At 66.5% G+C, this 56,714-nt stretch carries 50 protein-coding genes, 2 tRNA genes and 2 pseudogenes (1 of these 54 running past the window's edge); 31 read left to right on the forward strand and 23 right to left on the reverse strand.

Annotated features, from left to right (window positions below; translation table 11 throughout):
- Positions 1–241 precede the first annotated feature (241 nt).
- The 5 genes from HNP46_RS29470 to HNP46_RS29490 all read right to left on the reverse strand — a co-directional run bounded on the left by HNP46_RS29470 (position 242) and on the right by HNP46_RS29490 (position 4,263).
- Complete coding sequence (locus HNP46_RS29470) at positions 242–841, reverse strand: YceI family protein (protein WP_184596217.1); 600 nt, start codon at positions 839–841, stop codon at positions 242–244.
- A 43-nt stretch (positions 842–884) separates the two neighbouring features.
- On the reverse strand, positions 885–1,232 hold the full coding sequence (locus HNP46_RS29475; RefSeq protein ID WP_184596219.1) for an amidase: 348 nt from the start codon (positions 1,230–1,232) through the stop codon (positions 885–887).
- Positions 1,229–2,356 carry a serine hydrolase domain-containing protein gene (locus tag HNP46_RS29480; RefSeq protein WP_184596221.1) on the reverse strand — a complete coding sequence of 376 codons (1,128 nt, stop codon included), beginning with the start codon at positions 2,354–2,356 and terminating at the stop codon, positions 1,229–1,231. Before HNP46_RS29480 ends, HNP46_RS29475 begins: the two co-directional genes overlap by 4 nt.
- Before the next feature lie 116 nt (positions 2,357–2,472).
- Entirely contained in the window at positions 2,473–3,258 is a 786-nt protein-coding gene (locus HNP46_RS29485; protein ID WP_184596223.1) for an MBL fold metallo-hydrolase, read from the reverse strand.
- A gap of 108 nt (positions 3,259–3,366) precedes the next feature.
- Positions 3,367–4,263 carry an acyl-CoA dehydrogenase family protein gene (locus tag HNP46_RS29490; protein WP_184596225.1) on the reverse strand — a complete coding sequence of 299 codons (897 nt, stop codon included), beginning with the start codon at positions 4,261–4,263 and terminating at the stop codon, positions 3,367–3,369.
- Between the two features lie 148 nt (positions 4,264–4,411).
- Between HNP46_RS29490 and olsB the strand changes: the two genes are divergently transcribed.
- Both olsB and HNP46_RS29500 read left to right on the forward strand, forming a co-directional pair.
- Entirely contained in the window at positions 4,412–5,167 is a 756-nt protein-coding gene (gene olsB / locus HNP46_RS29495) for an L-ornithine N(alpha)-acyltransferase (protein ID WP_184596227.1), read from the forward strand.
- On the forward strand, positions 5,167–5,937 hold the full coding sequence (locus HNP46_RS29500; RefSeq protein ID WP_184596229.1) for a lysophospholipid acyltransferase family protein: 771 nt from the start codon (positions 5,167–5,169) through the stop codon (positions 5,935–5,937). Before olsB ends, HNP46_RS29500 begins: the two co-directional genes overlap by 1 nt.
- Positions 5,938–6,095: 158 nt before the next feature.
- On the opposite strand, the gene HNP46_RS29505 is transcribed toward HNP46_RS29500, so the two are convergent.
- Both HNP46_RS29505 and HNP46_RS29510 read right to left on the reverse strand, forming a co-directional pair.
- On the reverse strand, positions 6,096–6,956 hold the full coding sequence (locus HNP46_RS29505) for a universal stress protein (protein WP_260403304.1): 861 nt from the start codon (positions 6,954–6,956) through the stop codon (positions 6,096–6,098).
- Positions 6,957–7,031: 75 nt separating this feature from the next.
- Positions 7,032–7,625, reverse strand: a complete 594-nt coding sequence (locus HNP46_RS29510) for an ACP phosphodiesterase (RefSeq protein ID WP_184596231.1) — start codon at positions 7,623–7,625, stop codon at positions 7,032–7,034.
- A gap of 439 nt (positions 7,626–8,064) precedes the next feature.
- Between HNP46_RS29510 and HNP46_RS29515 the strand changes: the two genes are divergently transcribed.
- From HNP46_RS29515 to HNP46_RS29525, 3 genes are read left to right on the forward strand one after another with little or no spacing between them, the layout of a single operon-like run.
- Positions 8,065–8,394, forward strand: coding sequence for an ArsR/SmtB family transcription factor (locus tag HNP46_RS29515; protein ID WP_184596233.1), 330 nt, complete (start codon positions 8,065–8,067; stop codon positions 8,392–8,394).
- A gap of 48 nt (positions 8,395–8,442) precedes the next feature.
- Positions 8,443–9,606, forward strand: a complete 1,164-nt coding sequence (locus tag HNP46_RS29520) for an MFS transporter (RefSeq protein ID WP_184596235.1) — start codon at positions 8,443–8,445, stop codon at positions 9,604–9,606.
- A gap of 33 nt (positions 9,607–9,639) precedes the next feature.
- The gene (locus HNP46_RS29525; RefSeq protein ID WP_184596237.1) at positions 9,640–10,689 is read left to right on the forward strand and encodes an alkene reductase; all 1,050 of its coding nucleotides are present in this window, start codon (positions 9,640–9,642) and stop codon (positions 10,687–10,689) included.
- Positions 10,690–11,031: 342 nt separating this feature from the next.
- On the opposite strand, the gene HNP46_RS29530 is transcribed toward HNP46_RS29525, so the two are convergent.
- From HNP46_RS29530 to HNP46_RS29545, 4 genes are all read right to left on the reverse strand, one after another.
- Positions 11,032–11,301 (reverse strand): FeoC-like transcriptional regulator, encoded by a 270-nt coding sequence (locus HNP46_RS29530; RefSeq protein WP_184596239.1) that lies wholly within the window; start codon positions 11,299–11,301, stop codon positions 11,032–11,034.
- Positions 11,301–13,595 (reverse strand): Fe(2+) transporter permease subunit FeoB, encoded by a 2,295-nt coding sequence (gene feoB / locus HNP46_RS29535; protein WP_184596241.1) that lies wholly within the window; start codon positions 13,593–13,595, stop codon positions 11,301–11,303. Before feoB ends, HNP46_RS29530 begins: the two co-directional genes overlap by 1 nt.
- Positions 13,596–13,601: 6 nt before the next feature.
- Complete coding sequence (gene feoA, locus HNP46_RS29540) at positions 13,602–13,844, reverse strand: ferrous iron transporter A (protein WP_184596243.1); 243 nt, start codon at positions 13,842–13,844, stop codon at positions 13,602–13,604.
- A 221-nt stretch (positions 13,845–14,065) separates the two neighbouring features.
- Positions 14,066–14,905, reverse strand: coding sequence for an ATPase (locus HNP46_RS29545; protein WP_184596245.1), 840 nt, complete (start codon positions 14,903–14,905; stop codon positions 14,066–14,068).
- A 256-nt stretch (positions 14,906–15,161) separates the two neighbouring features.
- Between HNP46_RS29545 and HNP46_RS29550 the strand changes: the two genes are divergently transcribed.
- Positions 15,162–15,452 carry a hypothetical protein gene (locus HNP46_RS29550; protein ID WP_311771852.1) on the forward strand — a complete coding sequence of 97 codons (291 nt, stop codon included), beginning with the start codon at positions 15,162–15,164 and terminating at the stop codon, positions 15,450–15,452.
- 345 nt (positions 15,453–15,797) lie between these two features.
- On the opposite strand, the gene HNP46_RS29555 is transcribed toward HNP46_RS29550, so the two are convergent.
- Entirely contained in the window at positions 15,798–16,787 is a 990-nt protein-coding gene (locus tag HNP46_RS29555) for an NAD-dependent epimerase/dehydratase family protein (protein WP_184596248.1), read from the reverse strand.
- A gap of 191 nt (positions 16,788–16,978) precedes the next feature.
- Between HNP46_RS29555 and HNP46_RS29560 the strand changes: the two genes are divergently transcribed.
- Positions 16,979–18,040, forward strand: a complete 1,062-nt coding sequence (locus tag HNP46_RS29560) for a saccharopine dehydrogenase family protein (protein ID WP_184596250.1) — start codon at positions 16,979–16,981, stop codon at positions 18,038–18,040.
- Here the strand turns inward: HNP46_RS29560 and HNP46_RS29565 are convergent.
- Positions 18,027–18,932, reverse strand: a complete 906-nt coding sequence (locus HNP46_RS29565) for a LysR family transcriptional regulator ArgP (RefSeq protein WP_184596347.1) — start codon at positions 18,930–18,932, stop codon at positions 18,027–18,029. The genes HNP46_RS29560 and HNP46_RS29565 overlap by 14 nt on opposite strands.
- A gap of 93 nt (positions 18,933–19,025) precedes the next feature.
- Here HNP46_RS29565 and HNP46_RS29570 point away from each other — a divergent pair, with 93 nt between their 5' ends.
- From HNP46_RS29570 to HNP46_RS29620, 12 genes and pseudogenes are all read left to right on the forward strand, one after another.
- Entirely contained in the window at positions 19,026–19,433 is a 408-nt protein-coding gene (locus HNP46_RS29570) for an ACT domain-containing protein (protein ID WP_184596252.1), read from the forward strand.
- A gap of 3 nt (positions 19,434–19,436) precedes the next feature.
- Entirely contained in the window at positions 19,437–20,039 is a 603-nt protein-coding gene (locus HNP46_RS29575; protein WP_184596254.1) for a LysE/ArgO family amino acid transporter, read from the forward strand.
- Between the two features lie 334 nt (positions 20,040–20,373).
- Entirely contained in the window at positions 20,374–20,955 is a 582-nt protein-coding gene (locus tag HNP46_RS29580) for a superoxide dismutase (RefSeq protein ID WP_045211147.1), read from the forward strand.
- A 193-nt stretch (positions 20,956–21,148) separates the two neighbouring features.
- Positions 21,149–23,230, forward strand: a complete 2,082-nt coding sequence (locus HNP46_RS29585; RefSeq protein WP_184596256.1) for a putative bifunctional diguanylate cyclase/phosphodiesterase — start codon at positions 21,149–21,151, stop codon at positions 23,228–23,230.
- A gap of 332 nt (positions 23,231–23,562) precedes the next feature.
- Positions 23,563–24,903, forward strand: coding sequence for an imelysin family protein (locus tag HNP46_RS29590; RefSeq protein WP_184596258.1), 1,341 nt, complete (start codon positions 23,563–23,565; stop codon positions 24,901–24,903).
- Positions 24,904–25,069: 166 nt separating this feature from the next.
- Positions 25,070–26,514, forward strand: a pseudogene (locus tag HNP46_RS29595) (di-heme oxidoredictase family protein).
- 15 nt (positions 26,515–26,529) lie between these two features.
- The gene (locus tag HNP46_RS29600) at positions 26,530–27,591 is read left to right on the forward strand and encodes an imelysin family protein (RefSeq protein WP_184596262.1); all 1,062 of its coding nucleotides are present in this window, start codon (positions 26,530–26,532) and stop codon (positions 27,589–27,591) included.
- 153 nt (positions 27,592–27,744) lie between these two features.
- Positions 27,745–28,839 carry a DUF1513 domain-containing protein gene (locus HNP46_RS29605; RefSeq protein WP_184596264.1) on the forward strand — a complete coding sequence of 365 codons (1,095 nt, stop codon included), beginning with the start codon at positions 27,745–27,747 and terminating at the stop codon, positions 28,837–28,839.
- Between the two features lie 1,142 nt (positions 28,840–29,981).
- Positions 29,982–30,191, forward strand: a pseudogene (locus HNP46_RS36265) (methyl-accepting chemotaxis protein); the annotation flags it as partial.
- Positions 30,192–30,419: 228 nt separating this feature from the next.
- A complete protein-coding gene (locus HNP46_RS36270) occupies positions 30,420–31,124 on the forward strand; it encodes a methyl-accepting chemotaxis protein (RefSeq protein WP_409372475.1) in 705 nt (234 codons plus the stop codon).
- Positions 31,125–31,413: 289 nt separating this feature from the next.
- Positions 31,414–32,553: an efflux RND transporter periplasmic adaptor subunit gene (locus HNP46_RS29615; RefSeq protein ID WP_184596268.1), complete on the forward strand. Its 1,140-nt coding sequence runs from the start codon at positions 31,414–31,416 to the stop codon at positions 32,551–32,553.
- An 83-nt stretch (positions 32,554–32,636) separates the two neighbouring features.
- Positions 32,637–35,693 carry a multidrug efflux RND transporter permease subunit gene (locus HNP46_RS29620; protein ID WP_184596270.1) on the forward strand — a complete coding sequence of 1,019 codons (3,057 nt, stop codon included), beginning with the start codon at positions 32,637–32,639 and terminating at the stop codon, positions 35,691–35,693.
- A 277-nt stretch (positions 35,694–35,970) separates the two neighbouring features.
- On the opposite strand, the gene HNP46_RS29625 is transcribed toward HNP46_RS29620, so the two are convergent.
- The 4 genes from HNP46_RS29625 to HNP46_RS29640 all read right to left on the reverse strand — a co-directional run bounded on the left by HNP46_RS29625 (position 35,971) and on the right by HNP46_RS29640 (position 40,888).
- Positions 35,971–37,080, reverse strand: coding sequence for a hypothetical protein (locus HNP46_RS29625; RefSeq protein ID WP_184596271.1), 1,110 nt, complete (start codon positions 37,078–37,080; stop codon positions 35,971–35,973).
- A 104-nt stretch (positions 37,081–37,184) separates the two neighbouring features.
- Positions 37,185–38,561, reverse strand: a complete 1,377-nt coding sequence (locus tag HNP46_RS29630) for a spinster family MFS transporter (protein WP_184596273.1) — start codon at positions 38,559–38,561, stop codon at positions 37,185–37,187.
- 299 nt (positions 38,562–38,860) lie between these two features.
- On the reverse strand, positions 38,861–39,883 hold the full coding sequence (gene hemH / locus HNP46_RS29635) for a ferrochelatase (RefSeq protein ID WP_184596275.1): 1,023 nt from the start codon (positions 39,881–39,883) through the stop codon (positions 38,861–38,863).
- A 99-nt stretch (positions 39,884–39,982) separates the two neighbouring features.
- Complete coding sequence (locus HNP46_RS29640) at positions 39,983–40,888, reverse strand: TIGR01777 family oxidoreductase (protein ID WP_184596277.1); 906 nt, start codon at positions 40,886–40,888, stop codon at positions 39,983–39,985.
- 277 nt (positions 40,889–41,165) lie between these two features.
- On the opposite strand from HNP46_RS29640, the gene HNP46_RS29645 reads away from it, so the two are divergent.
- From HNP46_RS29645 to phrB, 4 genes are all read left to right on the forward strand, one after another.
- The gene (locus HNP46_RS29645; protein WP_184596279.1) at positions 41,166–42,149 is read left to right on the forward strand and encodes an NAD(P)/FAD-dependent oxidoreductase; all 984 of its coding nucleotides are present in this window, start codon (positions 41,166–41,168) and stop codon (positions 42,147–42,149) included.
- A 153-nt stretch (positions 42,150–42,302) separates the two neighbouring features.
- Positions 42,303–43,262, forward strand: coding sequence for a YbgA family protein (locus tag HNP46_RS29650; RefSeq protein WP_184596281.1), 960 nt, complete (start codon positions 42,303–42,305; stop codon positions 43,260–43,262).
- 18 nt (positions 43,263–43,280) lie between these two features.
- The gene (locus tag HNP46_RS29655; protein WP_184596283.1) at positions 43,281–44,231 is read left to right on the forward strand and encodes a MerR family transcriptional regulator; all 951 of its coding nucleotides are present in this window, start codon (positions 43,281–43,283) and stop codon (positions 44,229–44,231) included.
- Complete coding sequence (gene phrB, locus HNP46_RS29660) at positions 44,228–45,658, forward strand: deoxyribodipyrimidine photo-lyase (RefSeq protein WP_184596284.1); 1,431 nt, start codon at positions 44,228–44,230, stop codon at positions 45,656–45,658. Before HNP46_RS29655 ends, phrB begins: the two co-directional genes overlap by 4 nt.
- 149 nt (positions 45,659–45,807) lie before the next feature.
- Here phrB and HNP46_RS29665 read toward each other — a convergent pair whose 3' ends face one another.
- The 6 genes from HNP46_RS29665 to hemA form a co-directional block, all read right to left on the reverse strand.
- Positions 45,808–46,329, reverse strand: a complete 522-nt coding sequence (locus HNP46_RS29665; protein ID WP_184596286.1) for an acyloxyacyl hydrolase — start codon at positions 46,327–46,329, stop codon at positions 45,808–45,810.
- A gap of 117 nt (positions 46,330–46,446) precedes the next feature.
- The gene (murI, locus tag HNP46_RS29670) at positions 46,447–47,241 is read right to left on the reverse strand and encodes a glutamate racemase (RefSeq protein WP_184596288.1); all 795 of its coding nucleotides are present in this window, start codon (positions 47,239–47,241) and stop codon (positions 46,447–46,449) included.
- Positions 47,234–47,989, reverse strand: coding sequence for a molybdopterin-synthase adenylyltransferase MoeB (locus tag HNP46_RS29675; RefSeq protein ID WP_184596290.1), 756 nt, complete (start codon positions 47,987–47,989; stop codon positions 47,234–47,236). The genes murI and HNP46_RS29675 overlap by 8 nt, the downstream gene beginning before the upstream one ends.
- The gene (gene prmC / locus HNP46_RS29680) at positions 47,983–48,813 is read right to left on the reverse strand and encodes a peptide chain release factor N(5)-glutamine methyltransferase (RefSeq protein ID WP_184596293.1); all 831 of its coding nucleotides are present in this window, start codon (positions 48,811–48,813) and stop codon (positions 47,983–47,985) included. The genes HNP46_RS29675 and prmC overlap by 7 nt, the downstream gene beginning before the upstream one ends.
- A gap of 28 nt (positions 48,814–48,841) precedes the next feature.
- Complete coding sequence (gene prfA, locus HNP46_RS29685; protein ID WP_184596295.1) at positions 48,842–49,924, reverse strand: peptide chain release factor 1; 1,083 nt, start codon at positions 49,922–49,924, stop codon at positions 48,842–48,844.
- Positions 49,921–51,189 (reverse strand): glutamyl-tRNA reductase, encoded by a 1,269-nt coding sequence (gene hemA / locus HNP46_RS29690; RefSeq protein ID WP_184596297.1) that lies wholly within the window; start codon positions 51,187–51,189, stop codon positions 49,921–49,923. Before hemA ends, prfA begins: the two co-directional genes overlap by 4 nt.
- A gap of 145 nt (positions 51,190–51,334) precedes the next feature.
- Between hemA and HNP46_RS29695 the strand changes: the two genes are divergently transcribed.
- From HNP46_RS29695 to pth, 8 genes are all read left to right on the forward strand, one after another.
- Positions 51,335–53,101, forward strand: coding sequence for a tetratricopeptide repeat protein (locus HNP46_RS29695; protein ID WP_184596299.1), 1,767 nt, complete (start codon positions 51,335–51,337; stop codon positions 53,099–53,101).
- 3 nt (positions 53,102–53,104) lie between these two features.
- Positions 53,105–53,746: a lipoprotein insertase outer membrane protein LolB gene (gene lolB / locus HNP46_RS29700; RefSeq protein ID WP_184596301.1), complete on the forward strand. Its 642-nt coding sequence runs from the start codon at positions 53,105–53,107 to the stop codon at positions 53,744–53,746.
- Position 53,747: 1 nt separating this feature from the next.
- Positions 53,748–54,596 carry a 4-(cytidine 5'-diphospho)-2-C-methyl-D-erythritol kinase gene (gene ispE, locus HNP46_RS29705; RefSeq protein WP_184596303.1) on the forward strand — a complete coding sequence of 283 codons (849 nt, stop codon included), beginning with the start codon at positions 53,748–53,750 and terminating at the stop codon, positions 54,594–54,596.
- A gap of 31 nt (positions 54,597–54,627) precedes the next feature.
- Positions 54,628–54,702: transfer RNA gene (locus HNP46_RS29710), tRNA-Gln, on the forward strand.
- Positions 54,703–54,764: 62 nt separating this feature from the next.
- Positions 54,765–54,839: transfer RNA gene (locus HNP46_RS29715), tRNA-Gln, on the forward strand.
- A 52-nt stretch (positions 54,840–54,891) separates the two neighbouring features.
- Positions 54,892–55,833 (forward strand): ribose-phosphate pyrophosphokinase, encoded by a 942-nt coding sequence (locus HNP46_RS29720; protein WP_015478849.1) that lies wholly within the window; start codon positions 54,892–54,894, stop codon positions 55,831–55,833.
- A gap of 112 nt (positions 55,834–55,945) precedes the next feature.
- The gene (locus HNP46_RS29725) at positions 55,946–56,557 is read left to right on the forward strand and encodes a 50S ribosomal protein L25/general stress protein Ctc (RefSeq protein ID WP_184596305.1); all 612 of its coding nucleotides are present in this window, start codon (positions 55,946–55,948) and stop codon (positions 56,555–56,557) included.
- A gap of 38 nt (positions 56,558–56,595) precedes the next feature.
- Positions 56,596–56,714, forward strand: partial view of an aminoacyl-tRNA hydrolase gene (gene pth / locus HNP46_RS29730; RefSeq protein WP_081516404.1) — the start only. It continues 466 nt past the right edge of the window; the window shows 119 of its 585 coding nt (coding positions 1–119); its start codon is at positions 56,596–56,598; its stop codon lies beyond the right edge, outside the window.

Raw genomic sequence — 56,714 nt, forward strand, 5'->3', positions numbered from 1 at the left:
ATTTTTCGCCTAAGCGAAAAACCGGATGTCCGGGGCAAGACCTTTGCCTACTTTGGGTCGTTTGCCAAAGTAGGTCGCCCGAGGGGGCGAAACAGGAAGTCCGCGCGCACGCCGACGCGACGCTGGAACCCCACGCTGAGGCAGCACATCCCAAACATTGGAGCCAGGACAGACACCAGCCCCGCCGGCGGATCGCGGGCCAAGCCCGCTCCTACAGTGAGTTGCTAGCGCGGGCGCTGAGTCACGGCGCCTGCTTGATCACCTGACTGAACCCCAACACCGCAAACACCGGCACCTCCGGGGTAATCGACGGCACATTGGCGACCTCCTTGAGCGGCTCCAGCTTCTCCTCCAGGTCGAAGTCGATCAGCTTGAGCACCAGCGGCTCCATGGTCGTCACCTCGATGCGGCTTTCGCTGGGCCGGCTGACCAGCACCTCGGACTTCAAGCGGCGCTGCTGGCCGTGCAGATCGAGATTGAAATCAATGGTTTCCTGGCGCGACTGGCCGACCTGCAGGTCGTCGTAGCGGCTCATGTCCAGCTGGCTGCTGATGGTCGCCTCGGGGAAGCGCTCGATCTCGAAGAAGGAATTGCGCATGCGCTCGTCGCGCAGCGCCAGGCCGCTGTCGATGGACTCCAGCGGCACCACCACGCGCACCGCGCCCTTGTCGTCGATCTGCCCGGAGAGGCGGTCGAAGCGCTGCACTTCCGCCATCTTGCCGCGCTTGACCGAGACGAAGCTGATCCGCGAGGTGTCGCCGTCCAGTTGCCATTCGGCCAGGGCCAGGGGGCTGGCCAATACCAGCAAGGCGCACACAGCTCCTGTTACAAAAGAATGCATTGGTCCTCCGAAGCGGGTCGCCCCGCTCCGTGGAACGCGCCCGTCAGTGGCTGCCCGATTCGGGCAAATCGTCCGCCTGGGGCATCAGTTGGCATCCCTCGCGCGCACCGAGCCAGGCGGCTGTCTGCGTACTGCCCAGGCCGCGGGCGGTCACCCGCTTGCGCGCTTCGTCGTCGAGGAAGGCGCTGGTCGGCACGTACTGCTTGGTATAGGCCTGACAATAGTCTGCCGAGTTCCCCATAACGTAACGGCAGGAGCAGTACTCCTTGGCGGTGTAGGCGCCGATGATGCCGGGGAAGGCGGCGAGGTGAATACGGTTCTGCCAGATCACCACGGCCAGCGCGACGAGCAGCAGGGCGAGAACACTGAGGATCGGATGGCGGCGGATCATGGCTGCACCTCCCCGTGGGCGAAGGCCGCCTGGGCGAGCTTGAGGAAGGCATCGTGCTGGTAAGTGCCGTCACGGTCGTCGGCGTAGCGCACGATCACCAGTTTCTGTTCAGGGATCACGTACAACGCCTGGCCCCAGTGGCCGAGGGCGGCGAAGGTGTCCTCCGGCGCATCCGGCCAGGGCTTGGCCGCACCGGCCACCGCGCGGTTGAGCCACCACTGGCCGCCGGGCACCGCCTCATTGGGCTTCTTCGGATCGGGCTGGTATTCCGGGAACGGCGCGAGGACGAACTTCAGCCAGTCCTGCGGCAGCAGCTGGCGGTCCTTCCAGCGCCCATCGCGCTCCATCAGCAGGCCGATGCGCGCCAGGTCGCGGGCGGTCATATAGGCGTAGGACGACCCGACGAAGGTGCCGCTGGCGTCGCGCTCCCAGACCGCGGACTGGATACCCAGCGGCTCGAACAGCGCGGTCCAGGGGTAGTTCGCGTAATCCTTGCCGACCATCTGCTTGAGCGTGGCGGACAGCACGTTGCTGTCGCCGCTGGAATAGCGGAAGCGCTTGCCCGGCTCGGCGTCGGCCGGGAAGCCGGCGGTGAACTTCGCCATGTCGTCGCGGCCACGGGTGTAGAGCATCGCCACCACCGAGGAGCGCACCGGCGCGTACTCGTACTCTTCCTGCCAGGCCAGGCCGGAGGCCCAGTGCAGCAGGTCGCGCATCTTGATGTCCGGGTGGTCGGCGAAGGCCGGGTAATGCTGGGCGACGGGATCATCGAGCTGGAACTTGCCAGCGCCGAAGGCCACGCCGAGCACGCTGGCCATCACGCTCTTGCTCATCGACCAGGCCAGATGCGGCGTCTCCGCACGGGTCGGGCCGGCGTAGCGTTCGTAGATCAGTTGGCCGTCACGGATGACCACCACGGCGTCGGAGCGCACGCCCTTGCGCGTGGCATCGTCGCGGCTGGGAAAGGCGTAGTTTTCGAAGGCTTCGACAGCGGCGCCGCTGGGCGCAGCGCCGTGGGGCCAGTCGGCCTCGGGCCAGGTTTCGGCGCCGTGGGCGTGGCTGCTGAGCAGGCAGGTGGCCAGGGCCAGCGCGCGCAGCGCTGGGCGGAAGGGGGCGAAGGGCATCGGCGGGCCTCTTGTTATCAGGTCGGCCCGCACCCTAGCACGGCGTAGATGACGGATTAAGCGCCGATCGTGCCGTTATCAAGGACGATTGGCGCAATCGGTCAGCATGAAAGCGGTCAGCGCGGCACCTGGTAGTCGTCCGGCCCCATCAGGTCCATGCCGCATTGCAGGTCGGCGATCCAGTCGAGGAAGGCGCCGATCATGGCCTTGCCCATGAACGGCCGGCCGTGCTGCGGGACGATCATCTCGATATCCAGCCCGCGAACCATGTTGGCCCACAGCCGGCCGACCTTGTTCGAGGCCATGTAGCGGCGGTGGAAGCCTTCCATGTGCGGCACGTGGGCGGCGAAGTCCTGCACCGGGCTGGCGTCATCCACCAGGGAGGCACCCATGTCACCGGAGAAGAGGATTTTGCTGATCGGGTCGTAGACCTGGAAGTTGCCCACCGAGTGCAGGAAGTGCGCGGGGATCATCTTCAGCTGGCAGCGGCCCAGCTGCACCGACTCGCCACGATCGGGCAGCGGAATGACACGGTCATAGGTGGAGATGCCGTGGCTGACCGCCAGGTAGCTGGCCGTCAGGTGCGGCAGAAAGCGCGCCCAGAGCTTGGAGCAGATGACCTTGGCGCGGGTGTGCAGCAGCCATTTGTCCAGGGCGGCGATGATGTCCGGGTCCTGGTGCGAGGCGAAGATGTAGTCCAGGTCCTGCAGCGGGAACAGCTTGGAGAGTTCCAGGGACAGCGGGGTGTAGGTCAGGTCGCCGCCCGGATCGAGCAGCAGGCGCTTGTCGTGGTCGACGATGAGGAACTGGTTGGACTGCACACCGTCGCCGCTGACCAGATCGTCGAAACACAGGCATTGGTGTTTACCGTCGTCGAACAGCACGATGGGTTCGCGTCGCATGAGGGGGTTTCCTAAAGCAGTGGGAGGGGAAACAGTGGGTAGCCCTGCGGAAATTTCTGAGTACAACGACAGAAACGGCTGCAAGGCTATCGTCCCCTCCCTCAGCCCTCACTGACGTGGGTCAAGGCCTATTGCCACCCTCGCTTTCTCCAGGCGCTTGGCCCGCGCGGAACCGGCCAGCGCCAGCACGCCCTTGTCCCTTTTCCACACCGCTGCCAGTTCCGCAGAACCGGCGGCGAATGCCGCCTCCAGCGCCGAGGCCAGCGTCTCGAACTGGCTGAACACGCCGGCCAGCAGCAGGTGGGTTTCCGGCTGCGAGGCGGGTTGCCGGCTGACCTCCGCGCAACCGGCGAGCACGCCGGTCAGGCGCAGCGCCAGCTCCGCCGGCCATTGGTGCTCCAAGGCCAGTCCATAGAGCCAGGCGCAGACGGCCGCCAGCACGTGGGTGTCTTCCAGGGTACGGAAGGGTTTGCTGTAGGCCTCCCAGCCATCGCCGGGCAGGCGTTCGCAATGGGCGCCGTCGAGTAGCAGGCGCGCGTGGGGGATATCGGGCATCAGCGGCAGGGCCGGCAGCGCTTCCAGCTTCGCGCCGGGAGCGCCGGCCTGCACCACGGTCATGGCGATGCGCGGGGACTCGCCCTCTTCCTCGTCGCGTGCGGCGACCAGCCACCAGGCGGCGCTGTCGGCGGCGGTGGCGAAATCCTTGCGGCCGTGCAGCACCAGGCCGTCGAGGCGGGTCTGCAGGTCGGCCGGGCGCACGCTCTTCTTCTCGGTCACGCACAGCGCCCCGAGGCTGCGCGGGGCGGCCGGCCAGAGGGCACGCAGCGCCGCCTGGTAACCGGCGAGGAAGGCCAGCCCCGGCGAAGTCGCCAGACGGCCGCCAAGCACCGCCAGTTCGAAGCTGCCGGCGCACTCTGCGCGAGCCAGCAATTCGGCGTACCAGTCGTCCAGGGCCAGGCCGGGCGGTAACCGGTCCTGCGGGCCGAGCAGGCAATTCCAGGGCATCACGGCGCTCCTTCCTTCGAGGTCGTTGTTCTTGTCATACAAGCATCACCGCACCGTCATGGGCGTGACACCGGTCATTCCTAGCCTGAGCTTGCACAACAAAGCCGACCGGCCGCAACCCGCATGGCCGGTTCACGGAGGCACTCGCATGAGTCAGACCGCCCTCTCCTGTGACACCCCGGCAGAACGCCGTCTCAAGGCCGTGCGTCTGCGCGGCGCCCGCGCCCTGCGCGAAGCCCAGGCCCTGCGTTATCGCGTGTTCAGCAGCGAGTTCGATGCCCAGCTCAACGGCGCGGACCAGGGGCTGGACATGGACGACTACGACCGCCACTGCGCCCACATCGGCGTGCGCGACCTGAACACCGGCGCGCTGGTGGCCACCACCCGCCTGCTCGATCACCGCGCCGCCCAGCGCCTGGGCCGCTACTACAGCGAAGAGGAATTCGCCCTCGACGGCCTGGACAACCTGCAGGGCCCGGTGCTGGAAATCGGCCGCACCTGCGTCGACCCGGCCTACCGCAACGGCGGCACCATCGCCGTGCTCTGGAGCGAGCTGGCCGAAGTGCTCAACGAAGGCGGCTACCGCTACCTGATGGGCTGCGCCAGCATCCCCATGCGCGACGGCGGTATCCAGGCCCAGGCGGTGATGCAGCGCCTGCGCGACCGTTACCTGTGCCAGGAAAACCTGCGCGCCGAACCCAAGACCCCGCTGCCGCCGCTGGACGTGCCGGACAACCTCACCGCCGAACTGCCGCCCCTGCTCAAGGCCTACATGCGCCTGGGCGCGAAGATCTGCGGCGAGCCCTGCTGGGACCCGGACTTCGGCGTCGCCGACGTGTTCATCCTGCTCAAGCGCGATGAGCTCTGCCCGCGCTACGCCCGTCACTTCAAGGCCGCGGTCTGATGCGCCGCCTGCGCGCCTGGCTGCGCGTCGCCCGCCTGCTGGCGCTGCTGCTGGTGGGCCTGGCGCTGGCCAGCTTCGTCAGCCTGCTCGAGCGCCTGCCCGGCGGCGACCGCATGCCGCTGCGCCAGCGCCTGACGCGCTGGTTCCTGGCGCGCCTGTCCGCCGCCCTGCCCTTCGAACTGCAGGTGCACGGCGAGCTGCCCCAGCAGCCGATGCTGTGGGTCAGCAATCATGTGTCCTGGGTCGATATTCCGCTGCTCGGCGGGCTGCTGCCGCTGACCTTCCTGTCCAAGGCGGAAGTGCGCCAATGGCCGCTGGCCGGCTGGCTGGCGGAAAAGGCCGGCACGCTGTTCATTCGCCGTGGCTCGGGCGATGCGCGGATGATCAATGCACAACTGGCCACGCACCTGTCGTGCGGCCGTTCTCTGCTGGTCTTCCCCGAAGGCACCACCACCGACGGCACGGGCCTGCGCACCTTCCACGGTCGCCTGATGGCCAGCGCCATCGAAGCCGGCGTGCCGGTGCAACCAGTAGCGCTGCGCTACCGCCGTGACGGTCAAGCATGCGAGCTGGCGCCGTTCATTGGCGACGATGATCTGGTCAGCCACTTGAAGCGTCTGTTCGAGCATGATCGGGGCGTCGTGGAAATCCACCTGCTGCCGGCGCTGTCCAGCGCCCATCAGGATCGCAACCTGCTGGCGAAGCAGGCCCATGCCGCGATCCACGCGGTGGTGTGTGACGCTCAGGAAGAAGCGGCCATCGCCGCCTGAGGCTCGCTGACGAACGCAGCGCGCCAGGAAAGGATTGGAGCCCGCCGTAACCTACGGCCGGCGGGTTCCCACTCTGACGAAACAGCTTTCAAACTGCGCCGGGCGGCACCCTCGAGCCGCCCGGTGAAGCCTGAAAACAGTCTCCAGACGCCGCAGGCTCAGGCCTCCGGCGGCACGACCAGGATGTCACAATCCAGTTCGCGCAGAGCGTAGTCGGCAACACTGCCGATCAGGGCACGCTTGATCCCGCCCATACCCCGAGTACCCATGACCAGCAGATCGGGCCGATGCTTGTCGACCATCCGCTGCAACACATTGCCCGGCAGCCCGACGGCCACCAGTTGTTCGTCGATGCTGCCTTCCAGGTGCTGGTCGTGGAGGAACTTCTTCAGGTCATCCACCGCCTGGCGCGATTCGCTGCCGACGAATTCGTCGATGCGCTCCTCGCTCACCCCGGAGTACTGCATCATGCCCTTGGCCAGCGGGCTGAAGGCATACACGCCGCGGCGCACAGCGCCTTCGAGCATGCCCAGGTCATTGGCCACTTCCACCGCGTGGGCCGAAGCCGGCGAGGTATCGAGGGCGATCAGCAGGTCGCGGTACTGGCCGGCGGCCGGCTGGTTGACCACCAGCACCGGCAGTTGCCCGGCGCGCAGCACGCGCTCGACCGTGGTGCCGACGAAGATGTCGCGCAGCACGCTCTTGCGGTGCGCGCCCATCACCAGCATCTCGCAGTGCTGGTTCCTCGCGGCGGCGAGGATCTTCTGGTTCGGATCGCCGCGCTCCACCAGCAGTGTCGGGCAGGTGCCGCCCAGTTCGGTGAGCTCCACCAGTCGCGCTTCGAGCATCATGCGCACCTGGGTGACTTCCTGCTCGACCAGTGCCGTCGGCTGGTCTTCGTCGACCACGTAGATAACGGACCAGGGACAGGCGTAGCGCTTGGCGAGTGCCGCCGCACGGTGCAAAGCCTTTTCGGATCGGCCGGACAGATCCGTTGCGACCATTAACGACTTCATCATGCTGCTCCTCTCGTCGTCCTTCAGATGTGTCTATTGCACACGCGATGGGCCGCCGGGCGGTTGACGCATATCAAGTCAGGCCGGACCGTCCATCGAATTCGGCAGATTTCTGACGAAAGCCTGCAATTGGGGATAGAACTCGCGGAAGTCTTCGCTCAACGGTTCATACAGGCGATCCAGCTCATCCCAGGCGCCGTCCAGCAGCGACGGCCGCGACAGGCGCCGGGACATGCCGACGACCACGTCCTGCAGTACCTCGAACTCTCGATAACTACCCAGCCAGTCCTGCGCCGCCATGCGCGGTGCAATGCGCGCCAGACGCTCCGGTAGGCCGGGCGTGCGGCCCAATACACCGTAGACCCGTTGGGTGAAGTGCTCCAGCGGCTCGCCGGAGAAACGCGCCCAGTCGCGGGCCAGGCAATGGTCGAAGAACACGTCCAGCAGCACGCCGGCCATGCGCCGGCGCTCGCTGGGGAAGCGCGTCTTGGCACTGTGTATCAGGGCGTGACTGTCGGTGAAGGCGTCGATGCGTCGGTGCAGGCGGATGCCCGCCTCGATCTCGGCGGGCCACTGGCCGGCAAGCGGACCTTTGACGAAATCGCCATAGAGGCTGCCGAGCAGTTGGGCGGGCCGGTCGCCGCCCAGGTGGAGGTGTGCGAGGTAGTTCATGGGGGTGAGCTTAGCGCGGAACTGGTGCTCTTCCGTAGGAGCGATGTCTGTGCGGGATGCAAAGCGTTGTGGCAACTGCCCTCTCTCGGGTGAGCCCGTGCCTGCGCTTTACCCTCACCCCAGCCCTCTCCCAAAGGGAGAGGGCGCTGACCGTGCCGGCTGACTCCATTGTTTCTCCCTGCGCCGAACGGTCCCCTCTCCCTCAGGAGCGGGGCGCGCAGCCAGGGTCAGGGTGAGGGGGATCTTGATCTCGTAGGAGCGGATTCATCCGCGATGAGGCCCTGCGCGAGGGGTGCCGATCGCGGACGGAGTCCGCTCCTACGGGTGCCGCCTGCGCGCCTAATATCACGGGTATCGATCATTACTATTGGCCCAAACGAATTCATATCGTTTTTGACCGATATATAGTTCGTCCCAACGCGATATACCGATGTGCCCCATGACTGAACAACCCCATCTCGATCCTGACATCGACCTCGAAGAGATCTTCAAGGCCCTGGCCCACCCGGTGCGGCGCGACATGCTGCACTGGCTCAAGGACCCGGAGCAGTTCTTCGTCGAGCAGGAACACCAGTCCTTCGAGATCGGCGTCTGTGCCGGCAAGTTCGACCAGCGCACCGGTCTGTCGCAATCCACCGTCTCCGCGCATCTGGCCACCCTCCAGCGCGCGGGCCTGGTGACCAGTCGAAAAGTCGGCCAGTGGAACTTCTTCAAACGCAATGAAGAGACCATCCAGGCCTTTGTTCGCCACCTGAGCGAAGCGCTGTAACCGGCTACTGCCAGCCAAGACAAATCCCACTTTTCCAGGAGCAGGCGCATGCCCACTTCGCTTCTCGTCCTCGCTTTGTCCGCGTTTGCCATCGGCACCACGGAATTCGTGATCATGGGCCTGCTGCCCGAGGTCGCGGGCGATCTCTCGGTGACCATTCCCGCCGCCGGCTGGCTGGTCAGCGGCTACGCCTTCAGCGTCGCCATCGGCGCACCGATCATGGCCCTGCTCACCGCCCGCCTGCCGCGCAAGACCGCACTGCTGATGCTCATGGGCATCTTCATCCTCGGCAACCTGCTCTGCGCGGTAGCCGCCAACTATGGCCTGCTGATGCTGGCGCGGATCATCACCGCCCTCTGCCACGGCGCCTTCTTCGGCATCGGCTCGGTGGTCGCCGCCAGCCTGGTGCCGGCCAACCGCAAGGCTTCCGCCGTGGCCCTGATGTTCACCGGCCTGACCCTGGCCAACGTACTCGGCGTACCGGCCGGCACCGCGCTGGGACAGGTCGCCGGCTGGCGTTCGCCGTTCTGGGCGGTAACGCTGATCGGTGTGTTCGCCCTCATCGGTCTGTGGCGCGTACTGCCCAAGAAGCACGATGAAGAAGCCGTGGACATGCGCAAGGAAGTCGCCGCGCTGCGCAACGGCCCGCTGTGGCTGGCGTTGGGCACCACGGTGCTGTTCTCCGCGGCCGTCTTCGCGCTGTTCACCTACGTCGCGCCGCTGCTGGGCGAAGTCACCCAGGTCTCGCCGCGTGGCATCACCTGGAGCCTGGTGCTGATCGGCCTCGGCCTGACCCTGGGCAACATCGTCGGCGGTCGCCTCGCCGACTGGCGCCTGGGCACCACCCTGGCCGGCGTGTTCGCCACCATGGCGGTGGTCTCCACCGTGCTGAGCTGGACCAGCGCCTCACTGATCCCGGCCGAAATCACCCTGTTCATCTGGGCCGCTGCCGCCTTCGCCGCGGTGCCCGCCCTGCAGGTCAACGTGGTGCGCGTCGGCGGCTCCGCGCCGAACCTCGTCGCCACCCTGAACATCGGCGCCTTCAACGTCGGCAACGCCATCGGCGCCTGGGTCGGCGGCAGCGTCATCGACCACGGCCTGGGCCTGACCCGCGTGCCCCTGGCCGGCGCCGTGCTCTCCGTTCTCGCCCTGATCGCGGTGATGATCGCCTTCAGCGGCAAGCCCAACCAGCCACAACCCGTCCTCGACTGATTCTCCACCCTCACCCCGTATTGGAGTAACGCAATGACCACGCTTTTCGATCCCATCGTCATCGGTGACCTGGAACTGCCCAACCGCATCGTCATGGCCCCGCTGACCCGCTGCCGCGCCGACGAAGGCCGCGTCCCCAACGCGCTGATGGCCGAGTACTACACCCAGCGCGCCGACGCCGGCCTGATCCTCAGCGAAGCGACCTCGGTGACCCCGATGGGCGTGGGCTACCCGGACACCCCCGGCATCTGGTCCGACGACCAGGTCCGCGGCTGGACCAACATCACCAAGGCCGTGCACGCCAACGGTGGCCGCATCATGCTGCAACTGTGGCACGTGGGCCGCGTCTCCGACCCGCTGTACCTGAACGGCGAGCTGCCGGTAGCGCCGAGCGCCATCAAGCCGGCCGGCCATGTCAGCCTGGTGCGCCCGATCAAGGACTTCGTCACCCCGCGCGCCCTGGAAACCGAAGAGATCGCCGACATCGTCGAGGCCTACCGCGTCGGTGCCGAGAACGCCAAGGCCGCCGGTTTCGACGGCGTGGAAGTGCACGGCGCCAACGGCTACCTGCTCGACCAGTTCCTGCAGAGCAGCACCAACCAGCGCACCGACCAGTACGGCGGCTCCGTCGAGAACCGTGCCCGCCTGCTGCTGGAAGTCACCGATGCCGTGATCGGCGTCTGGGGCGCTGGCCGCGTCGGCGTGCACCTGGCGCCGCGCATGGACTCCCACGACATGGGGGATGCCGATCCGCTGGCGACCTTCGGCTACGTAGCCCGCGAGCTGGGCAAGCGCGGCGTGGCGTTCATCTGCACCCGCGAGAAAGCCGGCGACGACAGCATCGGCCCGAAACTGAAGGAAATCTTCGGTGGCGTGTACATCGCCAACGAGCGCTTCACCAAGGACAGCGCCAACGAGTGGCTGGACAGCGGCAAGGCGGACGCAGTGGCCTTCGGCATCCCGTTCATCGCCAATCCGGACCTGGTGACTCGCCTGGAGAAAGGCGCCGCCTGGAACGAGCCGCACCCGGAAACCTTCTACGCCAAGGGCCCGGTCGGCTACCTGGACTACCCGCGCCTGTAAGGCACGGTTTCAGCGCCAAGGCAAAGGGCGCCTTCTTTTGAAGGCGCCCTTTTTGTTCACCTGAAAATCCGAAACCAACCTGTAGGAGCGAGGGGGACGCCATCGTTATTGCTCGCACACCTCCCGACATCGGAGCGGGGCCTGTTCGCGAGCAAGCTCGCTCCTACGAAAAGCCATCGTTCCTGATACCGAAGCAACTGTAGGGCGCATAACGCCTCGGGCGTTATCCGCCGTCCTCCAAGTTGCTGGACGCAGGATGGCGTGGAGCGCAGCGATACCCATCGATTCGCGGCACCGACAGTATGGGTATCGCTTAGGCTCCACCCATCCTACGATCCGGGGTCAAGTCGTGATCCAGCGCAAGGGCGCAGCGTCGTTGCGGCCAGCCAACCGATACCCCGTCGTCGCACAACGCGTCGCCTCCGCACAGCCCTTGCAACTCCCACAGGCAGCCGGTTCGGGTGCGATCTTTTCCACCACGCCCAGCGCCAGCAGCCGCTCCAGCAGCGCTTCGAGCAGAGCCCTGGAAGCGCCCAGGCGCTGGGCCAGGGTCGGCACGTCGGCCTCGCCGATCTCACCGAGCAGGTTGCGCACTGCGATTGCCGTGGCCATCAGTGGCAAGTCCCCGCCGGCGCTGGGCGCAACTCACGTTCGCCGTCCAGCTCCAGGCCGCGCCGGCCGACCCAGCGCAGGACCAGGAACAGCGCCAGGTTGAACGCCAGCACCAGGCCGATGGCCACCGCGCTGTACTGCGGATGTTCGGCGAAGCTGAAGACCTGGTAGCAGAGGGTCGCCAGCGAGTAAGCCACGTTCAGGCCCCAGAGCACCGAGAAGGTCATCCAGCCCCGGCCGCTCTCGCGGGTCAGCGCGCCCAGGGTCGCCACGCAGGGCACGTAGAGCAGCACGAAGATCAGGTAGCTATAGGCGGCCAGCGGGCTGCCGAACTTGGCGGCGAAGGTGCCCATGGAGCCCTCCTCCATCTCGCCATCGGCCATGCTCGCGGCCACCGGGTTGGCCAGCACGCTAAGGCTGAAGGCGTCGCGCAGGCCGTCGAGGGTATCGGCGCCAGCCTGCTTCAACTGGCCCCAGAGGTCATAGGCGTCGGCATCAAAGGCTTCGCCCTGGATGTGCTCGGCGGTGTACAGGGTGTTCAGGGTGCCGACCACCACTTCCTTGGCCAGCGCGCCGGTGACCAGGCCGACCGTGGCCTGCCAGTTGTCTTCGTGTACGCCCATGGGTTTGAGCAGCGGCGTGACCTGATGGCTGAGGCTGGAAAGCGCCGAGTCGGCGATGTCGCCCTGCACCGGGCGGCCGTCGAGGGTGACGCTGTTCAGGCCGCCGATCACCAGGCTGACCAGGATGATCACGGTCCCGGCGCGGACAATGAAGGCGCGCAGGCGCATCCAGGTCTGCAGCAGCAGGCTGCGCAGGTGCGGCACGTGGTACAGCGGCAGTTCCATGACGAAGGGCGAGGCCTCGCCGCGCATCAGCGTGTGCTTGAGCAGCAGGCCGGTGAGCACCGCTACTACGATGCCCAGCAGGTACAGCGAGAAGATCGCCAGCGCGCCGTTCTGGCCGAAGAACGCAGCAGCGAATACGGCAAAGATCGCCAGCCGCGCGCCGCAGGACATGAACGGCGCCATCATCGAAGTCATCAGGCGTTCGCGCGGGTTGTCCAGGGTGCGGGTGCCCATGATCGACGGCACGTTACAGCCGAAGCCGACGATCAGCGGCACGAAGGACTTGCCCGGCAGGCCCAGGGCCTGCATCAGGCGATCCATGACGAACGCCGCGCGGGCCATGTAGCCGGAATCTTCGAGCAACGCGAGGAACAGGTACATCAGGCCGATCTGCGGGATCAGCGGCAGCACCGCGTTGATGCCACCGCCCAGGCCCTGGGCGAGCAGCGCGGTCAGCCAGTCCGGCGCGCCACTGCGCGCGCCGAGCCACTGGATGCCGTCGATGAACAGCGCCGAGGAACCCTGATCGAAGATCGGCTGCAGAGCGCCACCCAGGGTGATGGCGAAGAAGAACATCAGGTACATGACGAAGAGGAACACCGGGATGCCCAGCCAGCGGTTCAGCGCGATGCTGTCGAGCAGCTGGGTCAGGCGGTGCGGTGCGGCCTCGCGGTGGTTGCTGGCGCGCTCGCAGAGTTCGCCGATCAGCCGGTAGCGCGCGTCCACCAGCAGCAGCTCCGGGTCTTCGCCACAGGCGCAGCGGATGGCGTCACGGGCGGCCAGCAGGCGCGCCGGGTCGAGATTCAGTTGGCGGGCGCTGTGCAGGTCGCCTTCCAGCGCCAGCAGGGCCATCCACGCCTGGGTGGGCGGCGCGTCGTCCGGCAGCAGCTGGGTGACGGCGTTGCGCAACGCAGCCGGATACGGCACTTGCAGCGGCAGCTGGGCGGTCACGCTGTCGATGGCATCCTTCAGCACATCGATGCCTTCGCCGCGGGTCGATACCAGCGGCACCACCGGGCAACCCAGTTCCCGCGCCAGCGCCTCGCGGTCGATGTTCAGGCCCTGGCTGCGGGCGATGTCGAGCATGTTCAGCGCCACCACGCAGGGCAGGCCCATCTCGCGCAGTTGCACGGTGAGGTAGAGGTTGCGTTCGAGATTGGTGGCGTCCACCACGTTGACCAGCACATCCACCTCGCCATCGACGATGCAGCGGCGGGCGATCTGCTCGTCCAGCGAGGCCTGGGTCGACAGGGTGGTCAGCGAATAGGTGCCGGGCAGGTCCACCAGGCGCACGTTGTGGCGCGCCGTACGGAAGCTGCCTTCCTTGCGCTCCACGGTAACGCCGGCCCAGTTGCCGACGCGCTGGCGCGAGCCGGTGAGCTGGTTGAACAGGGTGGTCTTGCCCGCGTTGGGGTTGCCGATCAGGCCGATGCGCAGCTCTTCCATGGCGGCTCAGTCCCGTGCTTCGAGCTGGAGGGCTTCGAGCTGGAGGAACGCCAGGTCGCGGCGACGCAGCACCAGACTGCACTGGCGGGTATCCACCTGCACCGGATCGCCCAGCGGCGCGACACGGCGCACCTGCAGTTCGGCGCCCGGCAGCAGGCCCATGGAGAACAGCCGCTGGCGGAAGGCGGCACCGATCCCGGGGCGGTAACCGGCAATGCGGTACCGGCGTTGCGCTTGAAGATCGAGCATGGGGAGCCTCCGGGCGAATGTTCGAACAGACAGAGAATCGGAATGACTCTCATTTGTTGACGATTATTCGCCTCGCGGCCGGCCCTGAAACTGATTCAAGACAAGAATTGCCCTGACTACCCCTAAAGAGAGATGGCCCCAAAGAGAGCTGGCCCCAAAAAGGATGGCCATGAAAAAGCCCCCGGAGCTTTCGCTGCGGGGGCCTTGCCCTTCCAGGCAGATCAGCGCGCGCTGAGCTGCTGCTGGAGGTTCTGCATCTGCTGCTGCAGGGTGTTGATGTTGCGCATCACCTGGATGCGGAACACGTCGAACTCCTTGGTATCGCTGCTGGCCTGACCCTGGCGGCCATCGACCTCGGCGCGCAGCAGCATCAGATCGTCCTGCATGCTCTTGATCGCCTGGCTCTGGTTGCCCTGCTTCTTCAGGGTGGCGATCTCGCTGTTCAGACTCTGGATCTGCTGGTTGGCGCTGGCCAGATCAGCCTGCACGTTCTTCAGCTTGTCCTGCTCGTCGGTGATGGCCTTGAGCTTGCCGTCGAGCTGGGTCATCAGCAGCGCGGCGCTTTCCTGCTGGGCCTTGAGGTCGGCGCTGACCTGCGCCAGGCGCTTGCCCTGGGCGCCGTCGAACTCCGACAGCGAAGTCTGCTGCGCCTTGGCCTGCTCGGCCAGGCGGCCCTGCAACTGCTTGACCTGCAGCTTGAGCGCTTCGCGATCGCTCATGCCGTTGGATTCGTTGGTGACGAACTTGCCGCGGATGTCATCCAGGCGACCGGCGGCTTCCTCGCTGATCTTGGCGAAGCTTTCCTGGGTGGCGATCAACTGCTGCTCCATCAGCAGCAGTTGCTGGTGACTCCACCAGCCGACGCCGGCCAGGGCGATGGCCATCGCCGCGACCAGCGCCCACAGCGCTCCGGTACCGCCGCCACGCTTCACCGGCTGCGGCACGGGACGGCCGTTGGGCTCGACCACGCGGCGCGGGTGATGACCGAACTCGTCGCGGTCGGCGGCGTCGGTGGAAAGGTGGGGCACATCATCGAATTCGTCGAACGTGTCGTTACGCATGGAATGAACCTGTGGGGATAAAGCGGCGTGTTGCCTGCGCAGGGCGCAGTATATCCGTTCGCGTGACACTTCAGAGCAGCGTGCCATCACAGGGCGTCACGCACCTCGTCGGCGCACAGAAGACCCCGTCATCGTCCCCGCAGTTCCGTGGCCGCCGCGGCAATAGTGGCTTTGCGACATCGTGGCACGCGGCTTGCTCCGGCTCTTCCTCACTTGGCGCCGCTGTGGCGCCCTTCGCGGGGGAGGAAGTCGGGTGATCGAACTCAACAAGGCCATCCTGGATTGCATGCGTGAACTGCGCCGCCGTCTGCGTGAAGAACAGGCGCTGGATATCCAGTACCAGCAGAGCGACGCCATCGAAAGGATGCTGCGCGCCTGCGCCGACTCCCTCTGCGCGGAGACCCGCCAGATGGGCGAACGCCTGAGCGAGGTGAGCGGCGTGCAACTGCCCCGCCTGGTGCAGGAACCGAGTTTCCTGCCGATGCAGGGCAGCGCGGACCAGCAATACTCCGGGCCGCTGCGCGGCGGTGCCCGTCCCACGCGCTAGACAGGCAACGCCCGCAGCGATTTTATGGACTGCGTAGGAGCGGACTCCGTCCGCGATTGGCCCGCATCGCGCCGGAGGACATCGCGGACAGAGTCCGCTCCTACGGTTCAACCAGGGAGCGAGGCGTCACACAATGCGCACCCTCCACCAGACGTAGGGCGCATAACCTGGAACAGGTTATCCGCCGGCACCTCGACGGCGGATAACGCTGACGCGTTATTCGCCCTACTCAATCAGGCGCCGAATGCTTTCGTAGGAGCGGACTCCGTCCGCGATTAGCCCGCATCGCGCCGGAGGACATCGCGGACAGAGTCCGCTCCTACGGTTCAAACAACGAGCGGGGCGTTACGCCCCGCGCAGGCGCCACCAATCACAGAACTCATCCAGCGCATCCCACAGGCTCGCCTGCGGGTCGTAGTCCAGGTACTGGCGGGCGCGGGAGATGTCCAGGGAGAAGTCCTTGGCCATCACCGCCATCCCCAGGCGATGCAGGGTCGGCTCCGGCCGGCCGGGCAGGACCTTGCACACACCCTCGTTGACCAGCGCCAGGCTGCGTGCCAGGCCGTAGGGCATGTGTCGCTCCACCGGCGGCATGTCCAGCCGGCGCAGCACGTAGTTGACCACGTCCCACAACGGCAGCGGCTGGCCGTTGCTGATGTTGTAGGCCTGGCCGAGCGCCTCGTCGCCGGCCATCAGGCTGGCGAAAAGCGCGTCGTTGAGGTTCTGGATGCTGGTGAAGTCCACCCGGTTCAGGCCCTGCCCGATGATGCGCAGGCGACCCTTGCGGTGCGCGGCGATCATCCGCGGGAAGATGCTGGTGTCGCCGGCGCCGGTGACGAAACGCGGGCGCAGCGCCAGCACTTCCAGGCCGAATTCCTGGGCGCCGAGGGCCACCAGCTCGGACTGGTATTTGGTCGAGCCGTAGTGGTTGGCGAAGCGCTTGGGCACCTGCTGCTCGCTGATGCCGACGTGGGCCTGGCCATCGAAGTAGATCGACGGCGACGAGAGGTGCACCAGCCGGCGCACCTTCTGCTTCAGGCACGCCTCGACGATGGCCTCGGTCATGGTCACATTGGCCTGGTGGAAATACTCGCGGCTGCCCCACACGCCCACGGCGCCGGCGCAATGCACCACGGCATCGACATCGCTGCACAGCGCTCGCACCAGCGCCGGGTCCGACAGGTCGCCGGCCATGAACTCGGCCCCGCGCGCCACCAGCGGCTGCAGCGCTTCCTCGCGGCGTCCGTTCACCCGTACCGCCAGCCCCTGTTCCAGGGCGAAACGGGCGAAACGCCCGCCAATGAACCCGCTGGCTCCGGTGACCAGAATCTTCATGCACGCCACTCCTGTTCTTATAGTGCGGCGACTCTAGCAGGCGCTGCACTGCACTACCCTGGCCTTGCACGCCAGAAACGAATCCTTGCAGACCGCAACCAGCCGGCAGGGTTGCACGACTTGCGATCGGCGACATGCCGGGGGCGGTTGCGGCTACCCTTGATCACTCTGTCCTTTTCGCGGGAGCCATCATGAGCAAGTCCCACTGGATGATCTACGGCGCCAACGGCTACACCGGCCGGCTGGTGGCCGAGCAGGCACAGCGCGAGGGCCTGAAGCCCATCCTCGGCGGCCGCAACCCGGCCACCCTGCACGCGCTGGGCAGCTCGCTGGGCCTGGAGTGCCGGGTGTTCGACCTGGGCGACAGCGCCGCCGCCCTGGCCGCGCTGGAGGACGTCGCAGTAGTCGCCAACTGCGCCGGGCCCTTCTCCGCCACTGCCGCGCCGATGATCGAGGCGTGCATCGCCAGCGGCGCGCATTACGTGGATATCACCGGGGAGATTTCCGTCTTCGAATATGCCCACGGCCTGGACGAAGTGGCGCGCACGGCGGGCGTGGTGCTCTGCCCCGGCGTCGGCTTCGACGTGATCCCCACCGACTGCGTCGCCGCCTGCCTGAAGGAAGCCATGCCCGAAGCCACGCACCTGGCCCTGGGCTTCGACAGCGGCAGCGGCCTGTCGCCGGGCACCGCCAAGACCACCGTCGAAGGCCTCAAGCTGGGCGGCAAGGTGCGCGAAGCCGGGCGCCTGCGCGACGTACCGCTGGGCTACAAGCGCCGCGACATCGACTTCGGACGCGGCCTCAAGTACGCGGTGACCATCCCCTGGGGCGACGTGGCGACGGCCTATTTCTCCACCGGTATCGGCGATATCGAGGTCTACCTGCCGGTGCCGCCGGCGGCCGCCATCGGCATGCGCGTGATGGACAGCCTGCGCCCGCTGCTGGGCCACGACCGTGTGCAGGACTGGCTCAAGGAACAGGTGGACAAACGCGTCCACGGCCCCGACGAAATGGCCCGCAGCAAGCTGCGCACCTGGGTCTGGGGCGAAGTGCGCAACGCCCGCGGCGAACGGCGCAGCGCCCGGCTGGAGACCGCCAACGGCTACGACGTGACCATTCACGGCGTGCTCTTCGCGGTACGCCACCTGCTGGCCAACCCGAACACGGTCGGCTACTTCACCCCGTCGAAACTCTTCGGCGCGCGCTGCATCGAGCAATTGCCGGGCAGCGGCAGCATCGTCATTCGCGGCTGATCGGCACCAGCAGGCCCGGCGCCTTCGCCAGCAGGTGCCGGGTCAGCGCGGCGAGCAATTCGCCGCCATTGCGCCAGTGGTGCCAATAAAGAGGCACGTCGATCACCCGCCCCGGCAGCATGTCCACCAACTCGCCGCGTTCCAGCTCGCCGAGGACCTGTTGCTCCGGCACCAGCCCCCAACCTAGACCGCCGCTGGTCATGCGCACGAAGCCTTCGGAAGACGGGCACAGGTGGTAGCTGAAATGGCTGTCGACGCCCAGGTCCTTGAGGTAGCGATGCTGCAGTTGGTCGTCCGGACCGTAGACGATGGCCGGGGCGCGCACGAGACCAGCAGGCGTCACGCCTTTGGGGAAATGCCGGGCGATGAAACCCGGGCTGGCCAGCCCGCGATAGCGCATGGCGCCCAGCGGCTCGCAGCGCCCGCCGGCCACCGGGCGCGGGCTGGCGCAGACACAGCCGGCCACCTCGCCGGCGCGCATGCGCTTGAGGCCGACCTCCTGATCCTCCACCACCAGGTCCAGCAGCACGTGGCGCTCGCCACAGAAATCTCCGACCGCGTGGGCCCACCAGGTCGCCAGGCTGTCGGCGTTCAGCGCCAGCCGCAGGCGCTCGGGGGCCGCACCGTCATCCAGCGCGGGCACCCACTGCTGCAGGTCGCCTTCGAGCAGCCGCACCTGCTGCACATGGTTGAGCAGACGCTGGCCCAGATCGGTCGGCTGCGGCCGTGCGGCACGCACCAGCACCGGCTGGCCGACCCGCGCCTCGAGCAATTTGATGCGCTGGGAAATCGCCGATTGCGACAGCCCCAGCACCTGGGCGCCGCGCTCGAAACCGCCCTGCTCCACCACGGCGGCCAGGGCGGCAAGCAGCTTGTAGTCGAACATGATCAGTTTTCCTAATGAGATATCAGCAGTATTGGTTTTTCTTATACAGGCCAAAGCCGGACAATCGCCAGCATTCCCACTCTTTATGGATTGCCCACCATGGCTGGCGAAACCTCCCTGGCCGCGCTGCTGCGCGACATGACCCCGGTGCTCAACGACGGCGAGTACGTGTTCTGCACCCTGCCCGATGGCCATCTTCCCGCCGGCCTGCAACCGCTGGGGAGCTTTCGCGAGAGCGAGGGGCTGACGCTGATCCTGGCGCGCGCCGAAGCCGAACAGGCCGGGCTGGCCTTCGACTACGTCGCCGCCTGGCTGACCCTGGAGGTGCACTCGGCGCTGCAGGCGGTCGGCCTCACCGCCGCCGTGGCCGGCGCCCTGGCCAAGGCCGGGATCAGCTGCAACGTGGTCGCCGCCTGGTACCACGATCACCTGTTCGTCGCCCATGCCGACGGCCCGCGTGCGCTGGAGGTATTGCGCGCGCTGGCTCTCGATCCAGAAGGAAACTGACCCATGTGGCAGAGCTACCTCAACGGCCTGCTGGTCGCCGCCGGCCTGATCATCGCCATCGGCGCGCAGAACGCCTTCGTCCTCGCCCAGAGCCTGCGCCGCGAGCATCACCTGTCGGTGGCCGCGCTGTGCGTGCTGTGCGACGCCATCCTGGTCAGCGCCGGGGTGTTCGGCCTGGCCAAGATCCTTGCCGAGAACCCCACGCTGCTGGCCATCGCCCGCTGGGGCGGCGTGACCTTCCTGCTCTGGTACGGCCTCAAGGCCCTGCGCCGGGCGATTGCCCCCGAAGCCATGGCCGATGCCACCCAGACCGGTCCGCGCTCACGCCGCACCGTGCTGATGGCGGCACTGGCGGTGACGCTGCTCAACCCCCACGTCTACCTCGACACCGTGCTGCTGATCGGCTCACTCGGCGCCCAGCAGGCAGCACCCGGCGCCTACGCCATGGGCGCGGCCAGCGCCTCGCTGCTGTGGTTCTTCACCCTCGCCCTCGGCGCTGCATGGCTCGCACCCTGGCTGGCGCGGCCGGCCACCTGGCGCCTGGTGGACCTGATGGTGGCGGTGATGATGCTGGGCATGGCCGTGCAACTGGTGTTCGCCGGCTGAGGCCGGCCAGCTCAGTAGGGCATGGCCCGGCAAATAGTCCGAACGACGATCCGTCACGCCGGTCTCTGTAAGGTGAGCGCAGGTCCGCGCAGCCCGCGACCTTGGGCCTTTGCCCCTACAGTTGCTGCGTGGATATGCCACAGGTCGGGTGCTATGATCCGACCTTCGCGGCGCTGGCGGACCTGGTCTGCCAGACGCAACTGGCGCGCTGCCTGTCCCTTCGGGGGCGTATCGCAGCTACGCCCGGATGCCGCGACACCTAACGATACCGGCCCCGTGTACCGGTCGCGCGTTCGCCGCGCTAGCCCAGACTGAGTGAGATAGGAGAGACACCATGGCTTTCGAATTGCCTCCGCTGCCCTACGCGAAGAATGCCCTTGAACCGCACATTTCCGCGGAAACCCTGGAATTCCACCACGACAAGCACCACAACACCTACGTCGTGAACCTGAACAACCTGGTTCCGGGTACCGAGTTCGAAGGCAAGAGCCTGGAAGACATCGTCAAGACCTCTTCCGGCGGCATCTTCAACAACGCCGCCCAGGTGTGGAACCACACCTTCTACTGGAACTGCCTGAGCCCCAACGGCGGTGGCCAGCCCACCGGCGCCCTGGCTGACGCCATCAACGCGGCCTTCGGTTCCTTCGACAAGTTCAAGGAAGAGTTCAGCAAGACCTCCATCGGCACCTTCGGCTCCGGCTGGGGCTGGCTGGTGAAGAAAGCCGACGGCTCCCTGGCCCTGGCCAGCACCATCGGCGCCGGCTGCCCGCTGACCAGCGGCGACACCCCGCTGCTGACCTGCGACGTCTGGGAACACGCCTACTACATCGACTACCGCAACCTGCGTCCGAAGTACGTCGAGGCGTTCTGGAACCTGGTCAACTGGGACTTCGTGGCAGAGCAGTTCGCTGCCTGAACGATGCCTGATTGATACGAAAAACCCGGCCCTGCGCCGGGTTTTTTCGTAATGGGCGCGTAACACCTTGGTGTCAGCTAACCTGAAAGGCCGGTACTGTCGCAAAACAGAACGATGGCCCTTTGACGTCATTGCGCCAATTGCCAATACTCAGCCCCAGTCGTTCGCCCCTGGCGAGAAACAAGGAACGCCCTTGAAACTGGATCCCCGGCACAGCCTTTCCCTCAAGCTGCTGCGAATGGTATTGCTCGCGGCCCTCGTGGTCGGGGTGGTACTCAGCTGTGCCCAGATCGTCTATGACGCCCACAAGGCGCGCCAGGCCGTACACAACGATGCCCAGCGCATCCTGGCGATGGTCCGCGACCCCTCCACCCAGGCCGTCTACAGCCTCGACCGCGACATGGCGATGCAGGTCCTCGAAGGCCTGTTCCAGCACGAGGCCGTACGCTACGCCGCCATCGGCCATCCCGACGAACCCATGCTGGCGGAGAAGTCGCGCCCGCTGCTGGACTCCAGCACCCGCTGGATGACCGACCCGATCCTCGGCGCCGAGCAGAACTACTCCATCCGCCTCGCCGGCCGCGGCGGCTCCAACGAATACTACGGCGACCTGAAGATCACCCTCGACACCGCGCCCTACGGCGACGATTTCGTCGCCACCTCGGTGATCATCTTCATCTCCGGCATTCTTCGCGCCATGGCCCTGAGCCTGGTGCTGTTCATGGTCTACCACTGGCTGCTGACCAAGCCGCTGTCGAAGATCATCGAGCACCTGGCCTCGATCAACCCGGACCGGCCCAGCCAGCACAAGCTGCCGATGCCCGACGGCCACGAGAAGGACGAACTGGGCCTGTGGGTGACCACCGCCAACCAGTTGCTGGCCTCCATCGAGCGCAACGGCCATCTGCGCCGGGAGGCCGAAGACAGCCTGCTGCGCATCTCCCAGTACGATTTCCTCACCGGCCTGCCCAACCGCAAACTGCTGCAGCAGCGCCTGGACCAGATACTCGAGGGCGCCTCGCGCCTGCAACGCCGCGTCGCCGTGCTGTGCCTGGGCCTGGACGACTTCAAGGGCATCAACGAGCAGTACAGCTACCAGTTCGGCGACCAGTTGCTGATCGCCCTCGCCGACCGCCTGCGCACCCGCAGCGCGCACCTGGGCGCCCTGGCGCGGCTGGGCGGCGACCAGTTCGCCCTGGTCCAGGCCGACATCGAGCAACCCTACGAAGCGGCGGAACTGGCCCAGCAGATTCTCGACGACCTGGAAGCGCCCTTCGAGCTGGACCAGCACCTGGTGCACCTGCGCGCCACCATCGGCATCACCCTGTTCCCCGAGGACGGCGAGACCACCGAGAAGCTGCTGCAGAAAGCCGAACAGACCATGACCCTGGCCAAGAGCCGCTCGCGCAACCGCTACCAGTTCTACATCGCCAGCGTCGACAGCGAGATGCGCCGTCGCCGCGAACTGGAGAAGGACCTGCGCGAAGCCCTGGCACGCAACGAACTGCACCTCGTCTATCAGCCGCAGGTGGATTACCGCGACCACCGCGTGGTCGGCGTCGAGGCGCTGCTGCGCTGGCAGCACCCGACCCAGGGCTGGGTCGCGCCGGACCTGTTCATCCCGCTGGCGGAGCAGAACGGCAGCATCTTCAGCATCGGCGAATGGGTGCTCGACCAGGCCTGCCGGCAACTGCGCGAATGGCATGACCAGGGCTTCGACGACCTGCGCCTCGCGGTCAACCTGTCCACCGTGCAGCTGCGCCACAACGCCCTGCCACGGGTGGTCAGCAACCTGCTGCAGATGCACCGCCTGCCGCCGCGCTCGCTGGAGCTGGAAGTCACCGAGACCGGCCTGATGGAGGACATCTCCACCGCCGCCCAGCACCTGCTCAGCCTGCGCCGTGCCGGCGCGCTGATCGCCATCGACGACTTCGGCACCGGCTACTCCTCGCTGAGCTACCTGAAGAGCCTGCCGCTGGACAAGATCAAGATCGACAAGAGCTTCGTCCAGGACCTGCTGCTGGACGACGACGATGCCACCATCGTTCGCGCCATCATCCAGCTGGGCAAGAGCCTGGGCATGCAGGTGATCGCCGAGGGCGTGGAGACGGTCGAGCAGGAGGCCTACATCATTGCCCAGGGCTGCCACGAAGGTCAGGGCTACCTCTACAGCAAGCCGCTGCCAGCGCGCGAGCTGACCCTCTACCTCAAGCAGGCACGGCGCCTGGCCGAAGCCGCCGGCGGCAATCCCAACGGCTCCGTCGAGCGCCATTGATACCGCACGACACTGTCCCTGTAGGAGCGAGCTTGCTCGCGAACCGCATGGCACCAGACCGTAGGGCGCATAAAGCGGAACGCTTTATCCGCCATCCGCGCGGACTCGGCGGATAACGCCTGAGGCGTTATTCGCCCTACACCGGTCTCAACCACCTGCGACTTTCCTCGTAGAAGTGCCGATTACGCCATGCTGCTGGCGACCTGCTGGCCTTGTGACCAACCAGCGCCACCGATGTCTCTTTTCAAAAATGAAAATCTTTCGCATTATGTTGCGGATTTTCTTGCGCAGTCCTTTTTCGTGCGCCTCTTTTCCATGCAAAGGAACCCGTCATGACTCGTATGCCCTGGGCCACTGCCAGCCTGCTCGCCATCGCCATTTCCCTCGCCGGCTGCGGCGATGACAAGAAAGCCGAAGCCCCCGCCGCTGCCGCTCCGGCCGCCAGCACCCAGAGCACTGCGCCGGCCGCGACCGCCAAGGTCGACGAGGCCGCGGTCAAGGCCGTGGTAAAGAACTACCTGGACATCGCCGAAGCCACCTACGGCGACGCCCTGACCACCGCCAAGGCCCTGCAGACCGCCGTCGACGCGCTGATCGCCAAGCCCAGCGAAGCCACCCTGAAGGCCGCCCGCGAAGCCTGGATCGCTTCCCGCCCGTCCTACTCGCAGAGCGAAGCCTTCCGCTTCGGCAACTCGATCATCGACGACTGGGAAGGCGCGGTTAACGCCTGGCCGCTGGACGAAGGCCTGATCGACTACGTCGCCAAGGACTACCAGCACGCCGAAGGCAACGCCGGCGCCACCGCCAACATCATCGCCAACACCGAGATCCAGGTCGGCGAAGACAAGATCGACGTCAAGGAAATCACCGGCGAGAAGCTCAAGGGCCTGAACGAGCTGGGCGGCTCCGAAGCCAACGTCGCCACCGGCTACCACGCCATCGAATTCCTGCTCTGGGGCCAGGACCTGAACGGCACCAAGCCGGGCGCCGGCGATCGCAAGTACACCGACTACGCCCAGGGCAAGGACTGCACCAACGGTCACTGCGACCGTCGCGCCGCCTACCTGAAGGCCGCCACCGACCTGCTGGTTTCCGACCTGGAAGAAATGGTCGGCAACTTCAAGTCCGGCGTCGCCGACAACTACCGCGCCAAGGTCGAGGCCGACACCGCCGAGAACAACCTGCGCAAGATGTTCTTCGGCATGGGCTCCCTGTCCCTCGGCGAGCTGGCCGGCGAGCGCATGAAGGTCGCGCTGGAAGCCAACTCCACCGAAGACGAGCACGACTGCTTCAGCGACAACACCCACAACACCCTGTTCTACAACGCCAAGTCGATCCGCAACATCTACCTGGGCGAGTACAAGCGCACCGACGGCAGCGTCGTGAAGGGCCCGAGCCTGTCCGACCTGGTCGCCAAGGCTGACGCCGCCGCCGACACCGACCTGAAGAACGACCTGGCCAACACCGAAGCCAAGATGCAGATCATCGTCGACCGTGCCGAGAAGGACGGCGTGCACTTCGACCAGATGATCGCTCCGGAAGACAAGGACGATCAGCAGAAGATCCGCGACGCCATCGCCTCGCTGGTCAAGCAGACCGGCGCCATCGAGAAGGCCGCCACCGCGGTCGGCGTGCAGGACCTGAAGCCGGACAACGCCGATCACCAGTTCTGATCAGCGCGCTTGAAAGGGACTGCGGCTCCACGCCGCAGTCCCCCGACAGCTCCGACAAAGCCCCGCCCTGCGGGGCTTTGTCATTTCCGGGCGGCAAACGATGTCGTTCGCAAATACAAATTTTTCATATTTGCATTTGACGCCCCTGCTACCATGGCGCGCTGCCATTAACCCGTTCCGGAACCGCCGTCGATGCTCCCCCGCCGTACCGCTCTGTGCCTTGTGCTGTCTGCCCTCGCCCTTGCCGCGTGCGAGCCGGAGACCTCCCAGCACGCCGTGGCGGAACCCGGCGAAGCGCTCTCCGGCGGCGCCGCCACGGTCAAGCAGAGCGACCGCAACGCCTACTCCATGCCCTCGGCCAACCTCACGCCGAGCCGGCGCCTGGACTTCGCCGTGGGCAACAGTTTCTTCCGCAATCCCTGGGTCATCGCACCGACCACCACCACTGCGCGTGACGGCCTCGGCCCGCTGTTCAATACCAACGCCTGCCAGAACTGCCACATCAAGGACGGCCGCGGCCATCCGCCGGAGCTGAACGACGTCAACGCCGTGTCGATGCTGGTGCGCCTGTCGATCCCTGCCGGCTCCGCCGATATCGAGACCATCAAGCGCCTGGGCGTGGTGCCCGAGCCGGTGTACGGCGGGCAGTTCCAGGACTCAGCGATCCCCGGCGTAGCGCCCGAAGGCAAGGTGCGCGTGGAATACGACGCGGTGCCGGTGACCTTCAAGGACGGCAGCGTGGTCGAGTTGCGCAAGCCGAAACTGCGCATCAGCGACCTGGGCTACGGCCCGATGCACAAGGACACGATGTTCTCCGCGCGCATTGCCCCACCGATGATCGGCCTGGGCCTGCTGGAGTCCATCAGCGAGGCGGACATCCTGGCCAACGCCGAGCTCCAGGCCAAGGGCAACGACGGCGTCCACGGCCGGCCGAACCGGGTCTGGGACGATGCCGCGCAGCAGACCGTGCTCGGCCGCTTCGGCTGGAAGGCCGGGCAGCCCAACGTCGCCCAGCAGAACGCCCACGCCTTCTCCGGCGACATGGGCCTGACCAGCGACCTGCTGCCCCATGACGACTGCACCCCGGCCCAGGTCGACTGCCTGAACGCCATCGACGGCGGCAAGCCGGAAGTCAGCCAGCACATCTTCAACCAAGTCGCCTTCTACGCCCGCAACCTCGCGGTGCCGGCACGGCGCAAGGTCGACGACCCGCAGGTACTCACCGGCAAGGGCCTGTTCCATGACAGCGGCTGCGCCAGCTGCCACACGCCCAAATTCACCACCGGGCCGAACGCCGCCGAGCCGGAACTGGCCAACCAGGTGATCCGCCCCTACAGCGACCTGCTGCTGCATGACATGGGCGAGGGACTAGCGGACAATCGCCCAGAATTTCTTGCCAGCGGCCGCGACTGGCGCACGGCGCCGCTGTGGGGCATCGGCCTGACCGAGACGGTCAACGGCCACACCCAGTTCCTGCACGACGGCCGCGCCCGCAACCTGCTCGAAGCTGTGCTCTGGCACGGCGGCGAAGCCGAAGCGGCGAAGCAACGCGTACTGAATTTCGACGCCGGGCAGCGCGATGCCCTGCTGGCGTTCCTGAACTCACTCTAAGGAGCCGAGCCCACCATGTTCCGCCCCCGACTTCTGATCACCAGCCTCGCCATCGCCCTGGGCGCCTGCTCGCCCACCGACCCGCAGGCCACCACCAGCGCCACCCTGGCCCAGCAGGTGATCCTGCCGACTTACAGCCGCTGGGTCGACGCCGACCGCGCGCTGGCCGCCAGCGCCCTGGCCTACTGCCAGGGCAAGGAAGACCTGACCAAGGCGCGCGCCGACTTCATGGCCGCGCAGAAGGCCTGGGCCGAGCTGCAGCCGCTGCTGGTCGGCCCGCTGGCCGAGGGCAACCGCTCCTGGCAGGTACAGTTCTGGCCGGACAAGAAGAACCTCGTGGCGCGCCAGGTCGAGCAACTGCTCAACAGCGGCAACGCGATCTCCCCGGCGACCCTGGATAAATCCAGCGTGGTGGTCCAGGGCCTGACCGCCTACGAATACATTCTCTACGACGCCAAGATCGACCTCGCCAACGCCGAGACCAAGGCGCGCTACTGCCCGCTGCTGGAAGCCATCGGCAGCCACCAGCAGGCCCTGGCGGAGAGCATCCTGGCGCAGTGGAAGCAGGACGGCGGCATGCTCGCCCAGCTCTCCAAGTTCCCCAACGAGCGCTACGCCGATGCCCACGAGGCGATCGCCGAGCTGCTGCGTGTGCAGGTCACCGCGCTGGACATGCTGAAGAAGAAACTCGGCACGCCACTGGGTCGCCAGAGCAAGGGCATCCCGCAGCCGTTCCAGGCCGAAGGCTGGCGCAGCGACATGTCCCTGGCGAGCCTGGATTCCAGCCTCACCGGCGCCCAGGCGCTGTGGGACGGCACCGACAAGAAGGGCCTGCGCGCCCTGCTGCCGGCCGAGCAGAAAGAGCTGGCCGGCAAGATCGACGCGGCCTACGCCGATGTCCACGGCAAGCTGAAGGCGATCAACCAGCCGCTCAGCGAGCTGCTGAAGAACGAAGCCGGCCTCAAGCAGTTGAACGACCTGTACGACAGCCTGAACGTTGTCCATCGCCTGCACGAAGGCGACCTGGCGAAGGCGCTGGGAGTGCAGCTCGGCTTCAACGCCAACGACGGCGATTGATTCGATCTGCTGCGCGTCGGCCATGCGTCGTTGGAAAGGTTCGTCGAATTGCTCATTGGCTGGAGCCAACTCCGCACCCGCCGTACCTTTCCGCCTAGCCTGGCTCCAGCTCGCAGGATCGATGGGATGCAAGAGAAGATAGAGGTGCAAGCCATGTTGCGACGTCACGTGATCGGCCTGGGCAGCCTGCTGCTCGGCGCCCTGACCTTCGGCGGCTGGACGCTGTCACGCAAGGGCAAGGAGCCCCTGGTGCTGTCCGCCCGTGACGACGCGGATGGCAAGCACTACGCCGTGGGCTATCGCCTGGACGGCAGCTGCGCCTTCGCCACCGAAGTCGGCCTGCGCTGCCACGACGTGGTGCAGCACCCGAGCCTGCCGCTGGCGTTGTTCGTCGCCCGCCGGCCGGGCCGGCACAGCTACCTGATCGACCTGAACGACGGCCGCCTGCTGCAGACCCTCGATTCGCAGACCGACCGCCACTTCTACGGCCACGGCGTGTGGCACAAGGACGGCGAGTGGCTGTACGCCACCGAGAACGACACCACCGATCCGGGCCGCGGCCTGCTCGGCTTGTACCGCTTCGACGGCGAGCGCCTGAGCCACACCGGCGAGGTTTCCACCCACGGTCTGGGCCCGCACCAGGTGTCCTGGATGCCCGATGGCGAAACCCTGGTGGTGGCCAACGGCGGCATCCGCACCGAAGCCGAAAGCCGCGTGGAGATGAACCTCGACGCCATGGAGCCGAGCCTGGTGCTGATGCAGCGCGACGGCACGCTGATCTCCAAGGAAACCCTGCCGCAGCAGATGAACAGCGTCCGTCACCTGGCCATCGCCGCGGACGGCACCATCGTCGCCGGCCAGCAGTACATGGGCGACTCCCACGACCGCGCCGACCTGCTTGCGATCAAGCGCCCCGGCGAGGCCTTCCAGCCATTCCCGCTGGCCGACGAGCAACGCCTGGCGATGACCCAGTACACCGCCAGCGTCGCCGTGCACAACGACCTGCGCCTGGTCGCCCTGACCGCCCCGCGCGGTAACCGCTTCTTCATCTGGGACCTGGATACTGGCGCCGTTCGCCTGGACGCACCGTTGCCCGATTGCGCCGGTGTCGGCGCGGTGAAGGACGGCTTCGTCGTCACCTCCGGCCAGGGTCGCTGCCGCGTCTACGACTGCCGCGGCGAGCGCATCGCCGGCACCCCGCTGGAGCTGCCCCCGGCCTTCTGGGACAACCACCTGCACCTGGCCTGATCCATTGTCGGCCTGAACCCTTGCCGGCCTGAACGGCCTGCGTAGGAGCGGACTCCGTCCGCGATGGGCAGACGCCACCTTCGCAGTGGCCGGGAAGCGATCGCGGATGAATCCGCTCCCCAGCGGCTGCCGATCGCTCCCGTAGGGCGCATAACGCCTACGGCGTTATCCGCCGTCGTGGCGGATAACCCGTTCCGGGTTATGCGCCCTACAAAACTGAACTCTTGCCGGCCTGAACGGCCTGCGTAGGAGCGGACTCCGTCCGCGATGGGCAGCCGCCACCTTCGCAGTGGCCAGGAAGCGATCGCGGATGAATCCGCTCCCCAGCGGCTGCCGATAGCTCCCGTAGGGCGCATAACGCCTACAGCGTTATCCGCCGTCGTGGCGGATAACCCGTTCCGGGTTATGCGCCCTACAAAACCTATTTAGGAGCGGACTCCGTCCGCGATGTGCCACCACCACGCTCGGAGCCGCCGGAGGGCGATCGCGGACGAAGTCCGCTCCTACGCCATCAACGATCCCACGGAATCCAGCCGGAACCCCCGTACCAGAGCGCCTGAACCCCCTACCACTCGTCTCCCTGGCCTCAGGAAGACAGCCACGCGGCCGATGCAAAGGCTGACCGATTCCCACCCTGCGTCTTAGAGGCGTAAACCACGATGTCCCCCAACACTTCCTTGCGTACCCAGATCCTTTCGCTGCTGGGCGGCAGCCTGTTGCTCGTGCTGCTGATCGCCCTCGCCTGCTTCCACTTCCTCTCCGGCAGCGTCGGCGCCTACCAGCGCCTGCTGGACGGCCCGCTGCAGTCCTCGCAACTGGTCGACCAGGCCAACCTGGCCTTCAAGATCCAGGTGCAGGAGTGGAAGAACGTCCTCCTGCGCGGCCAGCAGCCGGCCGACCTGAACAAGTACTGGGGCCAGTTCGAGGACCAGGAGCGCGCCGTCCAGGACGTGCTCGGCCGCCTGGAGCAGAATGCCGCCGACGAACCGCAGCTCAAGGCCCAGGTGACCCGCCTGCGCGACGAGCACCGCCAGCTCGGCCAGGCCTACCGCAAGGGCCGCGACGCCTACCTCGCCGCCGGCAGCGACCCGCGCGCCGGTGACGCTGCGGTGAAAGGCATCGACCGCGCCGCCAGCGACCAGATGGCCGCCCTGGTGGACAGCCTGCACCGCGACGCCCAGGAAGAAGCCAAGGCGATCTCCGCCAGCGCCCACAGCACGGTCATCAGCGGCAGCCTGATCCTGCTGATCTCCGGCCTCGCCCTGGGCCTGCTCAGCCTGTGGCTGGTCAACCGCAACCTGATCGGCCCGATCGCCCGCCTGATCGAGCACATTGCCCAGCTCAGCGAAGGCAACTTCGGCGAGCGCGTCGACGCCAGCCGCCGCGACGAACTGGGTCGCCTGGCCCGCGCCGCCAACACCCTGCGCGACTTCCTCGCCGAGACCTTCACCCGCCTGAAGCACAGCACCACCGAGCTGGACACCGCCAGCGGCGAGCTGAACGCCATCGCCACGCTGATGGCCGAAGGCACCCGCGAGCAGTTCTCGCGAACCGACCAGGTGGCCACGGCGATGCACGAGATGTCCGCCACCGCCCAGGAAGTCGCCCGCCACGCCTCCGACGCGGCACGCGCCGCCGACGATGCCGACCAGCACGCGCAGCAGGGCGGCGAGGTGATGAAGACCACCATCGTCACTATCACCGAGATGAGCAACGAGATCGCCAACACCGCCGAAGTGATCCGTCGCCTGGAAAGCGACAGCGGGCGCATCGGCAAGGTGCTAGAAGTGATCCGCGGCATCGCCGACCAGACCAACCTGCTGGCCCTCAACGCCGCCATCGAAGCCGCCCGTGCCGGGGAAGCCGGCCGCGGGTTCGCCGTGGTTGCCGATGAGGTCCGCACCCTGGCCCAGCGCACTGCCGAGTCCACCGCCGAGATCCACCAGATCATCGACACCGTGCAGACCGGCTCGGTAAACGCCCTGCGCGCCATCGAGAACGGCCAGACCCGCAGCGAACAGGGTGTGGAACGCGTCACCCAGGCCGGCGAAGTGCTGCGCAGCATCACCCAGGCCGTCGAAGCGATCCGCGACATGAACCGCCAGATCGCCACCGCCGCCGAGGAGCAGACCTCGGTCGCCGAGGACATCTCGCGCAACCTCACCGAAATCACCGCCATCGGCGCCACCAACGAAGAGAACGTGGTCCGTACCCAGGGCGCCAGCCGCCACCTGCACGGCCTCTCCGGCGACCTCGCCGACGTGACCCGCAAGCTCAGCGCCTGATCCTCCCCCGCCACACGGACGTGGCCTTCCACCTGCACATCCCGCCGCACCGATCCAGCGCACATATTCCGTAAACAACCTTACTTTTCGTGGGAAACCTCTTGTAATCCCAGCCCTTTGACTCGCCGCGGATTCAGGCATAAGGTGCGCAATCCCGCCCCGCAATGGGGCGACCCACGTATCGGCTTCAAAGCCTGATCGACATCTGCGCGAACGGAAGGCCGCCCGGCAAGTTGTGGGCGAGTGATCGCGCCCGATTGCTGCCAGGCACGTACCAAGGAACAGGAAGATGTTGCGCCGCATGCTGATCATGCTGGGCGTGGTTGCCGTGATCGTCGCGGTACTCGCCGGCTCGAAGTACCTCTCCATCAAGAAACAGATCGCCATGTTCTCGGCGCCGCGTCCGCCGGTGAGCGTGAACGCCACCCAGGCCGAGGAGCGTGACTGGCAGAGCCGCCTGCAGGCCATCGGTACCCTGCGCGCGATCCAGGGCGTGACCCTGACCGCCGAAGTCTCCGGCACGGTCAGTGCGGTGCAGTTCGTTTCCGGCGACAAGGTCAAGGTCGGCCAGCCGGTGGTGCAGCTCGAATCCGACGTCGAGCAGGCCACCCTGCGCACCGCCGAGGCGGACCTCGGGCTGGCCCAGGTCGAGTACGAGCGCGGCAGGAGCCTGGTGGGCCGTCAGGCCATTTCCAAGAGCGAGTTCGACCGCCTCGCCGCCCAGCTGAACCGCTCCACCGCCACCGTCGCGCAGCTCAAGGCGAGCCTGGACAAGAAGCGCATCCTCGCGCCCTTCTCCGGCACCATCGGCATCCGCCAGGTGGACGTCGGCGACTACGTATCCCCCGGCACCGAGATCGTCACCCTGCAGGACCTGTCGACGCTGCAGGTGGACTTCTTCCTGCCCGAACAGGACTTCCCGCTGCTCAAGCGCGGGCAGAAGGTCGTGGTGCGCGTGGCGGCCTATCCGGGCCAGAGCTTCGACGCGCAGATCGACGCCATCAGCCCGCGGGTGGACAACCAGACGCGCAACCTGCTGGTCCGCGCCAGCATGGCCAACCCCGAGGGCAAGCTGCTGCCGGGGATGTTCGCCAACCTGGAAGTGCAACTGCCCGACAGCGCGCCGCGCGTGGTGGTCCCCGAGACCGCCGTGGCCTTCACCCTGTATGGCAACTCGGTGTACGTGGTGGTACCGCACAAGCCCAAGGACGGCGAGAAAGCCGAGGGTGCCGAAAGAACCGAAGACACCAGGGCCGACGACAAGACGCCGAAGCTGGACGTCGAACGCCGCTTCGTGAAGACCGGCGAACGCCGCGAAGGCAGCGTGGTGATCCTCGAAGGCCTGAAGGCCGGCGAAGAAGTGGTGACCTCCGGCCAGCTCAAGCTGGACAACGGCACCGCCGTGGCCATCGTCAAGGACCCGCAGTAATCGCATAGCCGGCGCGTCGCCCGATGTGGCGCGCCAACAGACCCCGCCGTCATCCGGCAGGGTCCGCATTAAAGGATTGAGCTATGTTCACCGATCCCTTCATCCGCCGCCCGGTGCTGGCGACCGTGGTCAGCCTGCTGATCGTCCTGCTCGGCATGCAGGCCTTCAGCAAGCTGGTGATCCGCGAATATCCGCAGATGGAAAACGCGCTGATCACCGTCACCACCTTCTATGCCGGCGCCAACGCCGAGACCATCCAGGGCTACATCACCCAGCCGCTGCAGCAGAGCCTGGCCAGCGCCGAAGGCATCGACTACATGACCTCGGTGAGCCGGCAGAACTACTCGGTGATCTCGATCTACGCGCACATCGGCGCCAACTCCGATCGCCTGGTCACCGAGCTGCTGTCGAAGATCGGCGAGGTGAAGACCCAGCTGCCGCCCGACGCCGAAGACCCGGTGCTGGACAAGGAAGCCGCCGACGCCTCGGCGCTGATGTACATCAGCTTCTTCAGCGAGCAGATGAACAACCCGCAGATCACCGACTACCTGTCGCGGGTGATCCAGCCCAAGCTCGCCACCCTGCCGGGCATCTCCGAGGCCGAGATCCTCGGCAACCAGGTGTTCGCCATGCGCCTGTGGCTGGACCCGGTGAAGATGGCCGCCTACGGCGTCACCGCCGGTGACGTGGCCAGCGCGGTGCGCGAATACAACTTCCTCTCCGCCGCCGGCGAGGTGAAGGGCGAACTGGTGGTCACCTCGGTGAACGCCGCTACCGACCTGAAGTCCCCGGAAGCCTTCGCCGCCATCCCGCTGAAGACCGCGGGCGACCGTCGCGTACTGATGGGCGACGTGGCGCGCATCGAACTGGGCGCGGCTAGCTACGACGCGGTCAGCTCGTTCAACGGCATCCCCTCGGTGTACATCGGCATCAAGGGCACGCCCAGCTCCAACCCGCTGGACGTGATCAAGGAAGTCCGCGCCAAGATGCCGGAGCTGGAAGAACAGCTGCCGCCGGGCCTGAAAGTCTCCATCGCCTATGACGCCACGCGCTTCATCCAGGCCTCCATCGACGAGGTGGTGAAGACCCTGGGCGAGGCGATCCTGATCGTCATCGTGGTGGTCTTCCTGTTCCTCGGCGCGTTCCGCTCGGTGATCATCCCGGTGGTGACCATCCCGCTGTCGATGATCGGCGTGCTGTTCTTCATGCAGATGATGGGCTACTCGATCAACCTGCTGACGCTGCTGGCCATGGTGCTCGCCATCGGCCTGGTGGTGGACGACGCCATCGTGGTGGTGGAGAACATCCACCGCCACATCGAGGAGGGCAAGTCGCCGTTCCAGGGCGCCATCGAGGGCGCGCGGGAAATCGCCGTGCCGGTGGTGACCATGACCATCACCCTGGCCGCCGTGTATGCGCCCATCGGCTTCCTCAGCGGCCTCACCGGCGCGCTGTTCAAGGAGTTCGCCTTCACCCTGGCCGGCGCGGTGATCATCTCCGGTATCGTCGCGCTGACCCTGTCGCCGATGATGTGCTCGCGCCTGCTGCGCCACGAGGAGAACCCCAGTGGCCTGGCCCATCGCCTGGACAACATCTTCGAGGGCCTGAAGACGCGCTACCAGCGCCTGCTGCACGGCACCCTGAACAGCCGGCCGGTGGTCATCGTCTTCGCCCTGCTGGTGCTGGCGATCATTCCGTTGCTGATGATGTTCACCCACAAGGAACTGGCGCCGGAGGAAGACCAGGGCATCGTCTTCATCATGGCCAACGCGCCGCAGACGGCGAACCTGGACTACCTGTCAAAGTACACCGCAGAGTTCGAGGGTATCTTCCGCAAGTTCCCCGAGTACTATTCGGCGTTCCAGATCAACGGCTACAACGGCGTGCAGACCGGCATCGGCGGCATGCTGCTCAAGCCCTGGGACGAGCGCGACCGTAGCCAGATGGAGCTGCTGCACTCGGTGCAGGAAGAGCTCAACAAGATTCCCGGCCTGCAGATCTTCGGCTTCAACCTGCCGTCTCTGCCGGGCACCGGCGAGGGCCTGCCGTTCCAGTTCGTGATCAACACCGCCAGTGACTACCAGTCCCTGCTGCAGGTCGCCGAGCGGGTGAAGAAGCGCGCGGAAGAATCGGGCAAGTTCGCCTTCCTCGACCTCGACCTGGCCTTCGACAAACCCGAGCTGGTGGTCGACATCGACCGCGCCAAGGCCGCGCAGATGGGCGTCAGCATGCAGGACCTGGGCATTTCCCTGGGCGCGCTGCTGGGCGAAGGCGAGATCAACCGCTTCACCATCGACGGGCGCAGCTACAAGGTGATCGCCCAGGTGGAGCGCGCCTACCGCGACAACCCCAACTGGCTGAACAACTACTACGTGAAGAGCCAGAGCGGCCAGCTGATCTCGCTGTCGACCCTGGTGACCTTCCACGAGCGCGCCCGCCCGCGCCAGCTCAACCAGTTCCAGCAGCTCAACTCGGCGATCATCTCCGGCGTGCCGATGGTCAGCATGGGCGATGCCATCGACACGGTGCGCGGCATCGCCGAGCAGGAATCGCCGCGCGGCTTCTCCTTCGACTACGCCGGCGCCTCGCGGCAATTCGTGCAGGAAGGCAGCGCGCTGATGATCACCTTCGCCCTGGCGCTGGCGGTGATCTTCCTGGTGCTGGCGGCGCAGTTCGAGAGCTTCCGCGACCCGCTGGTGATCATGGTCACCGTGCCGCTGTCGATCTGCGGCGCGCTGATTCCGCTGTTCCTCGGCCTGTCGAGCCTGAACATCTACACCCAGGTGGGGCTGGTGACGCTGATCGGGCTGATCAGCAAGCACGGCATCCTCATCGTCGAGTTCGCCAACCAGCTGCGCCGCGAGCGCGGGCTGTCGGTGCGCGAAGCGGTGGAAGAAGCCGCGGCGATTCGCCTGCGCCCGGTGCTGATGACCACCGCCGCCATGGTGCTGGGTGTGATCCCGCTGCTGCTCGCCACCGGCGCCGGCGCGGTGAGCCGCTTCGACATCGGCGTGGTGATCGCCACCGGCATGAGCGTCGGCACGCTGTTCACCCTGTTCGTGCTGCCGTGCGTCTACACGCTGCTGGCCAAGCCGGACCCGAAGCCCGCTGAAGGCCACGCACCGGTGACGGCGCACTGAACGAAAGAGCCCCGCTGATGCGGGGCTCTTTTCTGGCACCTGAAATTCTCGGTAGGGCGCATAACGCCCCAGGCGTTATCCGCCACGGCGGATAAAGCGTTCCGCTTTATGCGCCCTACGTCTCGGCATTCTCGCGTAGGGTCAATCACCACCGAAGATGGGCCTTGCAGGATGGGTGGAGCGCAGCGATGCCCATGCTGTCGGTGGGCGAAAATGATGGGTATCGCTGCGCTCCACACCATCCTACGTCGTGCTCATCGTGGAGCTGCGAAGTGAACTACAGATCGGGGATGGAGAACGCCACCAGCCGATACCCTTCGGCCGTGCGGATGAAATCGAAGCTGGCGTGCTTGGCCGGCTCGAACGAGCCGTGCTGCCAATGCTCCATGGCCGACACCTTGGGGGTCTTCCATTGGGCAAAAGTGCCGCAGCTGTCGAAGTACTGCGGATCGCGCTCGGGATCGAAGGGCCAGCCCATGTCGTCTTGGCGCACGCCGTAGCCAGCAGAGCTACGCAATGACTCCAGCCGCTTGCGCAGGGCCTGGCCATGCTGGCGCAGCACGTCGTCCACCGAAGCGGCCCGCCAGTCATCCAGCGGTGCACTGCCCGGCCCGGTCCAGACTTGTGCAGAACTGTGGGCCTTCAGCGAAGCGTCATCCAGGTGCGGCAGGAAGTCGTCGCGGAACCAGGCGGCGAAGTCCTTCTCGATGTCGACGAAGCTGAGGTAGCGCCCATCCACCGCCTTGAAGGAAACACGACGCGGATCGCTGGAGGGCTGCTCTCCCACTTGCATCGAGAACCAGTCCAGCGCGTCGGCACGGGTGCCGTCGAAGTTTTCCACCAGCGTCCTGCCGTGGCGGTCGATCAGCAACTCCTTGCCGCCTCGCCAACCCAGGTGCTCGCAGTGTTCCGGCTTCACGCCGGGATCGGCGCATTGGCGCGTCGCGCCCTTCAGGGCCACGACCATGCCGTTGCGCATCGCCGAGGCATCGCTCAGTTTCGCGGCGATCAGCACCTGGCCGTCACCGTCGAGAAAGCCGACCTTGTCGCGCTGACGGTCGCGGAAGCGGATGCTGTTCTCGCTCTCGCAGATCGGTGCGTTGTCGTAGATGTACAGCGAGTCCGGCGCCACCTGGCGACCATCGCGCAGCAGGTAGTAGGTGCGGTAGCCGTCGGCGGTTTCCTCGCCGGTGGCGATGATGTGCTCGAAGCGCCGGGCCAGGGTGAACATCGGGCTGAGCTTCGGCTCGACCTTCACCTTGCCCTGCGCAGCCTTGAAGCCGATCAGGTCATTCTGCGTGAAGGCCACCCAGGGCTCGTCTGCCGCCACCGCCGATACGCTCAGCGCCAGCGTCGCCAGCCATAAGCCGATTGCCTTTGCGTCCATGCTGGAGAACCTCCCGTCGAATCCATGCTGCAGCGCATTGTGCCACGAGCAAAGAAAAGCCCCCGCACATCGCTGCGCGGGGGCTCGATCAGGCAAAGGAGCGATCAGGCCGGCTGGCGTTGCATCGCGCCGCTATCGGCTTCGCCTTTCAGGCTCCAGCTCTTGAGGTGTTCCAGGCTCGCGCGGTAGGGCTTCAGACCGCTGGCCAGCAGCAGTGCGCCAGCGACCAGGGCCACCACGCTGACGATCAGCAGCGAGTAGCGCAGCGCCATGTCGTCGGCGAACACGTAGTCGGTCACCAGGGCGATGGCGGTCGGACCGACGCCCAGGCCGAGCAGGGTGACCACGAACAGGTAGATGGCCGAGGCCTGGCCGCGCATGGAGTTGGGCATGATCTCCTGGATCGCCGCCGGGGCGACGCCGAAGGGCATGCTGAGGAAGAACACGATGGGCGCCATCATCGCTGCCGCGGCGTTGCCGCTATTGAGCAGCGGGTAGATCAGGCTCAGCGGGATGGCCAGGCAGGCGGCCAGCAGGCCCACGCGCATGTTCGCATCGGTGCGCCCGCGCTTGGCCCAGTAGTCGGCCAGGCGGCCGCCGCAGACGATGCCCAGGCAGCCGAACACGGCGACGATGCTGCCGTACACCACGCCCACGTGGCCGGCGTCCCAGCCATAGGTGCGGACGAAGAAGGTCGGCACCCACGCGCCGCTGCCGTAGCTGGCGAAGGAGATGCAGGCAAAGCCGAAGTTGTGGCAGAGCACGGTCTTGCGGTTGGCGCGCAGGTAGGCGCCCACTTCGCTCATCGGCACCACCACGCCGGCGCCCACGCCACGGCGGGTCGGCTCCTTCACCGCGAGCATGAGCAGGGTGAACAGTACGCCGGCGGCGCCGAGGATCAGGAAGATCAGCTGCCAGGGGCGCACTTCCCCGAGGATCGGCAGGTGCACGTCGCCCTGGGCGGAGGCGAACTTGATCACCAGCCCACCGAGCAGGAAGGCCAGGCCCGAGCCGAGGTAGATGCCCATGGAATACACGCTGATGGCGGTGGCGCGGCGCTGGGCCGGAAAGCTGTCGGCAATCAGCGAATAAGCCGCCGGCGACAGGGCCGCCTCGCCCACGCCGACACCGACGCGGAACAGCAGGAAGTGCCAGTACTGCCGGGCCAGGCCGCAGGCGGCGGTCATGGCGCTCCAGATCAGCACGCCGACGGTGATCAGCCCGCGCCGGCTGCGGCTGTCGGCCATGCGCCCGAGGGGGATGCCGCACAGGGTGTAGAACAGTGCGAAGGAAAGGCCCATCAGCAGGCTCATCTGCGTGTCGCTGATCTCAAGATCGCGGCGGATGGGGCCGACCAGCAGGTTGAGAATCTGTCGATCGATGAAGGACAGCACGTAGGCGACCATGAGGATCGCAACCGTGGACCAGGCCACGGCACTGGAGGGGTAGCCGTTATCGTTGTTCTTATTGTTATGGTGCATGCCGGACTCCTGAAACGCCGCCAATCGCGGCGAAGGCGAAGGGGAGAACCCGCAGAGTAGGCATTGCGAACGCGTCGCGCGCGCACTATCAGGTCTCTGAATGCGCGCGTTGGCCGTTGGCTGATGGATGGGTGGTCAGGGATTGGACGCTGGGTTCCCTGCAGGAGCGAGCTTGCTCGCGAACCAGGATCCCGCCATCGGCTCCGACGTCAGGCGGGTTCGCGAGCAAGCTCGCTCCTACGAGAATCAGGCCGTCTGGCAGGACGCGTAAGGCGGAACGATTGATCCGCCATGGCGGATCAAATCGCCTGCGGCACCCGCTCACAAAGCTTCGCCAACGCCCGCGCCCACAGCTCCTGGTCATTCAGGCAAGGCACCAGCACCAGCTCTTCACCGCCCGCCGCACGGAACTGCTCGTTGCCGCGCTGGCCGATCTCTTCCAGGGTCTCGATGCAGTCGGCGACGAAGGCCGGGCACATCACCAGCAGGCGCTTCACGCCCTGCTTGCCGAGCTTGTCCAGCTGCGCCTCGGTGTAGGGTTCGATCCACTTGTTGCGGCCGAGGCGCGACTGGAAGGACACCGACCAGCGCCCGTCCTGCAGCCCGGCCCCGGCAGCGAAGTCTTCCGCCGTGCGCAGGCACTGGCTGCGGTAACACACGGCCATGACGTCCTCGTGCACGCCCCGGCTGGAGCTGGCGGTGAGGTCGTGGGACTTGTCCTTCACCAGCTTGCGGATGTGCGACTCGGGCAGGCCGTGGAAGCTCAGCAGCAGGTGATCGTAGGGTTGTTCCAGGTAGGGCTTCACGCTGTCCACCAGCGCCTGGCGGTACTCCGGTTCGGCGTAGAACGGCGGCAGCACCTTCAGCTCCAGCTTGAGGTTGTGCTCGCGCATCACCCGGCGGGCTTCCTCGATGGCGGTGGTGGTGGTGCTGTCGGCGAACTGCGGGTAGAGCGGCGCAAAGGTCACCTGGGTGATGCCCTGTTGGCTCAGGCGCAACAGCGCCTTCTCGATCGACGGTTCGCCATAGCGCATGCCCAGCTCCACCGGGCCGTGCGGCCAGAACGGCTTCACCGCCTCCTGCAGGCGGCGGCTCAGCACGACCAGCGGCGAGCCCTCGTCCCACCAGATCGACGCATAGGCGTGGGCGGACTCCTCCGGGCGCTTGCGCAGCACCAGCGACACCAGCAGCCGGCGGATCGGCCAGGGCAGGTCGATGACGTAAGGGTCCATGAGGAACTGATCGAGGTAGCGGCGCACGTCCTCGACCTGGGGGGAGGCCGGTGATCCCAGGTTGACCAGCAGGAGGGCGTTTTGGGTCATGCAGTGTCCTTAAACCGGAGCGGTAGGAGGTCGTCGTGCGGGCTGCGCAGTTTACACGCAGCGATTCCAATCAAGGCCCGTCGAGAATGCCGCAGGCCGTCAACGCTGTTCGCGCAGCACATCCGCCAGCGCTTCCTTGAACTCCGGGAAGCGGAACACGAAACCGGCGTCCAGCAGGCGCCGCGGCACGATGCGCTGGCCGCCCAGCAGCAGGGTCGACATCTCCCCCAGCAACAGGCGCAGGGCGAAACCGGGCACCGGCATCAGTGTCGGCCGGTGCAGCGCCTGCCCCAGCTCCTGGGTGAAGTCGCGGTTGCGCACCGGGTTCGGCGCGCACGCATTATAGGGACCGCTGGCGTCGGCCTTGCGCAAAAGAAAATCGATCAGGGCGATCTGGTCTTCGATATGGATCCACGACATCCACTGGCGGCCATCGCCCAGGCGCCCACCCGCGCCCATGCGGAACGGCGGCAGCAGGCGCTTGAGGAAGCCGCCTTCGGGCGCCAGCACCAGACCGGTGCGCACCAGCACCACGCGCACGTCCAGGGCCTCCGCCTCACGGGCGATCTGCTCCCAGGCCAGGCACAGCTCGCTGGCGAAATCCTCGCCGGCGGCCGCGCTGTTCTCTTCCAGCGGGCGCTCGCCGGCATCGCCGTACCAGCCCACCGCCGAGCCATTGATCAGCACCGCGGGGCGCTGGCTGCGACCTTCGAGCCAGCCCACCAGGCGTTCGGTCAGGCGCACCCGGCTGTCCCACAGCAGGGCCTTGCGCCGGGCGCTCCAGGGCTTGTCGGCGATGGGCTCGCCGGCCAGGTTGAGCACCGCGTCCAGCGGGCCATCACCATAGGCCTCGAAGTCGGCGATGCCGCGCACCGACTCGCCGCAAAGCGCTGCCACGCGCTGCGGCTGGCGGCTCAGCACGGTGAGCTGGTGGCCTTCGGCGGCCCACTGGCGGCAGAGTCGACGGCCGATCAGGCCGGTGCCGCCGGTCAAGAGAATGTGCATGGCGAACTCCTTGTTGGGCTGTTCCACCTTCCATCAGTCTGGACGAGAGGCAGGCGATTGCATTGACACTCCCTCTGCGGCGAGGTCTACGCTGTAAGTGCCGGAACCCGAGCCGGGTTCATTCCTGAATGAACCGATGCGGCGCCGAAGGTTCCGATGATCGGACTCCTATCGTTGACGAGCGCGGACAGCTGAAACGTAATTGTACAGATAGTTTCGTTTGTACAAGAACACCCCGCTCGTTACGCTTCAATGCAAACAGATGACGAGGCATGTCATGAGCGCCCCCATTGCCATCATCGGCACCGGTATCGCCGCACTCTCGGCCGCCCACGCCTTGCGCGACGCCGGACAGGACGTCCAGCTGTTCGACAAGGGCCACGGCAGCGGCGGGCGGATGGCCAGCAAGCGCAGCGAAGCCGGCGCCCTGGACCTCGGTGCGCAGTACTTCACCGCCCGCGACCGGCGCTTCCTCGACGCCATCCAGAAGTGGCGCGAGCACGGCTGGGTCGCCGAGTGGGACCCGGCCCTCTACCAGTACCGCGACGGCGAACTGAGCCCCTCGCCCGACGAGCAGCCACGCTGGGTCGGCACCCCACGCATGAGCGCGATCACCCGTGCGCTGCTGCAGGACCAGGTCGTCACCTTCGCCTGCCGCATCACCGAGGTGTACCGCGGCGAGGAGCACTGGCACCTGCAGGACTCCGAAGGGCAGACCCACGGCCCCTTCAGTCGGGTGCTGGTGGCCACCCCGGCGCCCCAGGCCGCCGCCCTGCTGGCCAGCGCGCCGAAGCTGGCGGCCGCCGCCGCGAGCATTCCGATGGAACCGACCTGGGCGGTCGCCCTGGCCTTCCGCGAGCCGCTGGACACCCCGGTGCAGGGCTGCTTCGTGCATGAAGGACCGCTGTCCTGGCTGGCCAGCAACCACTCCAAGCCGGGCCGCGACGAGCAGCTCGACACCTGGGTGCTGCACGCCGCCAGCGGCTGGAGCAAGCAGCACATCGACCTGCCCAAGGAAAGCGTGATCGAGCACTTGCGCGGCGCCTTCGCCGAGCTGATCGGCTGCGCCGTGCATGCCCCCGATTTCGCCCTCGCCCACCGCTGGCTCTACGCGCGGCCCATGGAAGCCCACCAGTTCGGCGCGCTGGCCGATGCCGACCTGGGCATCTATGCCTGCGGCGACTGGTGTCTTTCCGGGCGCGTCGAAGGCGCCTGGTTGAGCGGCCTGGAAGCCGCGCGCCGGTTGCTCGAACACCTCTGATCCGACCTCCGCCCTCTCCCGCCGGGAGAGGCAACAGACCTGCGCTTTTCCCCTGCAAATCTGTACAAGGCTTTGCACTTGTACAGCCCTGCGCTTATCCTTACCGGTAGTTGTACAAATCCATCTGTCTTGTACAAGAAATCGGTAGCCGCCATGCCCAACAGCTCCCCCCGCCCCAAGCTCGCCATCAGCGCCTGCCTGCTCGGCGAGCCGGTGCGCTACAACGGTGGACACAAGGCCTCCAGGTTGTGCCTGGACGTGCTCAGCCGCTACTTCGACTTCGTCCCGCTGTGCCCGGAAGTCGCCATCGGCCTGGGCGTGCCACGCCCCACCCTGCGCCTGGTGGGCGACCGCAGCGATCCGCGGGCACTGATCCAGAGCGACGGCGGTCGCGACGTCAGCGAAGCGCTTCGCGATTTCGGACGCCGCCAGGCCGAGTTGCAGCAGGACATCTGCGGCTACATCTTCATGCAGCAGTCGCCGTCCTGCGGCCTGCAGCGGGTCAAGCTCTACCGCTTCGACGGCCAGCTGCGCCCGCCGGGCGTGAGCGGCCTGTATGCCGAGACCTTCTGTGCCCTGCGTCCGGAACTGCCGGTGGAAGAGGAAGGCCGGCTCAACGACCCGGTGATCCGCGAGAACTTCCTCACCCGCGTGTTCGCTTTCAGCGCCTGGCAGAAGCTCTGTGCAGAAGGCCTCAGCCGGCAGGCGGTGATCGCTTTCCACTCGCGTTACAAGTACCAGCTGATGGCGCACAACCCGCGCCAGTACAGCCTCCTCGGCCAGCGCCTGGGCAATATCGGCGGCCACGACCTGGCGTCTTTCGCCACCGAGTACTTCCGCGACTTCATGCAGGCTCTGGGCACCTGCGCCACCCGCGGCACCCACAGCAACGTGCTGCAGCACCTGGTCGGCTACCTCAAGCACGACCTGCCGGCGCCGGAGAAAGCCGAGATGCAGCACCTGATCGACCAGTACCGCCAGGGCGTGATCCCGCTGGTGGTGCCGCTCACCCTGCTCAAGCATCACTTCCGCCTGCACCCGCACCCCTACATCGATGCCCAGGCCTACCTGCAACCGCACCCCGAAGACTTGAGCCTGCGCAATGCCATCTGAAATGCCGACAGGATGCCAATGAACCCCGACCACCCCCACCAAGACTCGGACGACGACTATCGCCAGGCCCTGGCCGAAGGCTGGCTGCCGATCCGCGAAGTGTCCCGGCGCACCGGCGTCAACCCGGTCACCCTGCGCGCCTGGGAGCGCCGCTACGGCCTGGTCGTGCCGCAACGCACACCCAAGGGCCATCGCCTCTATTCCGAAGCCCAGATTGCGCGCATCCAGGCCATCCTCACCTGGCTCGGTCGCGGCGTGGCGGTAAGCAAGATCCGCGCGCTGCTCGACGGGAATGCCCCGCCGCCGGCAGAAAATACTGCCTCGCCGTGGGACGACCTGCGCCAGCAATGCATCGCCGCCATCGGCCGGATCAACGAGCGCCAGCTCGACGAGCTGTTCAACGGCGCCCTGGCCATCTACCCCGCGCAGACCCTCTGCGAACAGCTGATGCTGCCGCTGCTGGGCGACCTCGAATGGCGCTGGCAGGGCCAGTTCGGTGCGCAGCTGGAGCGATCCTTCTTCCACACCTGGCTGCGCACCAAGCTCGGCACCCGCCTCTACCACCACAACCGCCAGCAGCGCGGCGCCCCGCTGCTGCTGGTGAACCAGTCGGACCTGCCGCTGGAGCCCGGCCTGTGGCTCACCGCCTGGCTCGCCAGCAGCGCCGGCTGCCCGCTGGAAATCCTCGACTGGCCGCTGCCGCCCGGCGAACTGGCGCTGGCCGTGGAGCGTCTGCAGCCGCGCGGCGTCGTCCTCTATGCCAGCCGCGCGCTGAACCTCGCGCAGCTGCCACGCCTGCTCGCCGGCATCACCTGCCCGCTGCTGCTGGCCGGCCCGGCCACCGCGATCCATCCCGCCGAGCTGGGCGAACTGGCGCTGGGCGAACCGCCGCTGCAGCTCGCCAGCGATCCGCTGGCGGCTTTCGAACGACTACGTGAACTGCACCTGCTCAATGGAGAGGCCGTATGAAGCGCCAACTGGTCTGGCTGCGCAACGACCTGCGCCTGCGCGATAACAGCGCCCTGCACGCCGCCGCCGAACGCGACGGCTCGGTGATCGCCCTTTACCTGATCAGCCCCACCCAGTGGCAGGAGCACGACGATGCCCCGTGCAAAGTCGACTTCTGGCTGCGTAACCTGCAGGAACTGCGCGCCGGCCTGGACGAATTGAACATCCCGCTGCTGATCCGCACCGTCGAGCACTGGAGCGGCGCGGCGAAAACCATCGCCCGGCTGTGTACCCAGCTGGAGATCAAGACCGTCCACGTCAATGAGGAATACGGCATCAACGAGGCGCGCCGCGACGCCGAGGTCGAGATGGCCCTGGAACAGGAAGGCGTGCGTTTTCGCAGCCACCTCGACCAGTTGTTCTTTACCCCCGGCACCATCCTCACCAAGGGCGGCACCTACTTCCAGGTCTACAGCCAGTTCCGCAAGGTCTGCTACGAGCGCCTGAACCTCGGCGTTCCCGCGCTGCTGCCGGCGCCGCCGCGCCAGCAGCGACCGGATGTCGACAGCGATCCGCTGCCCACCAAGGTGAAGGGGTTCGAGACGCCCCCGGACACGCTGCGCGAGGAATGGCCTGCCGGCGAGGAGGCCGCCCACGAGCGCATCGAACTGTTCGTCGACGAAATCCTCAAGACCTACCAGGACACCCGCGATCTCCCCGCCCGCGATGGCACCAGCCGCCTCTCGCCGTACCTGGCCGCCGGCGTGCTGTCGCCGCGGCAATGCCTGCACGCGGCGCTGGCGAACAACCATGGCGAGTTCGAGACCGGCAACAGCGGCGCGGTGAGCTGGATCAACGAGCTGCTCTGGCGCGAGTTCTACAAGCACATCCTGGTCGGCTTCCCGCGCGTCAGCCGGCACCGCGCCTTCCGCGAGGACACCGAGAAGCTAAAGTGGCGCCGCTCGCAGAAGGACCTGGAAGACTGGCAGCAGGGCCGCACCGGCTTCCCCCTCATCGACGCCGCCATGCGCCAGCTGCTGGCCACCGGCTGGATGCACAACCGCCTGCGCATGGTGGTGGCGATGTTCCTCACCAAGAACCTGCTGATCGACTGGCGCGAGGGCGAGCGCTGGTTCATGCAGCACCTGATCGACGGCGACCTGGCGGCGAACAACGGCGGCTGGCAATGGAGTGCCTCCACCGGCACCGACGCGGCGCCCTACTTCCGTATCTTCAACCCGGTCTCGCAGTCCGAACGCTTCGACCCGGACGGCCGCTTCATCCGCCGCTGGGTGCCGGAACTGGCAGGCGTGGAGGGCAAGGCCGTGCACGACCCATCGCGCCTGGGGCTGTTCGGCGTACAGGGTTATCCACAGCCGATGTGCGACCTTTCCGCCACCCGCGGGCGGGCGCTGGAGGCATTCAAGAGCCTCGCCGCCTCTGTTTGAGCGCCTCTCTGCCAGTGGGCGTAGGAGCGGACTTCGTCCGCGATCGGCCCGAACCCCGCTGGAGCTCACCGCGGACGAAGTTGGCTCCTGGCCAAGCAACCAGCCACAAAAAAGCCGGGCTCCTGGCCCGGCTTCTTGTCAGCGTTCTGTTACAGAGGATGCGTGTAATAGAGGCTGTAGGACTCGATACCGTCGTTCGGCTGGCTGATGCCGGCGTTCGAATAGTGCATGGCACGCAGGCCGATCTTCTGGCCGCCGCCGAACTTCAGGCCCGCGCCGATGCGGTCCTCGAAGTTGAAGGCGCCACCCAGGTTCTGGTCGCCGACGCGGGAGCCGCTGAACAGCGCCACGCCGATACCGGCCTCGATGAAGGGCTGTACGCGCTCGCCGGAAAACTCGTAGACAAACACCGGGCTCAACGAAAGCGAATGACGGCCGCTGGCCTCGTCACCGCCTTCCCAATAGGTGTAACCCGCATCCCAGTAGCCGGTCAGGCGTCCGCTGGAGCTTTCCCACCAGCTCTTGTCCCAGTTCATGCCCAGGCCCAGGCGATAGGTCATGCCATTCTGGCCGGTGAACCCCACCGCGCCGGTAAGGTCGGCAGCGTGGGCGCTCAGGCAGGCGCCCAGGGACAGCGCGGCCACGGCGATCAGCGACAGATATCTCTTCATCGGGTAAGTCCTTTATTAGAAAGCTGAATGAAAATTCCCCGCGAATAGCTGGCAATTATAAGACCATTTGTCGGAATACAACGGAAGACAAAAGTCGATAGCTGGCTACTTTTTCTCTCAGCCCGGGTAGAAACTGACCGGTTCGTCAGTGCCCCAGAGTACTGGCAATACGCGTTCAAGGCCTTCGACCGCGCCACTGGTCCAGAACTCAGTTTTTCTTGCCTGGCCTTGCGCCAGCAACTCGCGAGCCCCCAGCAGCCGCTCCAGCTGGCGGGCCACGGCGGCGCCGGTGTCGATCAGCGAGACCGTGGCCGGGACCATCTCGCGCAGCAGCGGGCGCAGGAAGGGGTAATGGGTGCAGCCCAGGATCAGCGTGTCGCAACCCTCGGCCAGCAGCGGCGTGACGTAACCCTGCAACAACTCGCGGGTCTGTGGGCCGGCGAGATCGCCCAGCTCGATGCGCTCCACCAGCCCCGGGCAGGGCTGGGTGATGACCCGCACGTCACTGGCGAAGCGATCCAGCAAGGCCGCAAAGCGCGCGCTCTTCAGGGTGCCGGTGGTGGCCAGTACGCCGACCACGCCGCTACGCGTGGCCTCGGCCGCCGGCTTCACCGCCGGCTCCATGGCCACGATGGGCAGTTGCGGATACAGCTCGCGCAGGTCCGCGGCGGCTGCCGCGGTGGCCGTGTTGCACGCCAGCACCAGCGCCTTGGCGCCACGGGAGAGCAGGAACTCGGCGATGGCGCGGCAACGCGCGCGGATGTACTCGGGGGTCTTCTCGCCATAAGGCACGTGGCCGCAGTCGGCGAGGTAGATCAGGGATTCGTGGGGAAGCCGTCCACGGATTTCGTGGAGGACGCTGAGGCCGCCCACGCCGGAGTCGAACACGCCGATGGGCGCGGCTTCAGCCATGCGTGGCTCCGCACACGGCGCACTGCGGGTCGCGCTTGACCCGCAGTTCGCGGAAGCGCGAACCCAGCGCGTCGATCAGCAGCAGTCGCCCCACCAGCGGCTCGCCGAAACCGGCCAGCAACTTCAAGGCTTCCAGCGCCTGCAGGCTACCCACCAGCCCCACCAGCGGGCCGACCACGCCGGCCTCGCTGCAGGTCAGTTCGGCTTCGCTGCCATGGCCGTAGAGGCAGTGGTAGCAGGGGCTGTCCTCGCGGCGCAGATCGAACACCGAGAGCTGCCCTTCCAGGCGGATGGCCGCGCCGCTCACCAGCGGTTTCTTCGCGGCGACGCAGGCGGCATTCACCGCCTCGCGGGTACCGAAGTTGTCGCAGCAGTCCAGCACCAGGTCCACGGCCGCCACGGCGGCGTCGAGGGAGTCGGCGTCCAGCGCCTGGCGATGGGCGACCAGTTTCACCTCGGGGTTGATCGCCTGCAGGCGAGCGCTCGCCGAGTCCACCTTGGTCGTGCCGACCGTGGTGGTGTCGTGGATGATCTGCCGCTGCAGGTTGGTCAGGTCGACGGTGTCGAAGTCCGCCAGGTGCAGTTCGCCGACGCCGGCAGCGGCGAGGTACAGCGCCACCGGCGCTCCCAAGCCACCAAGGCCGACGATCAGCACGCGGCTGTCCTTCAGGCGCAGCTGGCCGTCGACGTCGATCTGCGACAGCAGGATCTGCCGGCTGTACCGCAGCAGTTCGTTGTCGCTCAGCATGTCCAGCGCCCCAGGCTGATGCGCTCGTGACCGCCCAGGTCGCGGCGGCTTTCCACGGCGCTGAAGCCACGCCTGAGCAGCAGCTCGCGTACGGCATCGGGCTGGTCGAAGCCGTGTTCGAGCATCAGCCAGCCGCCGTTTTCCAGGTGGTTCGGCGCCTGCTCGATGATCAGGCGGATGTCGTCCAGCCCATCCTGCCCGGAGACCAGCGCGCTCGAGGGTTCGAAGCGCACGTCGCCCTGCTTGAGGTGCGGGTCGGTGCTGGGGATGTACGGCGGGTTGCTGACGATCAGCGAAAAACGCTCGCCGTTCACCGCGGAGAACCAGTGGCTGGCGCGGAAGGCGACGTTGCCCAGGCGCAGGCGTTCGCGGTTGCGTTCGGCCAGGGCCACGGCCTCGGGGATGCGGTCGACGCCCAGCACCTGCCAGCTCAGGCGTTCACACGCCAGCGCAAGGGCGATGGCACCGGTGCCAGTCCCCAGGTCGAGCACGCGCGATGGCGAGGCCGGCAGCAGCGCCAGCGCGGTCTCCACCAGCAGCTCGGTGTCCGGGCGCGGGATCAGGGTGTGCGGCGCAACTTCCAGGTCCAGGCTCCAGAAGCCCTGGCGGCCGAGGATGTAGGCCACCGGCTCGCCGGCTACCCGGCGCGCCAGGTAACGGTCGTAGAGGTCGTGGGCCTCGCGGCTGACCACGCGCTCGGGCCAGGTGCGCAGGAAGCTGCGCGGCTTGCCCAGGGCGGCGCTGAGCAGCAGCTCGGCATCCAGGCGCGCGCTGGGCGAGTCCGGCAATTGCGCCTCGTTGAGCAGGGTCATGATGGTTGCCATGGTCTTTCGCTCTCTCAGTTGCCCGCGCTCAATCGCCGAGCGCGGCCAGCTGGTCGGCCTGGAACTCTTGCAACAACGGCTCGATGACCTGCTCCACCGCGCCTTCCATGACTTCACCCAGGGAATACAGGGTGAGGTTGATGCGGTGGTCGGTCACCCGGCCCTGGGGGAAATTGTAGGTGCGGATGCGCTCGGAGCGATCGCCCGAACCGACCAGCAGCTTGCGTGTGCTGGCAATCGCCTGCTGGGCGGCGGACTGCTGCTGGTCGTTGAGCCGGGCCGCCAGCCAGGCCATGGCCTTGGCGCGGTTCTTGTGCTGCGAACGTTCTTCCTGGCACTCGACCACGATGCCCGACGGAATGTGCACGATGCGCACCGCCGAGTCGGTCTTGTTCACGTGCTGGCCGCCAGCGCCGGAGGAACGGTAGGTGTCGATGCGCAGGTCGGCCGGGTTGATCTCGATGGCCGCCTGTTCGTCCGGCTCGGGCAGCACCGCCACAGTGCACGCCGAGGTGTGGATACGGCCCTGGGATTCGGTGGCCGGCACGCGCTGCACGCGGTGGGCGCCGGACTCGAACTTGAGCTTGGCGTAGACGTTTTCGCCTTCGACTCGGGCGATCACTTCTTTATAGCCGCCGTGCTCGCCCTCGTTCTCGGACATGACTTCCACGCGCCAGCCCTGTTTCTCGGCATAGCGCGAGTACATGCGGAACAGGTCTCCGGAGAAGATCGCCGCTTCGTCGCCGCCGGTGCCGGCGCGGATTTCCAGGAAGACGTTGCGCCCGTCGTTGGGGTCCTTGGGCAGCAGCATGCGCTGCAGGCGATCCTCCAGGCCGACCAGCGCAGTCCTGGCCTCGGCCACCTCTTCCTCGGCCATCTCGCGCAGGTCCGGGTCGCTGTCCTTGAGCAGCGCCTGGGCGCCTTCGAGGTCCGACTGCACCTTGCGGAACTCGCGGAAGGCGAGGATCACCGGCTCCACTTCCGCGTATTCGCGGGAGTAGGCGCGGAACCGGGTCTGGTCGCTGATGACTTCGGCGTCGCCCAGCAGAGCGGTGAGCTCTTCGTAGCGGTCGCTGAGGATATCCAGCTTTTTCAGGAGGGAGGCTTTCATCGCTTGTCAGTGCCCTCCTCGAGGGCGAACAGTTCCTGCGCGACGGCCAGCGCATCGATGCGGCCCTCGGCGGAGAGTTTCTTCATCTGCACGCTGGGCGCGTGCAGCAATTTGTTGGTCAGGCCACGGCTGAGCTGGGCGATGACTTCCATCGGGTCGGCGCCATTGGCCAGCAGGCGCTGGGCCTTCTGGGTTTCCTCGTCGCGCAGGCGCTCGGCCTGCTGGCGGTAGGCGCGCAGCACGTCGACCGCGGCCAGCTCGCGCAGACGCTGCATGAACTCGCCGACGCCGTCGCCCACCAGCTCCTCGGCAGCCTGGGCAGCACCCTGGCGGCTCTTGAGGTTCTCGGCGACCACTTCGTGGAGGTCGTCGACGCTATAGAGGTAGACGTCTTCCAGCTCGCCGACTTCCGGCTCGATGTCGCGCGGTACGGCAATGTCGACCATGAACATCGGCTTGTGCCGGCGCTGCTTCAGCGCGCGTTCCACTGCACCCTTGCCGAGGATCGGCAGCTGGCTGGCGGTGGAACTGATGACGATGTCACTGTTCACCAGCTCGTCGGGCATGTCCGCCAGCAGGATGGCGCGGGCGCCGAACTGCTCGGCGAGCAGACTGGCGCGCTCCAGGGTGCGGTTGGCGACGACGATGCGCTTCACGCCCTGCTCGTGCAGATGCCGGGCGACCAGGGTGATGGTCTCGCCGGCGCCGATCAGCAATGCCTGGCTGCGGCTCAGGTCGCTGAATATCTGCCGGGCCAGGCTGACCGCGGCGAAGGCCACGGACACCGGGTTCTCGCCGATGGCGGTGTCGGTGCGCACGGTCTTGGCGGTGCTGAAGGTGGCCTGGAACAGCCGGCCGAGCATCGGTCCGACGGTACCGGCCTCGCGCGCCACGGCGTAGGCGGACTTCATCTGGCCGAGGATCTGCGGCTCGCCCAGCACCATGGAATCCAGGCCGGCGGCGACGCGCATCATGTGGCGCACGGCTTCCTCGTCCTGGTGGACGTAGGCGCAGGCACGCAGGTCGTCGATCCCCAGGTTGTGGTAGTCGGCCAGCCAGGCCAGCACGTCGCCGGCGTCCGGGTGCTCGATCTCCAGGTAGAGTTCGCTGCGGTTGCAGGTGGAGAGGATCGCGGCCTCACGGCTGGAGGTCAGCCGGCAGAGCAGCTGCAGCGCCTCGACCATCTGCTCGGGAGTAAAGGCCACGCGCTCGCGGACGGCCACGGACGCGGTCTTGTGGTTGATGCCGAGGGCAATGAAGGCCATGCAGAATCGCTGAGCTGATCGGAAAGCCCGCAATTGTCCTACTTAGCCTTGTGAAGGACAACCACCCGCGACGGATCGCACACGGCAAATCGACGACAAGGGCAGAAGCGGGACCTGCCCATGGGATTGGCACTTTCCTTATGTCATGATGGTCTCATTTCGCAGGTCAGGCCCTCGTCCTTCCTCTATGAACAAGTCTCTTGCGCTGCTGACTGCTCTGCTGCTGCTCGGCGGCTGCCAGTCTCTTACACAGAAAAATCCCGATGGTGCTTCCGCGGAGAAGGACAAGGCTGCGGCTGCCCAGAAGAACCAGCAGTACGGCTCCTTCAGCGAAGACACGCTGTTCTCGCTGCTGACCGCGGAAATCGCCGGCCAGCGCAACCGCTTCGACATCGCCCTGGCGAACTACGTCGAGCAGGCCAGGGAGACCCAGGACCCGGGCGTCGCCGAGCGCGCGTTCCGCATCGCCGAGTACCTGGGCGCCGACCAGGAAGCCCTGGACACCTCGCTGATCTGGGCCAAGGCCGCGCCGGACAACCTCGACGCCCAGCGCGCCGCCGCCATCCAGCTGGCGCGCACCGGCCAGTACGACGAATCCATGGTTTACATGGAGAAAGTCCTCAACGGCCAGGGCGATACCCACTTCGACTTCCTCGCGCTGTCCGCCGCCGAGACCGACCCGGACACCCGCGCCGGCCTGCTGCAGAGCTTCGACCGCCTGCTGAAGAAGTACCCCAACAATGGCCAGCTGCTGTTCGGCAAGGCCCTGCTGCTGCAGCAGGATGGCCGTCCGCAGGAAGCCCTGCACCTGCTGGAGGACAACGCCGCCAGCAAGCACGACGTCGCCCCGCTGCTGCTGCGCGCGCGCCTGCTGCAGAGCATGAAGCGCAGCGACGAAGCGCTGCCGCTGCTCAAGAACGGCATCAAGGAGCACCCGGACGACAAGCGCGTGCACCTCGCCTATGCCCGCCTGCTGGTGGAGCAGAACCGCCTGGAAGACGCCAAGGCGGAGTTCTCCGCGCTGGTCGAGCAGTTCCCCGATGACGACGACCTGCGCTTCTCCCTGGCCCTGGTCTGCCTCGAAGCCCAGGCCTGGGACGAAGCCAAGGTCTACCTGCAGGAACTGGTCGAGCGCGACAGCCATGTCGATTCCGCGCACTTCAACCTGGGCCGCCTGGCCGAGGAGCAGAAGGACAAGGACACCGCGCTCAAGGAATACGCCCTGGTCGGCCCGGGCAACGACTTCCTCCCGGCCCAGCTGCGCGCCACTGAGATCCTGCTGGACCAGAAGCGCTACGACGATGCCTCGCGCCGCCTCGCCGAAACCCGCGAGCGCCAGCCCGACTACGCCATCCAGCTGTACCTGATCGAAGCCGAAGGCCTGTCCAACCGCGACCAGGTGGACCGTGCCTGGAGCGTCATCCAGCAAGGCATCAAGCAGTTCCCCGACGATCTCAACCTGCTCTACACCCGCTCCATGCTCGCCGAGAAGCGCAACGACCTGGCGCAGATGGAGCAGGACCTGCGCCTGATCATCCAGCGCGAGCCGGACAACGCCATGGCGCTCAACGCGCTGGGCTACACCCTGGCCGACCGCACCACCCGCTACAGCGAAGCCCGCGACCTGATCCAGAAGGCCCATTCGCTGAACCCGGACGACCCCGCGATCCTCGACAGCCTGGGCTGGGTGAATTACCGCCTGGGCAACCTCAGCGAAGCGGAAACCTACCTGCGCAAGGCGCTGGAACGCTTCCCCGACCACGAAGTGGCGGCGCACCTGGGCGAAGTGCTCTGGGCCCAGGGCAAGCAGAGCGAAGCGCGCAAGGTCTGGGCCACCGCCCTGCAAAGCCAGCCTGACAGCCCCGTCCTGCGCGACACCATGCTGCGCCTGACCGGCTCCGGAACCCTCTGATTTATGCGTTTACATCACCTCATCGGCGCCGCGGCGCTGGCCCTGCTCGCCGGCTGCTCCAGCTTCGGCACCCACGAAGCCCTGGAAGGCCAGGGCAATGCCACCGCCTGGAACGCCCACAAGGCCCGCATCGCAACCCTCGACGGCTGGCAGATCGACGGCAAGGTCGGCATCCGCGCCCCCAAGGACTCCGGTAGCGGCACCCTGTTCTGGCTGCAGCGCCAGGATTACTACGACATCCGCCTGTCCGGCCCGCTGGGGCGTGGCGCCGCTCGGCTGACCGGCCGCGAAGGCGCGGTGACCCTGGAAGTCGCCGGGCAAGGCCGCTTTGAAGCCGCCTCCCCCGAGGAGCTGCTGGAACAGCAGATGGGCTGGCGCCTGCCGGTCTCGCACCTGCTCTGGTGGATTCGCGGCCTGCCCGCGCCCGACAGCAAGAGCCGCCTGACCCTGGACGGCGACAGCCGCCTGGCCAAGCTGCAGCAGGACGGCTGGGACGTCGAGTACACCCGCTACAGCGAACAGGACGGCTACTGGCTGCCCGAGCGCCTGAAGCTGCACGGCCAGGACCTCGACGTCACCCTGGTGGTGAAATCCTGGCAGCCGCGCCAGCTGGGCGCTCAATCGAGCAATGCGGGCCAGCAGTGACATGCAGGACCGCCTGACCCTGCCGGCGCCGGCCAAGCTCAACCTGTTCCTGCACATCACCGGCCGTCGCGCCGACGGCTACCACGAGCTGCAGACCCTCTTCCAGTTCCTCGACCACGGCGACGAACTGCAATTCGCCGTTCGCGAAGACGGCGAAATCCGCCTGAACACCGAGATCGACGGCGTTCCCCACGACAGCAACCTGATCGTCAAGGCCGCACGCCGGCTGCAGGAGCAATCGGGCTGCAAGCTGGGCGCCGACATCTGGCTGGACAAGCGCCTGCCCATGGGCGGCGGCATCGGTGGCGGCAGCTCCGACGCCGCCACCACCCTGCTCGCGCTCAATCATCTCTGGCAGCTGGCCTTCAGCGAAGATCGCCTCGCCGCGCTGGGCCTGACGCTGGGCGCCGACGTCCCGGTGTTCGTGCGTGGCCGCGCGGCATTCGCCGAGGGCGTTGGCGAACAGCTCACGCCGGTGGCGCTGGATGAACCCTGGTTCCTCGTTGTCGTGCCGCAAGTCTTTGTCTCAACAGCAGAAGTTTTCTCCGATCCCGAGTTGACACGGGATACTCCGCCCATTAAAGTTCGCAGCCTTCTCGGGGTGGACGGTCATAACGACTGCCAGCCGGTCGTCGAGAAGCGTTACCCGGATGTACGTAACGCACTGATCCAGCTAGGTAAATTTACCCAAGCGAGATTGACCGGCACCGGAGCTTGTGTGTTTGGGAGCTTCCCAAACAAGGGCGATGCTGATAAAGTTCGCCGCCAACTTCCGGCCACTCTGCCGAGTTTCGTAGCTCAGGGGCGTAACATCTCGATGTTGCACCGCAAGCTGCAAAACCTGGCCTGAGAAGAAAGCAATGTAATCGGTTGTACGATACAGGGGCGTCGCCAAGCGGTAAGGCAGCAGGTTTTGATCCTGCCATGCGTTGGTTCGAATCCAGCCGCCCCTGCCATTAACCCACAGGGTTACACGTACAGCGTCAACGAACACATTGCTCCGCAAGTTGTAAGCTACAGGGGCGTCGCCAAGCGGTAAGGCAGCAGGTTTTGATCCTGCCATGCGTTGGTTCGAATCCAGCCGCCCCTGCCATTTTCTTCTGGCTCAACCGGGCCTACCCTCAAGCCGACACAGGTACCGCAGCGTGTCCAAAATGATGGTTTTCACGGGGAACGCCAACCCCGATCTGGCACGCCGTGTCGTACGGCAGCTGCACATCCCCCTCGGTGACGTTTCTGTCGGCAAGTTCTCCGACGGCGAAATCAGTGTCGAAATCAACGAAAACGTCCGTGGTAAGGACGTCTTCCTGATTCAACCGACCTGCGCACCGACCAACGACAACCTGATGGAACTGGTGGTGATGGCCGATGCCTTCCGCCGCTCCTCGGCGACTCGTATCACGGCCGTCATCCCCTACTTCGGTTACGCCCGCCAGGATCGCCGTCCGCGTTCCGCCCGCGTGGCCATCAGCGCCAAAGTCGTTGCCGACATGCTGACCGTCGTAGGCGTCAACCGCGTACTCACCGTTGACCTGCACGCCGACCAGATCCAGGGCTTCTTCGATATCCCCGTCGACAACATCTACGGCTCGCCCGTACTGGTCGACGACATCGAAGACCAGCGCTTCGAGAACCTGATGATCGTCTCCCCGGACATCGGTGGCGTGGTGCGTGCTCGCGCCGTCGCCAAGTCCCTGGGCGTCGACCTGGCCATCATCGACAAGCGTCGTCCGAAGGCCAACCAGTCCGAAGTCATGCACATCATCGGTGATGTCGAAGGCCGTACCTGCGTACTGGTCGACGACATGGTCGATACCGCCGGCACCCTCGGCCACGCCGCCAAGGCTCTGAAAGAGCACGGCGCCGCCAAGGTCATCGCCTATTGCACCCACCCGGTGCTGTCGGGCCGTGCCATCGAGAACATCGAGAATTCCGTACTGGACGAGCTGGTGGTGACCAACACCATCCCGCTGTCCGCTGCTGCGCAAGCCTGTGGCCGCATCCGCCAGCTGGACATCGCTCCGGTTGTCGCTGAAGCCATGCGCCGCATCAGCAATGAAGAATCGATCAGCGCCATGTTCCGCTAACGCGGGACAGAGCTGACGTAAAGCGCTCCGCCGTGTTGGCGGGGTTTTAACAAAATCGCCCGAACGCTGGTCGCAAGCGTCCGGGCGATCTTGTCATTTTGGAGATACTCAAATGGTTGACTTTGTACTCAATGCTCAAGAGCGTTCCGACCTGGGGAAAGGTGCGAGCCGCCGCCTGCGTCGTAACGCCGGCCTGATCCCGGCTGTGATCTACGGTGGCGAGAAAGCCCCGCAATCCGTCACCCTGGAACTGCGCGAAATCACCAAGCTGCTGGAAAACGAGGCTGCCTTCAGCCACGTGATCGCCCTGAACGTCGGTTCCGCCAAGGAAACCGTACTGATCAAGGCCCTGCAGCGTCACCCGTCCAAAGGCTTCGTCATGCACGCTGACTTCCAGCGCGTCGTTGCCGGCCAGAAGCTGTCCGCTCACGTTCCGCTGCACTTCATCAACGAAGCGACCGCTGTTGGCGTCAAGACCGGTGGTGGCGAGATCTCCCACGTGATCTCCGAAGTCGAAGTTTCCTGCCTGCCGAAAGACCTGCCGGAATTCATCGAAGTCGACCTGGCCCAAGTTGCTCTGGGTCAGATCGTTCACCTGTCCGACCTGAAACTGCCGAAAGGCGTAGAGCTGGTGCAACTGGCCCACGGTAACGACCTGGCCGTCGCCAACATCCACGCTTCCCGCGTTGTGAAAGAAGAAGGTGAAGGCGAAGCTGCCGAGTAATTTCGCGCACCATTGCCTTTAAGGAAGGGGCCCCCGTCGTGACTGCCGTACAACTGATCGTTGGCCTGGGAAATCCAGGCCCTGAATACGACCAGACCCGGCATAACGCGGGGGCCCTTTTCGTTGAGCGACTGGCGGACGCGCAACGCGCGAACCT

Source organism: Pseudomonas nitroreducens (assembly GCF_014204515.1).
In the GTDB taxonomy this organism is placed as follows: domain Bacteria; phylum Pseudomonadota; class Gammaproteobacteria; order Pseudomonadales; family Pseudomonadaceae; genus Pseudomonas; species Pseudomonas nitritireducens_A.

Excerpts from the sequence above, each read along its gene's own strand:
- HNP46_RS29555 (WP_184596248.1), bottom strand. The coding sequence starts at position 16,787 with ATGAAGATTCTGGTCACCGGAGCCAGCGGGTTCATTGGCGGGCGTTTC.
- HNP46_RS29475 (WP_184596219.1), bottom strand. The coding sequence starts at position 1,232 with ATGATCCGCCGCCATCCGATCCTCAGTGTTCTCGCCCTGCTGCTCGTC.
- HNP46_RS29485 (WP_184596223.1), bottom strand. The coding sequence starts at position 3,258 with ATGCGACGCGAACCCATCGTGCTGTTCGACGACGGTAAACACCAATGC.
- HNP46_RS29500 (WP_184596229.1), top strand. The coding sequence starts at position 5,167 with ATGCGCCGCCTGCGCGCCTGGCTGCGCGTCGCCCGCCTGCTGGCGCTG.
- HNP46_RS29695 (WP_184596299.1), top strand. The coding sequence starts at position 51,335 with ATGATGGTCTCATTTCGCAGGTCAGGCCCTCGTCCTTCCTCTATGAAC.
- HNP46_RS36270 (WP_409372475.1), top strand. The coding sequence starts at position 30,420 with ATGTCCGCCACCGCCCAGGAAGTCGCCCGCCACGCCTCCGACGCGGCA.
- HNP46_RS29625 (WP_184596271.1), bottom strand. The coding sequence starts at position 37,080 with ATGGACGCAAAGGCAATCGGCTTATGGCTGGCGACGCTGGCGCTGAGC.
- HNP46_RS29675 (WP_184596290.1), bottom strand. The coding sequence starts at position 47,989 with ATGCTGAGCGACAACGAACTGCTGCGGTACAGCCGGCAGATCCTGCTG.
- ispE (WP_184596303.1), top strand. The coding sequence starts at position 53,748 with ATGCAGGACCGCCTGACCCTGCCGGCGCCGGCCAAGCTCAACCTGTTC.
- HNP46_RS29615 (WP_184596268.1), top strand. The coding sequence starts at position 31,414 with ATGTTGCGCCGCATGCTGATCATGCTGGGCGTGGTTGCCGTGATCGTC.
- HNP46_RS29480 (WP_184596221.1), bottom strand. The coding sequence starts at position 2,356 with ATGCCCTTCGCCCCCTTCCGCCCAGCGCTGCGCGCGCTGGCCCTGGCC.
- prfA (WP_184596295.1), bottom strand. The coding sequence starts at position 49,924 with ATGAAAGCCTCCCTCCTGAAAAAGCTGGATATCCTCAGCGACCGCTAC.
- HNP46_RS29515 (WP_184596233.1), top strand. The coding sequence starts at position 8,065 with ATGACTGAACAACCCCATCTCGATCCTGACATCGACCTCGAAGAGATC.
- HNP46_RS29640 (WP_184596277.1), bottom strand. The coding sequence starts at position 40,888 with ATGCACATTCTCTTGACCGGCGGCACCGGCCTGATCGGCCGTCGACTC.
- HNP46_RS29530 (WP_184596239.1), bottom strand. The coding sequence starts at position 11,301 with ATGGCCACGGCAATCGCAGTGCGCAACCTGCTCGGTGAGATCGGCGAG.
- HNP46_RS29525 (WP_184596237.1), top strand. The coding sequence starts at position 9,640 with ATGACCACGCTTTTCGATCCCATCGTCATCGGTGACCTGGAACTGCCC.
- HNP46_RS29650 (WP_184596281.1), top strand. The coding sequence starts at position 42,303 with ATGCCCAACAGCTCCCCCCGCCCCAAGCTCGCCATCAGCGCCTGCCTG.
- HNP46_RS29590 (WP_184596258.1), top strand. The coding sequence starts at position 23,563 with ATGACTCGTATGCCCTGGGCCACTGCCAGCCTGCTCGCCATCGCCATT.
- HNP46_RS29575 (WP_184596254.1), top strand. The coding sequence starts at position 19,437 with ATGTGGCAGAGCTACCTCAACGGCCTGCTGGTCGCCGCCGGCCTGATC.
- feoB (WP_184596241.1), bottom strand. The coding sequence starts at position 13,595 with ATGGAAGAGCTGCGCATCGGCCTGATCGGCAACCCCAACGCGGGCAAG.
- HNP46_RS29505 (WP_260403304.1), bottom strand. The coding sequence starts at position 6,956 with ATGATGAAGTCGTTAATGGTCGCAACGGATCTGTCCGGCCGATCCGAA.
- olsB (WP_184596227.1), top strand. The coding sequence starts at position 4,412 with ATGAGTCAGACCGCCCTCTCCTGTGACACCCCGGCAGAACGCCGTCTC.
- HNP46_RS29490 (WP_184596225.1), bottom strand. The coding sequence starts at position 4,263 with ATGCCCTGGAATTGCCTGCTCGGCCCGCAGGACCGGTTACCGCCCGGC.
- HNP46_RS29470 (WP_184596217.1), bottom strand. The coding sequence starts at position 841 with ATGCATTCTTTTGTAACAGGAGCTGTGTGCGCCTTGCTGGTATTGGCC.
- HNP46_RS29570 (WP_184596252.1), top strand. The coding sequence starts at position 19,026 with ATGGCTGGCGAAACCTCCCTGGCCGCGCTGCTGCGCGACATGACCCCG.
- hemH (WP_184596275.1), bottom strand. The coding sequence starts at position 39,883 with ATGACCCAAAACGCCCTCCTGCTGGTCAACCTGGGATCACCGGCCTCC.
- phrB (WP_184596284.1), top strand. The coding sequence starts at position 44,228 with ATGAAGCGCCAACTGGTCTGGCTGCGCAACGACCTGCGCCTGCGCGAT.
- prmC (WP_184596293.1), bottom strand. The coding sequence starts at position 48,813 with ATGGCAACCATCATGACCCTGCTCAACGAGGCGCAATTGCCGGACTCG.
- HNP46_RS29560 (WP_184596250.1), top strand. The coding sequence starts at position 16,979 with ATGAGCAAGTCCCACTGGATGATCTACGGCGCCAACGGCTACACCGGC.
- HNP46_RS29620 (WP_184596270.1), top strand. The coding sequence starts at position 32,637 with ATGTTCACCGATCCCTTCATCCGCCGCCCGGTGCTGGCGACCGTGGTC.
- murI (WP_184596288.1), bottom strand. The coding sequence starts at position 47,241 with ATGGCTGAAGCCGCGCCCATCGGCGTGTTCGACTCCGGCGTGGGCGGC.
- HNP46_RS29645 (WP_184596279.1), top strand. The coding sequence starts at position 41,166 with ATGAGCGCCCCCATTGCCATCATCGGCACCGGTATCGCCGCACTCTCG.
- HNP46_RS29580 (WP_045211147.1), top strand. The coding sequence starts at position 20,374 with ATGGCTTTCGAATTGCCTCCGCTGCCCTACGCGAAGAATGCCCTTGAA.
- feoA (WP_184596243.1), bottom strand. The coding sequence starts at position 13,844 with ATGCTCGATCTTCAAGCGCAACGCCGGTACCGCATTGCCGGTTACCGC.
- hemA (WP_184596297.1), bottom strand. The coding sequence starts at position 51,189 with ATGGCCTTCATTGCCCTCGGCATCAACCACAAGACCGCGTCCGTGGCC.
- lolB (WP_184596301.1), top strand. The coding sequence starts at position 53,105 with ATGCGTTTACATCACCTCATCGGCGCCGCGGCGCTGGCCCTGCTCGCC.
- HNP46_RS29655 (WP_184596283.1), top strand. The coding sequence starts at position 43,281 with ATGAACCCCGACCACCCCCACCAAGACTCGGACGACGACTATCGCCAG.
- HNP46_RS29725 (WP_184596305.1), top strand. The coding sequence starts at position 55,946 with ATGGTTGACTTTGTACTCAATGCTCAAGAGCGTTCCGACCTGGGGAAA.
- HNP46_RS29545 (WP_184596245.1), bottom strand. The coding sequence starts at position 14,905 with ATGCGTAACGACACGTTCGACGAATTCGATGATGTGCCCCACCTTTCC.
- HNP46_RS29630 (WP_184596273.1), bottom strand. The coding sequence starts at position 38,561 with ATGCACCATAACAATAAGAACAACGATAACGGCTACCCCTCCAGTGCC.
- HNP46_RS29605 (WP_184596264.1), top strand. The coding sequence starts at position 27,745 with ATGTTGCGACGTCACGTGATCGGCCTGGGCAGCCTGCTGCTCGGCGCC.
- HNP46_RS29520 (WP_184596235.1), top strand. The coding sequence starts at position 8,443 with ATGCCCACTTCGCTTCTCGTCCTCGCTTTGTCCGCGTTTGCCATCGGC.
- HNP46_RS29510 (WP_184596231.1), bottom strand. The coding sequence starts at position 7,625 with ATGAACTACCTCGCACACCTCCACCTGGGCGGCGACCGGCCCGCCCAA.
- HNP46_RS29665 (WP_184596286.1), bottom strand. The coding sequence starts at position 46,329 with ATGAAGAGATATCTGTCGCTGATCGCCGTGGCCGCGCTGTCCCTGGGC.
- HNP46_RS29600 (WP_184596262.1), top strand. The coding sequence starts at position 26,530 with ATGTTCCGCCCCCGACTTCTGATCACCAGCCTCGCCATCGCCCTGGGC.